The sequence below is a fragment of the Slackia exigua ATCC 700122 genome, from assembly GCF_000162875.1.
Taxonomy (GTDB): Bacteria; Actinomycetota; Coriobacteriia; order Coriobacteriales; family Eggerthellaceae; genus Slackia; species Slackia exigua.
Genome location: NZ_GG700630.1, coordinates 747,029 through 804,096, shown reverse-complemented (window position 1 = coordinate 804,096; position 57,068 = coordinate 747,029). Strand labels below are relative to the sequence as shown.

Here is a 57,068-nt window from a genome sequence, read left to right as displayed (position 1 = left end):
TCGGTTGCGAACTGAGGCAGAAATCGCAGCGCGATGCCGAAGATCATGCCGATCTCGTGCGCCGGCATGCCGAAGCGCTTGAAGTGCCCGAGGATCTTCTCGATTCCTTCGGTCAGATCGAGCGTCATCGTGGTCATCGTGATAAGGCTCATTCCCAGCATCATGAGCGTGATGCGGCAGGCGATGAAGGCGCACGACCGCGCCCCGCCGGTCGTGATGTGGATGAATCCGACGTCGACCAGTAGACTTCCCGTCTGCACGGTGAAGAGGTTCAGCACGGCGGCGAGCAGCGCGATGACCAGCAGCGGCGCTAGCGATTTCAAGGCGTTGCCGACGGGTATCCGCGAGACCGCATACATGAGCACGCCGAATGCCGCGATGACGCCGAGCTGCGCGAAGTCCTGCGCCGCCAGGATGATTCCCATGTAGATGCAGCCGAACAGAAGCTTCGCGCGCGGGTCGAGCCTATGGATGAAACTCGTTCCCGGATAGGGGCTTCCGAAGGAGAATGCGGCCTTCATCGGGTGACCGCCTTCGCCCGCGCACGCACATCCGCGATGGCGCGGGCAAGCGTCGGTTCGTCATAGAGCACGTCCGCATCGAGCGGCAGGCCTTGAGCCTGCAGGGTTTCCGCAAGACGTTGGGCTGCAGGGCGGCCCAGGCCGATGGATTTGAGTTCGGGGCCGCGCAGGAATATTTCGGCAGGCCTGCCGACGGCGAACAGGCGCCCTTCGTTCATCACGGCGATGCGGTCGCAGAGCCGCGCCAGATCGTCCATGCTGTGCGAGACCATGACGACGGACATCCCGTCCTGGTCGTGGAAGGCGCGGATGAGCTCGAGGAACTCCGCACGCGCCTTCGGGTCGAGCCCGGCGGCGGGCTCATCCAGCACGAGCATATGCGGTCGCATGGCCAGCACGCCGGCGAAGGCGACGCGGCGCTGCTGTCCTCCGGAAAGCTCGAACGGGCTCGCCGTGCCGATTTCCGCCGCATCGAGTCCGACGCGCGCAAGCGCATCGACGATGCGGCGCTCGACTTCGTCCGCGTCCAGTCCCAGGTTGCGCGGGCCGAAGGCCACGTCGTCATGCACGGTGGCCGCGAAGAGCTGGTGCTCGGGGTATTGGAACACGACACCGACCTCGCCGCGCACGGTGCGTGCGTTCCTCTTGTCGGCGATGTCGAGCCCGTGCACGAGCACGCGTCCGATCGTCGGGTGAGCGATGCCGTTCAAGTGCTGGATAAGCGTTGATTTTCCCGACCCGGTATGTCCCGCGATGCCGAAGAATTCCCCGGGCGCGACGGTCAGATCGATATCGCGCAGCGCCCAGGTCTCGGACGGGTCGTTGCCCCATTTCGCAGGTTTGGAGGAATGGCGCATCTCCCGTTCGATCTGCGCGCGTGCGCGTTTCGAGGCGATATAGGTGAACGACACGTTTTCGATGCGGACGAGGGCGTCCGTCTCGGCCGCGGCAGTCGAAGCCTCGCCAGCCGCATCCGGTGCGCCCGCGTCGGCTTCGCGGGCCGCGTTTTCGCGCGCAGCGGTGGATGAAGGGAGGTCGGCTGCGGCGACGCCGGCGGTAGTGGTATCGGCGGCGGTGATGCCGGCTGCTGCGGCGATGCCGGCGACGTCCGGGGCGCCCTCCGTATCGTAAGATGCAGGCTGGCCTATGCGGGCGGTGCCCTCGCACCATCCCTCGGCGTGTGCCTTATCCATGAGGGCGCGCTCGAGCGCAGGCGCATGCACGTGCATGCCGACATCGATGCCGCGGCGCGCGAGGTCGAGCGAAAGCGTGCTCGCGAACGGCATCTCCAGGTTCAGTTCGGCCAGCATGTCCGCTTGGGTCAGAATATCTTCGGGCGCGCCCTGCGCGACGATGCGCCCTCGGTTCATGACGACGATGCGGTCGGCCTCGGCGGCCTCGTCCATGAAATGGGTGATCATGACGATGGTCATGCCGCGCGCGTTGAGGTCTTTGCAGACGCGCATGAGCCCTGCGCGGCCGCGCGGATCGAGCATCGCGGTCGCCTCGTCCAGGATCAGGATCTTCGGATCCATGGCAAGCACGCCGGCGATGGCGACGCGCTGCTTCTGCCCGCCGGAAAGCGCGGTGGTCTCGCGGTCTTCGAAACCGATGAGCCCGACTTCGGCCAAGGCGTCTCCCACGCGTCGTCTGATTTCGGCGGGCGCGACCCCGAGGTTCTCGGGGCCGAACGCGATGTCGTTCTCCACGAGCGACGCCACGATCTGGTCGTCGGGATTCTGGAACACCATGCCCGCGGTCGAACGGATGAGGAAGGTGGCGTCCGCATCGGACGTGTCGTGCCCGTCGATACGCACCGTGCCCTCATCGGGGACGAGCAGCGCGTTCAGGTGCTTCGCGAGCGTGGATTTGCCCGATCCGTTCCCGCCGAGCACGCAGACGAATTCGCCGGCATCCACATGCAGGCTGACGCCGTCGAGCGCATGCTCCGCTCCGTCGTAGGTGAATATGACGTCTGTGCAGTCGATCATGATTGCTTCCTTGCGAGGGCGAAGCTTCGGGCCGAGGGTTCGGGCATGGTCCTCATTCGCGTCCCTTCACCTGGTCTTTCTTAGGTGTGATCAGGTTCGATACCGTCTTGTACACCGCGAGCGCCAAGAGGGAGTTGAGGCCTGCCTTCATGATGTTGAACGGGATGACGGCCGGCAGCATGAGCGGCAGGATGGCGTCGGCCGATCCGTAGAAGAACCACACGCCGAGCGTCAGGTTGGAGGCGCAGTTGCCGACCACCACCACGACGATCGAGACGAGCAGGCCTCCGATCGCGCCTTTGAACGTGTGGAAGCGCTTGTAGATGAGGGATGCGGGAAGGATGAAGCAGAGAGCCGCGACGTAGTTCATGAGCGCACCGACCCAGTTGCCCATGATCAAGCCCTGGATCGTGGCCGCAAGCAGCGCGACGACCATGCCGGGACCGGCGCCGTACGCGAATCCGACGACCATCGACGCCGCGAGCGACGGGTCGTATTTGAGGAAGTCCGCGCCGGGAAAGATCGGGAACTGGACGAACGAGAGGAGCGCCGCGAGCGCGGTCATGAGTCCCATCGTCACCAATTGCCGGGTGTCCCACCTGTTGGTGTTCTTGATGGACGCGATACGAGACTGTTCGGACATGATTGCATCACCTGCCTCTTCCATCCGGACTTTAACCGTTGGTCCCGGATTCGCACCGGGTCAACCTCGGGACTCGAACCAACGAGCCGAGGGTCGCGGACTTCGGAGGCGGGCCGTCTGCCCGATCTTCTCCGTTACCGCCAGTGAGGAATTTCACCTCGCCCTGAAACAGCGTCCCGATACTAGCACCGTACGGTCGGCTTGCCTAGCCGGCATTTTTCTGAGATGCGGGGATGGGTGCGGCGGATGCCGCCGCGCCGAGCCCGACGAGCGATTCTCCTGAGCTATGCGCGGGTAGTTGGGATGAATGCGCGGGCGCCCGGCCGCATCGCGGGCATGCGTTGAGCGGCGCCTCCGCACGCAGGGAGAGGATGCGTTTCGATTCGATGGGCACGGCGGATGCCGCCGCATATGCCTCAGCCGCCTTCGAACGCCGCTCACGGAATAGTTCGCCTTCTTTTCCCGAGAACGAAACCTTGCCGAAATGCAGGCTCCCTATACTTCCCGAAACATCGTCGTAAGACGTATGCGCAGTTCAATAACGATGCAACGCGATTTGAGCCGATACGAAACGTGGTTCGGGCTTTGCACGCGCGTACGCGCGGCGTGGATTCGATGCGGCCATGCGAAGAAGGGAAGCACATGGATATCGTCGGAATCATCGATGCGGTTGACGGGTTCGTCTGGGGCGTTCCCATGATCGTGCTTCTCCTGGGAAGCCATCTGTTCCTGACGGCGCGCACGGGATTCATCCAGCGCAAGCTGCCGCTCGCCATCAAGCTCTCCATCACGAAGGATCCCGATGCCGAAGGGGACATCAGCCAGTTCGGTGCGCTGACCACGGCGCTTTCGGCCACCATCGGCACGGGCAACATCGTCGGCGTGGCGACGGCCATCCTCGCGGGCGGCCCCGGGGCCGTGCTCTGGATGTGGCTGACCGGCGTCTTCGGCATCGCGACGAAGTATTCCGAAACCTATGCGGCGGTCAAGTACCGCGTGAAGGACCACGAGGGCAAGATGCTCGGCGGCGCCATGTACGCATGGGAGCGCGCGTTCACGCGTCCCGACGGTTCCGTTCCGGCATGGGCGAAGGCGGGCGCGGTGCTTTTCGCGCTGTTCGCCGCCATCGCGTCGTTCGGCATCGGCTCGGCCGTGCAGTCGAATTCCATGACGACGGTCATCCTCGCGAATGCGCCGGGCATTCCCGTCTGGGGCATCGGGCTCGGCATCGTGATCATGGTTTCCATCGTCATCTTCGGCGGCGTGACCGTGATTTCGAAGGTGTGCGAGAAGCTCGTGCCGTTCATGGCGATCGCCTATGCATGGGGCTGCATCATGATCATCGGTATGAACTGGGATTTCGTATGGCCCGCCATCAAGCTCATCTTCACGGCGGCCTTGGATCCGCGCTCGGCGTTCGGCGGCCTGCTCGGCTCCGGCGTCATGGCGGCCATCCAGTTCGGCTGCGCCCGCGGTCTGTTCTCCAACGAATCGGGCCTGGGTTCGGCGCCCATCGTGGCATCGGCCGCTTCCACGCGCAATCCTGCGCGTCAGGCGCTCGTGTCCATGACCGGCACCTTCTGGGACACCGTCGTCATCTGCGCGCTCACGGGCATCGTGCTCGTGTCCACGATGCTCGCGCATTCCGAGGTCGTCGACCAGATCGCCTCCGGCTCGATTACCGCGGGCGCGCAGCTGACGAGCGCGGCCTTCGCGTCCATCCCGTACGTGGGAACCCCCATCCTGGTCGTCGGCATGATCCTGTTCTCGTATTCGACGATTCTCGGCTGGAGCTATTACGGCAACCGCTGCGCGGCCTACCTCTTCGGCAAGCATGCCGTGCGACCGTATCAGGTGCTGTATGTGCTCGCGGCCTTCGTGGGATCGCTTGGCGTCGCCAATGTCGTCTGGAACGCGTCCGATGTGGCGAACGCGCTGATGGCAGTGCCCAACATCATCGTCGTGCTGTTGCTGTCGGGCCTGATCGCCCGCGAGACGCACCACTATGTCTACAGCGGCAACCTGGACGAGGCCTCCACCGACGAGATTCCCCAGCACGCGGATAAATAAGGATTCGCCGCGCAGGCGCTTGCCTTCCTGCGCGCCGCTTTCTACAATCTTACGTTATTAGACACGGTGTTCAAAATTAGTCACTTTGTCTAACAGATTGGACGGAATGCGGAAGGCGGTGGGGGAATGTCGTCGAGCACGTCGAACACGTCGAACGCCGAGGATCGGCGCATCGCACGCACCAAGGCGGCGTTGCGCGATGCCTTGATCGCGCTTATGAACGAACGTGGGCTCGACGGGTTCACCATCAACGACCTCTGCGCGAAGGCCGACCTCAATCGCGGCACGTTCTACAACCACTACAAGGATAAAGACGACCTGCTCCGCTCCCTTGAAGACGAGGTCCTTGAGGGCTTGAGCTGCCTGCAGCCCCATCTCAAGAGCCTGTCGGTCATATCGGTCGGGCGCTATGCGCTTACGCGCCGCCCGCTGCCCGTGCTCGTCGAGCTCTTCGACTACCTGCGCGGCCAGGCGGAGTTCCTCCAGGCTGTCATGGGCGAGGGCGGCGACCCGTCGTTCGGCGGCCGCCTGCGCACCTACGTGTGCGACAACTTCATCCTCGCGCTGCTGCATGCGCGCTACCGCGCCGACCGCACCGCCTTCGTGGACTACTACGTCGCGTTCTACGCCAATGCGTACCTGGGCGTCATCTGCCGCTGGATAGAAACCGGCATGGAGGAATCATCCGAGGAGATGGCGCGCATCGCGGTGCGGCTGCTCTTCATCAAGCCTGGCGAATCCATCAAGCTGTAAGCATCGCTGCCACCAAGGAGCTTTCATGAACGATACGGAAGAGAACATGCCGGATACGACCGAACTGCGGATCGCAGGTCGAACAACGGTCGAACCGCAGGCCGCGGATCCAGCGACGGCCGCCGCGCAGGCTGCGGGTTCGACGTCGGCTGCCGTGCGGGCCGAGGAATCGTCGGCCGGCGCGCAGGCTGCGGATCTGCCTGCGACAGGTGCGGTCGTGGCGGACGTGCAGGCCGCAAGCCCCTCGTCGGACGGATCGCAGGTTATTGAACCGTCGGCCGCCGCGGATGCTGCAGGCTCCTCTGCCGCCTCGTCCGTGCGCCACATCGGCATCGACGTCGGCTCCACCACGGTGAAGGTGGCCGTGCTCGACGATGCGTTCGCCATCGAGCATTCGTGCTACCGCCGCCACCATGCCGACATCCGCGCGACCATCGTCGAAGTGCTCGAGGAAGCCGCCGAGAAGTATCCCGATACGCCCATGACCATGGCGATCACCGGCTCGGGCGGCCTTCTGCTCGCGCAGTGGCTCGGCATCGAATTCGTCCAGGAAGTCATCGCCTCCAAAACCGCCGTGTCCACCTACATCCCGCAGACCGACGTCGTCATCGAGCTCGGCGGCGAGGACGCCAAGATCATCTATTTCGACGAGGGCATCGAGCAGCGCATGAACGGCACGTGCGCCGGCGGCACGGGCGCTTTCATCGATCAGATGGCGACCCTGCTCAACACCGATGCGACCGGCCTGAACGAGCTCGCGAAGGGCTGCAGGACCATCTATCCGATCGCAAGCCGCTGCGGCGTGTTCGCCAAGACCGACGTGCAGCCGCTCATCAACGAGGGTGCCCATCGCGAAGACATCGCGGCATCCATCTTCCAGGCCGTCGTGACGCAGACCATCTCCGGCCTGGCATGCGGTCGTCCGATCCGCGGCACCGTCGCCTTCCTCGGCGGTCCTCTCCAGTATCTCTCCGAACTCGACAAGCGCTTCTGCGAAACGCTCGATCTGGACGACGAACACGCGCTGCGTCCGAAGAACGCCCATCTCTTCGTTGCATCGGGCGCCGCCATCTGCGGCACGCCGAACGCTCCCGAGCGCATCGCCTGCGTGCTCGACCGTCTGCGCAACCTGGGCGACATCCAGGGCAGCGAAGTCGTGCGTCTGCCTCCGCTGTTCGCGAGCGAAGACGAGTACCGGGAGTTCAAAGACCGTCACGACCGGGAACGCGTCAAGCGCGGCGCTCTCATGCGCTATTCGGGCACGGCGTATCTGGGCATCGATGCCGGATCGACCACGTTCAAGGCGGCGCTCATCGGCCGCGACGGCGAGCTTCTGTGGAGCCACTACACGAACAACCGCGGCGACGTGCTCGGAACCGCCAAGCAGACCGTCGCGATGCTCTACGGCGACATGCCGGTCGATGCCGAGACGGGCGAGCCGCTCGTGCGGATCGGCCACGTCACGGTCACGGGATACGGCGAAGGCCTTCTGCTCGAGGCGTTGAACCTCGACTCCGGGGAAATCGAGACGGTCGCGCACCTGCGCGGCTCGCAGGAGATGCTGCCGGGCGTCGAATTCATCCTCGACATCGGCGGCCAGGACATGAAGTGCCTGCGCGTCAAGGACGGCGTCATCGAGCACATCATGCTCAACGAGGCATGCTCGTCGGGTTGCGGAAGCTTCATCGAAAGCTTCGCGACCAGCCTGAACCTCGACATCATGTCGTTCGCGCAGACGGCGAACGCGGCCAAGCATCCGGTCGATCTGGGCAGCCGCTGCACCGTCTTCATGAACAGCCGCGTCAAGCAGGCGCAGAAGGAAGGCGCCACCGTCGGCGACATCGCGGCGGGCCTGGCCATCTCGGTCGTGAAGAACGCTCTGTTCAAAGTCATCAAGATCCGCGACCCCCACGAGGTCGGCACGAAGGTCATCGTGCAGGGCGGCACGTTCTTGAACGACGCCGTGCTGCGCGCGTTCGAGCAGCTCGCCGAGGTCAGGGCCGTGCGCCCCGACATCGCAGGCCTCATGGGAGCCTACGGCGCCGCGCTTCTGGCCCGGGATCGCGCCGCAGGCGAAGATGCACGCACGAAGATGCTGTCGCTTTCCGAAATCGAATCGCTGCGCCCCGCGCAGAAGTCGGCGCGCTGCAAGGGTTGTTCCAACAACTGCCTGCTCACGATCAACGACTTCGGCCGCGACGCCGCCACCGGCAAGCATCGCCGCTTCATCACGGGCAACCGCTGCGAAAAGGGCATCGGCCTTGCCACGAAGCGTTCGAGCGCGCCGAACCTCTACGAATACAAGAACCATCGCCTCTTCGACTACGAGCCGCTTCCTGCCGACGCCGCTCCGCGCGGCACCGTGGGCATTCCGCGCGCGCTCAATATGTACGAGAACTACCCGTTCTGGTTCACGTTCTTCACGCAGCTGGGCTATCGCGTCGTGATCTCGGACGACACGACGCCGGCCACCTACGAGGAAGGCATCGAGTCCATGCCTTCCGAAAGCGTGTGCTATCCGGCGAAGCTTTCGCACGGCCATGTGATGAACCTGCTCGCGAAGGGCCTCGACTTCATCTGGATGCCCTGCGCAAAGTGGGAGCGCCAGGAAGACGCCGGCGCGGGCAATCATTACAACTGCCCGATCGTCGCATCGTATTCCGAGGCCCTGCGCCTGAATATCGACGAGCTCGACGAAAGCGAGACGGCGTTCCTGAATCCGTGGCTTCCCTACGATCAGAAGGAGAAGCTCAAAGACCGCCTGTTCGTCGAGCTGTACGAGAATTTCCCCGATGCGACCTGCCGCCATGCGTCCGCACCCTCGCGGGCCGACGTGGCCGCCGCCGTCGAGGCCGCATGGGCCGAGGACGAGGCGTTCAAGGAAGACATGCATGCCAAGGGCGTCGAGACCCTCGCGTGGATGGAAGAGACCGGGACGCACGGCATCGTGCTCGCCGGCCGCCCGTACCACAACGACCCCGAGATCAACCATGCCATCCCCGAGCTTCTGACGGGCTTCGGCCTGGCGGTTCTGACCGAGGATTCGGTCGCCCATCTTGGCGAGCTCGAGCGTCCGATCCGCGTCGTCGACCAGTGGATGTACCATACGCGTCTCTATGCCGCCGCCAAGGTGTGCACGCAGCGCAACGACCTTGATCTGGTGCAGCTTGTGAGCTTCGGCTGCGGTCTCGATGCGCTCACGACCGACGAGGTGCAGGAGATTCTCGAGGAATCCGGCAAGATCGCCACCGTGCTCAAGATCGATCAGGTGTCGAACCTGGGCGCGATCCGCATCCGCATCCGCTCGCTGCTTGCGGCCCTGAAGGACCAGGCCGATCGCCGCGCCGAAGAAGCCGCCGCGCGTCCGGGCGCGCTGGGCTGCCCGACGGTGGGCGAGCACGGCGCGTACCCGACCGACGTCGAGGTCTCGGATGCCGAGATGCGTCGGCATGCGGCGCATGCGAAGGAGCGCATGGCGGGCAAGACCGGCGCGACCGAGGCTGCCGCGGCGGCGGAGATCGCGCAGTCCCAAGGAGCCTTCGCCGACTTCCGTCTCAAGCAGCGCGAGGCCGAATCCACCGAGTTCGCCAAGGTCTCGTTCACCGAGGAGATGAAGGAGGCGGGCTATACGATTCTCGCGCCGCAGATGGCGCCATATCACTTCGAGATCCTGCAGCCTATCTTCACGCGCTTCGGATACAACCTGGAGCTTCTGCCGAGCGTGGACACCGGTGCGGTGGACGCGGGCCTGAAGTACGTCAATAACGATATCTGCTATCCATCGATCCTGGTCACAGGCCAGATCATGGAAGCCGTCACGAGCGGCCGCTACGATACCGACAAGCTTGCCGTGCTCATTTCGCAGACCGGCGGCGGATGCCGCGCGACCAACTACATAGCGCTCATCCGCAAGGCGCTCAAGGCGGCGGGGCTCGGGCACGTGCCCGTCATCTCGCTCGCCTTCAAGAAGCTCGACGAGAGCAATCCGGGCTTCAAGGTCACGCCGAAGATGCTGCTCCAGGCCATCTACGCCATCGTCTACGGCGACCTGCTCATGCAGTGCCTCTACCGCACGCGCCCCTACGAGATCGAGAAGGGCTCGGCCCAGCATCTGTTCGACACCTGGATGGCCACGTGCAAGGCGCAGATGCTCGAGGGCGTGACGTACAAGACCTACAAGCGCACGATCCGGCGCATCGTGGAGGATTTCGACACGCTGCCGCTTGCGGGCGAGGGCACCAAGCCGCGCGTGGGCGTGGTGGGCGAGATCCTCGTGAAGTTTCATCCGACGGCGAACAACCAGGTCGTGGATGTGATCGAGGCCGAAGGATGCGAGGCCGTGGTGCCGGGGCTGACCGAGTTCTTCCTGTTCGGCATCGCAGGCGCCATCTTCCAGAAGGATCCGCTGGGACGCTCGGCCAAGGGTGCCGTCGGAAGCCGCATCGCGTTGCGCGTCGTCGACCGCATCCGCAAGCCGCTTTTCGACGCGCTTGACGCATCGGCGCGTTTCGAACGCCCGACCGACATCTACACGCTTGCCGATTACGCGAGCGACATCCTGAGCCTGTGCAACTCCATGGGCGAGGGATGGCTGCTCACGGCCGAGATGGTGGAGCTCATCCGTAGCGGCGCGCCCAATATCGTGTGCGCGCAGCCGTTCGCGTGCCTGCCGAATCACGTGGTGGGCAAGGCCGTCATCAAGGAGCTGCGTCGCCGCTACAGCCAGAGCAACATCGTCGCGGTCGACTACGATCCGGGAGCGTCCGAGGTCAACCAGCTCAACCGCATCAAGCTCATGATCAGCGTCGCGAAGGCGAATCTGGCCGAAGAACGCGGCGAGGCCCCGGTCTATGCGCGGGCCGAGCGCGAAGCTGCGACCGTCGAGCTGCAGGATTCGTTCGACGTGTCGACGACCCAGGGGTGCGGCGTCGTGCTCGACGTAGATGCCATCAGCCGGCGCGTGGCCGAGGAGCTTGCGCGCGAGGACGCCGCTTGCGAAGCGGATGAGCTTGCGCTCGAGGGTGCTGCTCACGAAGCCTATGACGACAAGGAGGTTGGTGCGGGCAGGGTCGTTTGATTCTCAGCCTTAGGCGTTGCGGGTCGAGACGTTTCGGCAGGATGAGGCGTTGCTGCAGGTCAGGGCGTTGCGGCAGACCGAGGTGTTGCTGCAGGCCGAGGCGTTGCTGACCGAGGTGTTGCTGCAGGTCAAGGCGTTGTTGACTGGGGCTTCGCTGCAGGCCGAGGCGCTGTGGACCGATGAGCTGCGGATCGAGGTCCTGCATGCCGAAGCGCTGCAGACAGAGGCGCTGCGAGCCGAGGCGCTGCTGCGGGCCGAGGTATCTCTTCGGCCATAGACCATGTGGGCCGAGATGCCTCTTCGGTCATAGGGTGCACGGATGCACAGATCGAGGGATATATGCGGCTGCAGGTCGAAGCGTTGCTTCAGACCGAGGTGTTGCCGCAGGTTAAGACATTGCTTCAGACTGAGGTGTTACCGCAGGTCAAGACGTTGCGGATCCGCTTCCGTCGGGCGGCCTTGGTCGGCTTATGACGGGCTGCATGTGACCCATGACGGGACATGCGACCCATGACGGGACGTATGTGCTTTGTTATGACGAGTTGTATGTGCTTTACCGTCCAACTGCCAAAATCGAGGAGCTTAGTGGGATTTTTCGAGTGGCATTCTCCTCTATCTGCTTCTCGCAAATCGATATATTGTTATTAGAATACTTCTACAACAATATATTGTATATACAAAATGAGCTAGATCGGTGCTGTGATTCGAAATCCCGTCTTCGAACCCCCTAAGCTCCTCGATTTTGGCAGTTGGGCAGGAATCGCACGCGAATTTTCGTTCAACGACGATTTTTTGACAGGTAGGGGCTCTCGATAGGCAAGGGCGTTCCTGCGGGCGCAGCTCGTCAAAGGCGGCCGCTCGGCTGCATCAAGGCGCGCTACTCGACGGTGATCGCTCGTTCCTGGAATCCGACGTCGGCGCGGGCGTCGTGCCTTTCCTGAAAAAGCACCTCTTGAAAAGCGCGTTTCGGCAAATCGTAGGTATTGGTGTTTTGCGATACGTGCAGGGCGACGACTCGTTCGAGCCCATTGTGCAGAAGGCTCCTGAGTTCGCAGGCCCCCTGTTCGTTGGACAGATGCCCGCGATCCGAGCCGATACGGGCGATGACCGAATACGGGTACGGCCCTTTTTCGAGCATGTGGAGATCGTGGTTTCCTTCGATCGCAAGAATGCGACATCCTTGCAGATGGACATGTGCTGCCGAGGTCACGATGCCGGTATCGGTCATGAATCCGAGCACGTCGTGCGTAGCGGCCGCGGCATCGATGCACGTAGCGGCCGCGGCATCGACGCACGTGGCGGTCGCGGCGCCGATGCGCGCAGAAGGCGCATTGTCCTGCGAGGCGAATCCGATGTTGTCGCATATATCTGGATTGCCGGCACCGAATGCGGTCAATCTATCGGCGCCACGCATGGGTATGGTGCATGCAGGTGAATCGTCCCGAACGATCGAAGCGCGCGCGTTCCTGCCGCATTCGTCGGCGATGCGCTCGTGCGCATTGAGCGGACCTCTTTCCCTGCCGACTTCGCCCGAGCTCGTCTCGAAGCGGAACCCATAGGATGCGACGGCATCATGCGAGGTGAGGAATGGAAACACGTCGATACCCGCCAATGTGAGCTCGCTCGAATCGTCGAACGGCCGTGCCTGGGCATCAAGGCTTGCGAGCGCGTCTGCGATGTCCCGGCTTGCGCACACGACGGATGGATCGGCGAAGACCTGCGGATGCGCACCCATCTTCGCGAGACCGCGCAACACCACGCCGAGTCCCTTCGTATGGTCGGTATGCTCGTGCGTGACCAGGACTCCCTCGATACGAAGGGGATCGAAGCCCGTCTCTGAGCAACGCTGCAGGAACGCCTTCTTCGAGATGCCGCAATCTATGAGCAGCGCGCGTCCGGTTTCCGCATCCTCCACGACGGAAGCGTTGCCATGGCTGCCGCTCGCAAGCACATGAAGCCTCAGCATGCCGTCCTCCGCTCGTTGGTTGTGATTCTCTCGATCACAGGTCTCACTATGATCGCAGGGCCTCACTATAAACGAAGGCGGACTTCGGGAGACGAGCGAGCGTTCGTCGACCCGATGCGTATAATGGCCGCATGCCCGGAACCATCTACATCTGCCCTACGCCCATCGGCAATCTCGGCGACATCACGCTGCGCACGCTCGATGCCCTGCGCGACGCCGACGTCGTCTGCGCCGAAGACACGCGCGTGACGGGCAGGCTGCTCGCCCATTTCGGCATCGAGAAGCGCGTCGAGCGTCTGGACGAGGCGGTCATCGCGCAAAGGGCCCCTCGTATCGTCGAACGCGTCGAGGCGGGCGAAACCATCGCGTTCTGCAGCGACGCCGGCATGCCGGGCGTGTCCGACCCGGGCGCGCGGCTCATCGCCGAAGCGCAGGCCCGAGGCGTTCCCTGCGTCGTGCTGCCCGGCGCTTCCGCGGCCGCGACCGCCTACGTGGCGAGCGGCATCGCCGCGCCCCGCTACTATTTCGGCGGGTTCTTCCCTCGTAAACAGGGAGAACGTCGCGACGCGCTCAAGGCGCTCGCCGCGCTCGATGCCGCGCTCGTCTTCTATGAAAGTCCGCATCGCGTGGTCGCCGCGCTCGATGCCGTCGCTCATGTCTTTCCCGAACGCGACGTCGCGGTCTGTCGCGAACTCACGAAGCTGCACGAGGAAGTGTTCAAGGGTCCCGCGCAGGACGTGCTGCGCGAATTCTCCGAGCGCGAGGCGCATGGCGCCATCAGGGGGGAAATCGCTCTGGTCGTCGGCCCGCCGACTCCGGACGAGGCCGATCGGGACCAAGAAGAGCTCCGGCATGCCGCCGTCGACCGCGCCCGTGAGCTCCTGTCCGACCCTTCCGTCTCGAAGAAAGACATCGTGCGCATGCTGAAATCGGAGTTCGGCATGGGGCGGAACGAAGCGTACGAGCTCGTGCACGCGCTCTGATCCCGCGCGTTTAGGCGCTTGGGATCCATTGCGCGCGTTGCCGTCACGTCGCAACGGGTGCGACGTCGTCATCTCGATGCATGCCGGGTCGGGCAACCGAAGTGCCGACGACGGCAGGCAACGTCCATCCCGCCGCGCGCAGTGCATCCGAGCAGCGCGCGGTCATGGGTAAGAAGCCATCGCTGACGTGGATCGTGACGCCTCGGAAGAGTTAACCGGGGCTTCGCCTCGTTCCTGCTACACTGGGTCCAACGATACGGGGCTTCGCCTCGCGGCCATGCGGGCTTGCATCGTACGGTCATGCGACGACGCACGAATCGCAGCCGCTTCGCCTCGCGATCATGCGGGCTCGCATCGCGCGGCCGCGCGACGGCACGCGAATCGCGATCGTTTCGCGTCGTGCGACGCGAAGGTCTCGCGTGACGCGAAGCGCGGGGGCGCTCCGTCACGAAACGACGTCAAGGAGGTTTCCCATGGGTTCCCACAAATTCTGGGCCGTCGCGGCTCTCGTATGCATGATATGCGCGATGTATACAGGTGCAAAACGCACCGATTAGCAGAGGCGGGAACGTCCGCGCATCCCGCCGATGCACCCAATGAACCTCCATACGGCATCGATATAATGCCGCCTGAAACAGTCGTCGTTTCGGGCGGCGTATGTCGCTTCGAAGCATTCGAGATGGGAGCCGTCATGCCTGAGCTCGTCTTGTACAAGAAGGATTCCTGCCCGTACTGCCAGAGGGTCATGCGCTGGATCGATGCCGAATGGGCCGGACGCGCGCCCATTGCGTATCGCGACATCGTCACCGAGCCCGCCGCGGCCGAGGAACTCGTGCGGGTCGGCGGCAAACGCCAGGTGCCGTGCCTGTTCGTCGACGGTACGCCGATGTACGAATCGGGCGACATCGTCGCGTACCTCGCGTCCCTCGAATAGTCCGGAGGGAATCCATGAACGATTTCACGTTCCAGTGTCCCACGCGGTTCGTCTTCGGCCGGCAGGCCCTCGACCAGGTGGGGGACGCTCTAGCTGAGCGCGGGTTCTCGCATGCGCTCGTCGTGTACGGCCGCGGTTCGGCCGAACGGTCCGGCATCCTCGACCGCATGCGCACGCAGCTCGCTTTGGCGGGCATCGCCGTGACCGAGCAGGGCGGAGCGCGCCCTAACCCCGAGGTCGCATTCGTGCGCGAGGGAATCCGCGTCGCGCGGGAAGCCAAGATCGACGTCGTGCTCGCCGTCGGAGGCGGCAGCGTCATCGATGCGGCGAAGGCCATCGCGTTCGGCGTTCCGTACGAAGGCGACGTCTGGGATTTCTTCTGCAAGAAGGCGCAGATCGGATCCGCCCTGCCCGTAGCCGCGGTGCTCACCATCCCGGCCGCCGGTTCGGAAGCCTCGGATTCGTGCGTCATCAGCAACGATGCGCTCGGTGCGAAGAACGGCGTGAACTGCGCCCTCTTCCGTCCTTTCGTCGCGTTCATGGATCCGCAGGTCACGTTCTCGCTCCCTCCGTATCAGACGGCTGCGGGCGTGACCGACATGATCGCGCACATCTGCGAGCGCTTCTTCAGCGGCGTGGGCGCCGTGCCCGTGACCGACAACATCGCGTGCGGGCTCATCCGCGCGCTGATGGACGAGACGCCGCGCGCGCTGGCGAACCCCGATGACTACGATGCGCGCGCCAACATCATGTGGGCGGGCATGCTCGCCCACAACGGTCTTGCAGGATGCGGTCGCGCCCTCGCATGCGGGCAGCGCGCGGGCGGATGGGAAAGCCACGCGCTCGAGCATGCGCTTTCCGCCTTCGATACGACCATCACGCATGGGGCGGGCCTCGCCGTCATGATGCCGGCGTGGATGCGCTATGTCTGGCGCGACGATCCGGACCGTTTCCTGCTCTTCGCGCGCGAAGTGTTCGATATCGAACCGGTTCAGGAAGGCGACGAGGGCTTCGTGAGCGAAACGCAGGCGGTCGAAGACGCCGTCGAGGCCTGCATCGACCTGCTGGCCTCGTTCTTCGCCAGCATGGGGATGTCCGTGCGCCTAGGCGGCTTCGGGCTTTCCGAGGAATGCGTGGACGATCTCACGGCGAAGGTCATCGCCGCGAAGGGCGAACCGTTCGGTGCCTTCAAGAGGCTCTATGCCGACGACGTCCGCGCCATCTACCGCTCCGCATTCTGAGAACGTCGCGCATGCGAACGCATCGGCGCGCCGTCGGGGATCGCGCCGTCGGGGATCGCGCCGTCGGGAGATGCGCCATCGGGAGTCCGCCCTTCACGTGGACGGGTCCGATGGGCGCATCGCCTGCGGTACAATACCTAGGTTTCATTCGATCGCGCAGGCGGTGCCATCAGCCGCGACGCGCACGATACCGGAGGGGCGCCATCAGTCGCTCCGGTGGAAAGAGGCGTCTCTATGTCCAAGCCCACCTATTCCTTCACCACGCCGATCTACTACGTGAACGCTGCGCCTCATCTGGGCACGGCCTACACGACCGTCGCCGCGGACGCGGTTGCCCGCTACCAGCGCATGAACGGCCATGACGTCGCGTTCGTCACCGGTCTTGACGAGCACGGCCAGAAGGTCGCCGAAACCGCCGAGAAGCACGGCATGACCCCGCAGGAATGGTGCGATTCCATGGTGCCCGCCTTCATGGACGCCTGGAAGATGCTCGATATCGCCTTCACCGACTTCGTGCGCACGAGCTCCGATCGCCAGACGCGCACCGTGCAGACGTTCTGGAACGACCTCTACGAGAAAGGCTACCTCTACAAGGGCGCCTACGAGGGCTGGTACTGCGTCCATGAAGAAACCTACTATGCCGAAAGCGACCTGGAGACCGACGATGCGGGCGCGTTCATCTGCCCGGATTGCAAGCGTCCGGTGCGTCGCATGTCGTCGGGCGAGGAGAACTGGTTCTTCAAGCTTTCGGAATTCCAGGACCGCCTCCTCGAGTTCTACGAGGCCCATCCCGATTTCATCCGCCCCGAGACGCGTCGCAACGAAGTCGTCGCGTTCGTCAAGGGCGGCCTGCAGGATCTGTCCATCTCGCGTTCCACCTTCGACTGGGGCATTCCGCTGACTTTCGACGAGGGCCATGTCTGCTACGTCTGGGCGGATGCCCTGCTTGCATACCTGACCGGCATCGGCTACGCCGACCCCGACCGCCCCGGCGAATTCGATGCGCGCTGGCCCATGCAGTATCACTTCGTCGGCAAAGACATCACGCGCTTCCATTGCGTCATCTGGCCTGCGATGCTCATGGCCGCCGGCCTGCCTGTCACGCATACGGTCTTCGGCCACGGCTTCCTCATGGTGGGCGGCGAGAAGATGAGCAAATCCAAGGGCAACGGCATCAGGCCCGCCGATCTCGTGTCCGTGTACGGATCCGACGCCTATCGCTACTATTTCCTCTCCGACGTGCGCTTCGGCGCCGACGGCAACGTCTCTGTCGAGCGCATGACCCAGGTCTACAACGCCGATTTGGCGAATACCTGGGGCAATCTCTGCAGCCGCGTCTTCAACATGGTGGGGAAGTACTTCGACGGCACGGTGCCGCAGGTTCCCTCGGGATTCACCCATGTGGAAAACCCGCTGCGCGATATCGCGGACGGACTGTACGAGACGTTCGATTCCTGCATGGCCGACGTGAACTTCACCGATGCGTGCGCGGCCGTTCAGGAATTGGCGAGCCGCGTGAACCTCTATGTCGAACAGAGCGCGCCGTGGAATCTGGCGAAGTCCGAAGAAACGGCAGGCGAGCTGGCATTCGTGCTGTACAACGCGCTTGAGGCCTGCCGTATCCTGGCGCTCTACTTCGCGCCGTTCATGCCGCGCACGTCCGCCGAGGTGTTCCGTCGCTTGGGGCTGGGCGACATCGCCGCCGTCGACGACATCGAGGCCGCGACCGCCTGGGGCCAGCTGCCTGCCGGCAACGAGGTCGAGAAGGGCGATCCGCTCTTCCCGCGTCTCAAAGTCGAAGACATCCAGCTCTAGCTCATGGCGAACGAACCTGTGCAGAACGCGTGCCCGGACGCGCCCGACGGCGCGGCGGGGATATGCGGCTCGAATCCGGTCGGCAGCGCATCGGCGTCGCGCGGTTCGAACCTACCTTCCAGCGCGCCGGAACCGTGCGATGCGCGCTCCTCGGCCAGCGCATCGGCGTCGTGCGGTCCGGACGCGCCCGCCGGCGCGCCGCCGGCGCATGCCGATCCCATCGATCCCGAAGGCGAGGCCGGGCATCTGGCTTATGGCGACGCGCTGTTCCGCAAGAAGCGCCGCCGGGGGCATCGCGTCGTGGCGCGGCCTGCGCTCGAAGGCCCCGTCGCCGATTCCCATACGCATCTCGATATGCTGTCCGACCCGGCGCTCGCGCTGGCGCGCTGCGCGGTCGGGCGGGTGGATTTCATCTGCACGGTGTGCGATCCGTCCGAGGACGCCCGCCGCACCTACGAGAGTCTTCCACTGTGGCGCTCGGAAGCGCTCAGGCGCCTGCCGGATGTATTCGCCGCCACGCGACGCTCCATCGAGCGCGCGAGGCAAGAGGCGGCATCCGACCCGCAGGCGCTTGGCGTCGAGACGATTCCCGGCAGCGACGACCTTTCGGCCGACGAGGCCGCGTCCCAACGCTGCCCCTGCGACGTGGCCGTTCCTCGCGTGCGCGTGGCCTGCGGCGTGCATCCGCATAACGCGCATGCGTGGTCGGCTTCCCTTGAGGCGGAGCTCCTCCGCCTGCTTGCGCGCCCCGAGACCTCGGTGCTCGGGGAAGCAGGCCTCGACTATTATTACGACCTGTCGCCGCGCGACATGCAGCGCGAGGTGTTCCGCCGTCAGGTGGAAATCGCCCGCATCACGGGCCTGCCGCTCATGCTCCATCTGCGCGATGCGGCTCAGACGGGCCGGCACGAGCGCAGCGCCCACGAAGACGCGTTCGATATCCTCGAGTCGACGGGATGGCCTGCGGCAGGCGTGCTCATCCATTGCTGCAGCGTCGGTCCGGACGAATTGGGACCATGGATCGAACGCGGCGCGTTCGCCGCGTTCGGCGGCGCGCTCACGTTCAAGAACGCCGATGCGATCCGTGCGTCATGCGCGATCGTGCCCCGCGGACGCCTGCTGTTCGAGACCGACGCTCCCTACATGACCCCGGTGCCGTTCCGCGGCCAGGAGAACGGCCCCGACCATATCGTGTTCACGGCGCATCGGGCCGCCGCGGTCGTGGGCGCGGATTCCGGCGCGTCCCGCGCGCGCTTCCTGTCCGAGGTGCATGAGACGACGCTCGGCTTCGAGGATCGCGGCCCGACCTCCTGGCAGCTGTCGCAGGGGGCGAACCATGCATGAGCGGAAGCGCGTCCTCGTCATAGTCGGTTCGGCGCGGGCGCACGGCGTGAGCGCACGGTATGCGCGCGAAGCGGTCGTCCCTGAGGCGAAGAGCGTCGGATCGGACGTTCGCATGTGGAATGTCGCAGACCATCCGGTCGAAGGGTGCATCGCCTGCGAGCGGTGCCGAGGGCCGTTCCGCTGCTTCCGGCGCGATGCCATGGACGGCCTGTTCGAGGAGCTTGCATCCTGCGATGCGGTCGAGGTGATCGCCCCGGTGTTCTTCTCCGGTCCGACAGCCCAGTTCAAGGCCGTGCTCGATCGGTTCCAGCCGCTATGGGAGCGCCGTATCGGCCCTGCGGGCAGCGCAGACCCTGCCGAAGTGAAGCGGCCGGTGCGGCTGCACGTCATCGGAAGCGGCGGCGATCCCCATGGCTTCGATCCGCTCGCGACCATCGTGCGCTCGGCATTCGGATCGGCAGGATTCAGGCTCGTCGACGTCATCGACGCCGTCGGCTGGGGGCAGGCCGATGCAGGCATTCCCGACATGGATCCCTGCGCAGGAGATGCGGCCGTTGTCGCGCCTTGCGCACGCGATCGTTCGTCCCGTATGAAAGGTATCGTCTCATGACCAGGTTCTCCCCGCTTGCGACTCCTTCCGCCACGCGCGCCGCGCTCGCGCGCCATGGCTTGGCGGCCAAGAAGGCTCTCGGGCAGAACTTCCTCATACACGATGCGATCGTCGGGAAGATCTGCGAGCTTGCGCAGGTGGATGCGGGAGATGACGTGCTCGAGGTCGGGCCGGGCATCGGCACGCTGACGGTCGCGCTGTGCGCACGCGCGCGGGCGGTGCATGCGATAGAGCGCGATCGGGATCTTGCCCCTGTGCTCGAGGAAAGCTGTTGGAACTTCGATAACTTCACGCTCCATATGGGCGATGCGTTGCAGGTCGGCAGCGATGATCTGGGCGGCTTCGCGCCCACGAAGCTCGTGGCCAATCTTCCGTATGCCGTCGCGGCCACGCTCGTGCTCGATTTCTTCGATCGATTCCCGTCGATGCGCAGCATGACGGTCATGGTGCAGAGCGAAGTGGCCGACCGCATGGCGGCGTCTCTCGGCACGAAGGATTACGCCGCGTATTCGGTGAAGCTCGCCCTGCGTGCGCAGGCGACCGGGCGTTTCGAGGTCGCACCCTCGAACTTCATGCCGGCGCCGCACGTATCATCCGCCGTCATCAGGCTCGATAGAGTGCAGGACCATGCGCCTGACGATGTCGCGCTCGCATCCGTCGCGGCGGATGCGGCGTTCGCCGCGCGGCGCAAGACGATCGCGAATTCTATGAAGGCCTATTTCTCGCGTCCGGGATCGCGGCATCTCGAGGCGGCGGATATCGTGCATGCGCTTGAAACGGCGGGCATAGACGCGCGCAGGCGGGGGGAGACGCTGTCGTTGGACGAGTTCATCGCCTTGGGACGCGCATGCGCGTCCTGCGGCGGCTGGGAATAAGGCCATATGTGGTTTAACCTTGTGAAACGCGGACAACGCCTGCTGAGCGTAGTAAAATTTCACTTCACATTGCCCTATTCGCTTGAAGGAAACCGTCTATATGGAGCTTGAAAAGCAGGTTCATGTCATCGATGACATTCGCGGCGAACTCGTTTCCCGCACTGAAACGCGCGTGAAGGTACGCGCGAATATGGGACGCTCGAAGATCGTCGAAAGCGAAGGCCTGCTCATTCAGGCGCATCCCTCGCTCTTCGTTCTCGAGGTCGATCGCAGGCGCGGCCGCACCGCACGCCAGTCGTACCAGTACGTTGACGTTCTGACCGGCATGGTCGAGCTGTTCGACACCGAGACGGGCATGCCGATCTTCACCCTCGGGCGCGAAGATGCGTCGCTCGAGGATGCGTCCGACGCCGCCGACGACGAAGACGACGAGTAGCGTTCGCGAACGACGCCGACCCGTACGCGTCCGCCGTTCGAGGCGATCACGCACGTTCAAGATGCGGTCCTGAAATCAAACGAGCCGCCTTCCACCCTCATCGGAGGGGACGGAAGGCGGCTCGCATTCTTGCGGATGCCGGACGGGCATGCCCTAGGCCTGCATCGTTCCGGTGCTCATCGAGCCTGCGGCAAGGAGCGCGGCCATGCCGGTCAGGCCGAGGATTATCCCGAGCACGACCTCGATGGCGAAGACGAGCACGAAGGAACGCGCGAAGTTGCGGCGCGCGATGTTCGAGTCGTTGAATGCGAAGACGAACGCCATGATGATGCCGACCAAGGGCACGCATTGGAAAAGAAGCGTGTAGCCGAGGTACGCCCACATGCTCAGGGGTTGGTATTTGAGGGGAAGCTGAGCGATCTCGCGCTCTTCGTCAGGGTTTGCCATGCCGATGCCTTTCTTGCACGAGGACGCGGCCCTTCGCGCCCTTCCTTCAGGAACGCGACGATGATACCGAAACCATGCGGCGCACGCCAACGAAATTCCCGTCAAGCGGCTTGATGGAGCATGGTTTAGACGGCGGCCCCCACGGTCTTTTCGTCGGCGGGTTCGTGCGCATCGGCCGACTCGTAGCGCCCGTACCGGATGAAATTCTCCGCATAGCGCAGGCCGGCGAGGAAGAGCGCGCTGCCAAGCCCTACGTAGAAGAATGCGATGAAGAAGCGGGGAACGGCGTCGCAGGCGCGCAGGGACGCTCCCAAAGCCATCATGAACGCTATGATCGCGTAGGTCTTCGGCGTGAAGAAGGACAGCGGGTTGTTGTCGTCGGTTCCCATGCGCACGATGCGGCGACGGTTCTTCACGGTCATCTTCTGGAACATCATGCCGAAGGGCACGAACACGATAAGCGTGAGCGCAACGAGCAGCGCCGAGAGGTGCGACGGGTATTCCTGGACGCCGAAGCGCAGGACCATGAGCCCTGCGGCGAGCCAGACGACGGCGGATATGCCGACAAGCGTGCGACGAGAAGCCATGGGAAGCCTTCCTTCTTGCAGGCTGCGATGCGAACGCGGTCTGCATCCCCCTTATAGATCGAAGAGCTGTATGCAGCATACCCCGATTGCGCATGGCGAGAGGCGGTCGTGCGCGGCGCACCCCATTCTCGACATATCGCATACGAAAAAGGCCCCGGGACGATCGTTCCGGGGCCTTGAGCATTTCTGGTGGAGATGATGGGATTCGAACCCACGACCCCCACGTTGCGAACGTGATGCTCTCCCAGCTGAGCTACATCCCCAGAAATCGGCAAGACAGTATTCTTGCGCTCGGCTGCGTCGTTGTCAACGGATACGTTGCGCGCAACCGTAAATCCATAACCCCGCAAGGCTGCGGAGCGACGGTTCGCGTCGACGGGCGCACGGGTCCGTCCGCGACGCCATGCAACGCCGGCATGCCGCATCGGACGCGCCTGCCCCGTTCGGGACACGCGCGCCAAGCTCTGAAAACAATGCGCGCACGACCGTTTCCGCACCGGCATTCCGAAGATGCCGCAAGGGATCCGAGCATCGGCGGCACGGAATCCTCTCACGAAAAGCCTATGAGTTCGCTTCGGCTTCCTCGCAAGGTCGCTTGGTCGTGCCGTACGTGTTCCATCTGGTGGTTTTAAAGAAACCTATCAGGTTTGCGGGGGTGTTTGCACGGGTATCGGGCATGTTTTTCCGCGATGGGGAAATACCGTATGGCATTCGTTCCGCGCAATGCTACAATGACCACGATCCATCGCCGCGGTTCGCATGGCATGCCCGACATGTCCCCCTCTGAACCGCAGGGGCTGGAGCGCAAGGGGAGAAAAAGCTTCATAGAAAGGGGGTATCCGATGGCCGAAGAGAAGAAGGTCGAGCAGACCGATGCGGGCACGGAAACGGGTACCAAGAAGGCGAAGATGCCGAAGAAGAAGAAATTCATCATCGTCGGCGTCGTGGCCGTGGTTCTCGTCGCGGCCGGTGCCGGCTTCATGGTCTGGCACGAGCAGCCGACGTTCTGCAACGCGATCTGCCATACGCCGATGGATGCGTACGTCGAAACCTACGTCGACGGCTCCACCGACGCGTACGGCAACGAGCTCGCCTCCGATCAGGAGAAGAACTCGATGATGGCGTACATGCACGGCAAGTACAAGCTCGCCAACTGCCTCGACTGCCACGTTCCGACGATCGGCGAGCAGGTCACCGAAGGCATGCACTGGATCACCGGCAACTACGAAGTCCTGGGCCAGAACAAGGTGGGCGACACCATCCTGGCCGAGCGCTCGACCGACGATCTGGTCAAGGCGCGCAACCTTGATTCCGGCAACGAGTTCTGCTCGAACTCCAAGTGCCACAGCGGCTCCGGCGATCATGGCACCATGACGCGCGACGAGCTCGTCGCGCTGACCGCCGGCCTGAGCGACACGCGCAACCCGCATCTCGCCCAGCACGGCGAAGTCGCCTGCAGCGAGTGCCACAACGCGCACAGCCAGTCCGTCAACGCGTGCAGCCAGTGCCACAGCGACGCGCCGATTCCGGATGGTTGGCTGTCCGTGTCCGACTACGCCGCGAAGACCAAGCTCTAAGAGCTTTCCGATAGCGTTTCGGTTCGCAAGGGAGGCCCGCTTCGGCGGGCTTTCCTTTTGTTGTGAATAGAATCTAAGAAAGAAGAAAAGAAGAAGGCTCCGCGTGCCAATGCGAGGGGCACCTGATACTATCGAGAACGCGGCAGGGGCGTCCGGTATCGTCGAAGCCGTCGCGAGCCGGAATCGTTCGCGACGCGCCGAGGATGCGCAGGGCTTCCCGTATCGCGCAGATGGCGCCGGGGATTTCTCTTCCGGGCGCACGAGAAAAAGGGGGCATATGAACACCCAGGCCAAACGACGTCTTATCGTGGTGACGCTGGTCATCGTCGCCGTGCTCGCGGTCATTCTCGCCTATATCGGGAGCAGCTCCGCGGCCAAGACGGTCTCTGTCGCCGAAGCGGCGGACGGATCGCTCGTCGGCACGCGCGTGGAAGTCACCGGCTCCGTCGTCGACAACTCGTACAGCATCGACAACGGCGTGCTCGCCTTCGATATCTACGATGCCGACGCGAACGACGGCGCGACCGTGCATGTATCCTACGACGGCTCGGCCGCATCCACGTTCGGCAACGGCGTCCAGGCCATCTGCACCGGCGAGCTTACGGACGAAGGCGGCACCCCGACGGTCGTCTGCACCGAGCTCGTCACCAAATGTCCCTCGAAATACGAGAACGCATCCGAAGCCCTGACCGTCTCGCGTCTGGATTACTACCGGGACAGCATCCTCGACAAGCCCGTCAAGGTGGCCGGCGTCGTCAAACCCGGCACGTTGAAGAAGGCGGGCGAATCCGATATCCGCTTCTCCCTGCTCGATGCCGACGATCAGACCTCCGAAGTCTCCGTCAAGTTCGACGGCGGCATTCCCGAGGGGATCGGCGAGGGCACGTCCGTCGTCCTGACCGGCTCGCTGTCGAAGGACGGCACGTTCGCCTGCACCGATATCGCACAGGAGGCTTAGGCACGCATGTCAACGTTCGGTCTTATCGGCCTGGTCGTGGCCTTGATGGCTGCGGCCATCTCCATCATCTGCCTCATCGCCGGCCGCGTGCTCGAGGTGCGCGGCAAGGCGGAAGCCGCCGAAACCGTCTCGTGGGCGGGCTGCGTCGCCGTCGTCCTGACGGCCATCGCCCTTACCGTCTGCTGCGGCATTCTCGTCTTCTGCTTCCTCACAGGGGACTATTCCATCAAGTACGTCTTGCTCGAACGCAGCAAGGCCTCCGGATCCATGAGGCTGCTCTACGACATCAGCGGCCTGTGGGCGGGCCGCGAGGGTTCGCTTCTATTCTGGACCTGGCTGATCTCACTCTATAACGTGACGATCGCCGCACGTGCGCTGCGCCATCCCGACTCCATGGATCACATGGCGCTCATGACCTCGCAGGTCGTCCTGCTCGCGTTCGTATCCCTTTCGCTGTTCTCCGAAAGCAACATGCCCTTCACGGTGACGGCCGCCCCCTACGTGGATGAGGCGGGCAACCTGACGTCGGCGGCGAACGCGGCCGGCATGTCGCCTCTGCTCGAGCATTGGGCGCAGGCCATTCATCCGCCGACGCTCTTCGTGGGCTACGCGGGCCTCACCATTCCGTTCGCATACGCCATCGCGGCGCTCATCCTGGGCGATTCCGGCAAGAAATGGGTCGTGCGTTCCAACGGCTATGCGGTCTTCAGCTGGCTGTTCCTCGGCATCGGCATCGGGCTCGGCGCGATATGGGCCTACGTCGTGCTCGGCTGGGGCGGTTACTGGGCATGGGATCCGGTCGAGAATGCGAGCCTCCTGTCCTGGATGGTCGCCCTCGCCCTCGTCCACTGCTTCACCGTGTATCGCCGTCGCGGCGGCTTCAAGCGCTGGAGCGTCATGTGCGCGACGCTCGCGTTCTCGTTCGTCGTCGTCGGCACCTTCATCACGCGGTCCGGCGTGGTGCAATCCGTCCATTCCTTCGCGCAGGATCCGGTCTCGCTCGTCATCTTCGGCCTGATCATCGCCGTTTCGGTCGCCGTCTCGCTCGCGGGCGTCGGTCTGCGCTGGAAGCGCTTCGAATCCGACGACGACATCCAGTCCATGATGTCGAAGAACGCGGCGTACTATTTCAATAACGTGATCATGATCGTCTTCACGCTCATGCTGACCTACATGACCGTCTCGAGCGCGCTTCCGTCCTGGCTGCCTTTCGGCGGCCAGAGCCTCGCCGCCCAGACGTACAATGCGGTCGCGCGTCCGGTCGGCATCTTCTACTGCCTGATCATCGCCGTCTGCCCGTTGCTTGCCTGGGGCATCACCGACCGTGCGCGGTTCGCATCCCAGATCAAGATTCCCGCCATCGCCGCGACGGCCATATTCGTCGCGCTGCTCGCGTATTTCGTCGCGCGCCTGCATCCGGCCTATGTCGCCACGGTCGCCGGCGGCGGGTCGATCGGCAACAAGCTCGCGCAGGAAGGTCCCGCGTGGTATTACAACGGGCTCGCCGTCGTCGGCTTCGCAGTCGCGGCGCTGCTGTTCTGCACGACGCTCATGATGGTCGTGCGCTCCGCTTCCGGCCGCGCCAAGGCGACGGGCGCCCATCCGATCGCCGCGTTCTTCGGCCTCTTCCGAACCAACCCGTCCAAATACGGCGGCTTCCTGTCGCATTTCGCGATGGCGCTCATCCTGGTCGGCCTCGTCGGTTCCAACATGTTCGTCACCGAAACCTCCCAGTACCTCGCGTTCGATCAGGATGCCGATACGGCTGAAGACGTGACGGTCTCGAACTACGGGCTCCATTACGTGACGAGCTCGGTCGAGCAGAACGAGGCGGGCGACACGGCCACCTACACCGTCGTCTTCGACGTGACCGACGAGAAGACCGGCAAGGACCTCGGCGAGGTGAGCCCGTCCATCGACATGAACCTCGCGACGATGGAAACCAAGCTCAACGCCTCGATCATCCATATGCCGACCGAAGACCTCTTCGTCGTCTACCGCGGCGTCAGCAATTCGGGCGAGCTGGCGATCGATGTCAAGATCAACCCGCTCATCGGGTTCGTGTGGGTCGGCTTCTTCCTGCTCATGCTGGGCACGGCCATCGCGCTGTTCGGGCATCGCAGGCGCGGGCGCAACGACGGATCGTCCACCGACGTGGATGAAGACACGCTCGTCCAGGTCGTCGACGCACCGGTGAAGGCGCCCGTCACGAAAGAGGATGGGGCCGCCGCAGCGAAGGACTCGACCGGGAAGGGGCGGGACGCGGGCGCGAAGGACCCGGACGCGAAAGGCCCTTCGGTAGGGTAGACTACGCGCATGACCGAAGCCATCGTCGCACATAAGCTCACCAAAGCGTACGGACGCCGTCGCGCGCTCGACGGCGTCTCGTTCGATGTGCCCGAAGGCGCGTTCGTGTCGATCTTCGGCCCGAACGGCGCCGGCAAGTCCACGCTTCTGCGCACGCTCGCCACGTTGACGAAGCCGACGGGCGGCACCGCGACGATCCACGGCTTCGATATCAAGGAAGACCCCGATCGCGTGCGCGGCTCCATCGGCATGATCTCGCACCGGCCGATGCTGTATCCGGACCTCACGGCGTTCGAGAACCTCATGTTCGTCGCGCGCCTCTACGGCATCGATGACGCCGAGGCTCAGGTGCGAACGATGCTTGCGGCCGTCGAGCTGGATCATCGCCGCTTCGATGCGGCGCGCACGTTCTCGCGCGGCATGACCCAGCGTCTGTCGATCGCTCGCGCCCTGCTCAACGATCCGTCGGTCGTCTTTTTGGACGAGCCGTACGCTGGCCTCGACCCGCATGCGGTCGAGATCTTCGACTCTCTGATCGCGCGGTTGCGCGAAGGCCGCACATTCGTCATGGTGAGCCACGACCTGCAGAAGGGCTTCGATGCATGCACGCACGCGCTCGTCATGGCCCGCGGCCGCATCGTTTCGTTCTCTCCGCGAGAAGACCTCGACCTCGGTGAGTTCTCGGAGCTCTATCGCTCGACCGTCGGGATGGGGGTGGCCTGATGGCATCTTCCGTTTCCGTCGCGCGTCCATCCGCCTGGCGCCAATACCGCACGCTTCTGGCCAAGGATCTGCGCCAGGAGATGCATACCAAGGAAATGCTCACGTCGATGGGGCTCTATGCGCTGCTCGTGCTCGTCGTGTACGGCGCGGCGCTCGCGCAGTCGACCAGCCGCCTTGACGTGCTCCAGCTTTCCGGGGGGCTTCTCTGGGCGGTTATCCTGTTCACGAGCCTGCTCGGCCTCAACCGTTCGTTCTCCTACGAGAAGGAGCAGGGCGCGCTCGAAGGCATGCTGCTCGTGCCGATGGACCGTTCGGTCATCTTCCTCGCGAAGGCGACGGCCAACCTGCTGTTCCTGCTCGCGATCGAGCTCATCTGCGTGCCGCTCTTCTTTTTCTTCTTCCTGAGCACGGTAACCGCGGCATCGAGCTGGCCTCTCATGGCCGTGCCGCTCATCGTGGGGACGATCGGCATCGCCGGCGTGGGCACGCTGCTGTCCACGGTGACCGTCAACACGCGAGGCAAGGACGTCATGCTCGCCGTCCTGTTCATCCCGCTGGCGTTTCCCCTGCTGTGGGCCTGCGTCGCCGCGACGACGTGCGTCATGGTCGGACAGGCGGGGTATATGCATACGTTCGCGACGTCCCTTGCGCTCGCGGGCGGATACGATGTCGTGATGACGCTGTTGTCCTGGGCGCTCTACGATTTCGTCGTAAGCGCGTAGGAACGATGGGGGAGCGCAGGCTCCAAGGAGGTGCTCTATGAGCGAAACGACAAGGCGCGCGCCGGGAATCGGCGGCGTGCGGGATGCGATCGCGCCGGCGGTGCTCGGCGTGGGCGCGCTTCTGGCCGCGGCGGGATTCGTGCTCGCCTTCACATCGGCCCCGCTGGTCAACGGTGCGGGAGTGAACGAACCTGCGGTCATCAACGGCGTGGTCGTGACCAACAAGCTCCTGCTGTCGCAGAAGATCTTCTATTGGCACGTGCCCGTCGCCGTGGCGAGCGCGCTCATGCTCGTGTTCATGGCGTACTGCTCCGTGCGCGTCCTCATGACGCACGCACGCGCCTTCGATGCGCGGGCGAAGGTCGCCATGGAGGTCGGCCTCGTCTTCGTGGTCTGCACGATGGTCTCGGGCATCTTCTGGACGCGTTTCGAATGGGGCGTCTGGTGGACGTGGGAGCCGCGTCTGACCACGTACTTCATTCTGATGATGCTCATCTTCGCGTACTTCATCCTGCGCAACGCCGTCGAAGATCCCGAACGCCGCGCGCGCTATGCGGCCGTCTTCGGGCTGCTCGCGTTCGCGGACGTGCCGGTCAGCTTCGCCATCACGCGCCTCGTGCCGTCGAGCCTGCATCCGGTGGTGTTCCGCACCGATTCCGGATTGTCTCCCGAGATGCTGCTGCCGTTTTTGCTTTCGGTGTTCGGCATGGCCATGGTCGCGTACGGGCTGTTCCGCTTCCGCCTGCGTGTGCAGGTCATGGAAGATTCGATCGAAGAAATCAACGAGAGGCTGGAGGACTAGCATGGACCCGGTATTGGAAGAGATCTATTCGACGGTTCTGCCCGCCGCGCCGTTCGTCATCGCTGCATACGGCCTGATGTTCCTAGTCATGTTGGGATATGTGGCCTATGTCCTGGCGAAGCTCAAGAACACGGAGAAGAAGCTTTCCGCCCTTGAGGAGCATCTGGGGATCGGTTCGTCCGACGACGACCGCTAGCATCCGACAGCCGCGTTTCACGCCCTGCGCCCCGTCGGACGCGTCCGGCAGGCTCGGGGCGTTCCGGCGTTTCCGTCACGTGCGAAAGGATGGACCGATGAAGGCCCTGATACCTGCGGCAGGCCTGGGAACCCGTTTCCTGCCGGCCACGAAGGCGCAGCCCAAAGAGATGCTGCCCGTGCTCGACAAGCCCGTCATCCAGTACGTGGTGGAAGAAGGCCTGGCCTCCGGCGCCGACGAGGTCGTGGTCATCAGCAATCGGAGCAAGATGTCCATCGAGCGGCATTTCTCGCCCGATGCGGCGCTCGAAGGCACGCTGCGCGCGGCGGGCAAACATGCTTTGGCCGAGGCCGTCTCCCATGCGGGAGCGCTGAACGTGTCGTTCGCATACCAGGACGCTCCGCTCGGGCTCGGGCATGCGGTGCGCTGCGCGGCCGCGGCCTGCGGCGGCGAGCCCTTCTTCGTGATGCTCGGCGACGTCGTCGTGCCGGGAAACGACATCTGCCCGCGCCTGCTCGACGTGTCGCGCGCGCATGGCGGTGCGGGCGTGATCGCCGTCGTCCCCGTTCCCGATGACGAGGTGAGCCGTTTCGGCATCATCGCGGGATCGGCCGTCGGCGATGGCGTATGGCGCGTCGATTCCCTGGTGGAAAAGCCGCATCGTGACGAGGCCCCTTCGAACCTCGCGGTCTTCGGCCGCTACCTGCTCAGTCCTCGGGTCATGGAGCTTCTGGCCGACGCGAAGCCGTCGGTGGGCGGCGAAATCCAGCTTACCGACGCGCTCGATGCCGTGCTCGCCGAAGAGGAGATGTATGCGGTGGTCATTTCGCCTGAGCAAGGCTACGATACGGGGACGGTGGAATCCTGGGTCGCCGCGAACGCCGCCATGCTCGCGCGTCGGGGCGACTGCGCATAACGATGGTTTTACGAGGTCGGAGCCTGTCCATGCAGCCAGGCGCCCGACGGAGGGGATGCATGCATCCATGAGCATCGATCTGGATAATTTCAACGCGTTCGGCACGCGTCCGCGCAAGGTCAAGGCGTCCGCTCCGACCGACGGCCCCATGCGCGCGGACGGTGCGACCGACGGCGCCCTGCGCGCCGCCTTCGTCGAATCGTTCGGCGCCGATCGTCTGGCCGATATCGAATCCGACGAGCGTCGCTGGTCCTGGGTCGAGATCGATCTTGGTGCCATCAGGCATAACACGTATGCGAACAAGCGCTGCCTGAAGCCGGGCACGCGCCTGATGGCCGTCGTGAAGGCCGATGGCTACGGGCACGGCGCCGTGCAGGTGGCGCGGACGGCGCTTTCCGCCGGTGCGAGCCAGCTGGCCGTCGCCACGGTGGACGAGGGCATCGAGCTTCGTCGCGCGGGCATTGCGGCCCCGATCCTCATCCTGTCGGAGCCGCCCGCCTCTGCCGCGCCTCTCCTGCTTCAGCACGACATCATGCCGTCCGTCTACACGCCCGAATTCGCCATCGCCTATGCGGAGCTCGCCGATGCGCACGGGATGCGCGCGCCGTACCATCTGGCGCTCAATACCGGCATGAACCGCATCGGCGTGCGCCACGACGAGGCCGTCGAATTCGCCCGCCAGATCTCCTTCCACCGCGCGCTCGACCAGGTCGGCACGTTCACGCATTTCGCCACGGCCGACTGTGCCGAGACGCTCGACTTCAACCTGCAGTTCCGCCGCTTCGCAGATGCCATCGAGGGCATGCGGGTCGCAGGCATCGACCCCGGCATCGTGCATTGCGCGAATTCCGCCGCGCTCCTGCGGTATCCCGAAACGCACATGGACATGGTGCGCATGGGCATTTCCCTGTACGGCTTCCATCCGTGCCCCGAGACGCGCGGCGCGGCCGTGCTGAAGCCGGCGATGAGCGTGCATGCACGCATCACCGCGGTCAACGCGCCGCAGCTTTCCGAAGGGGTGGGTTACGGCCTGCACTATCGCAGCACGGGCAGCGTGCGCATCTGCACGGTGCCGGTCGGGTACGCCGACGGCTTCGCCCGCGCGCTTTCGGGCCGCACCGATTTCATCTACGGCGGCCGCCGCTGCCATCAGGTGGGCAACATCTGCATGGACCAGAGCATGTTCGAGGTCGACATGCGCTCGCTCGGCACGCGTCCGCGCCTCGATCCCCAGGTGGGGGATGAGGTCGTCGTCATCGGCGAGAAGGATGGCCTTTCGGTCGGCGTCGAGGAGCTCTGCGATGTGCTGGGCACCATCCCGTACGAGGTCTGCTGCGCGCTTGCGATGCGCATGCCGAAGGTGTACGTCCGATGAGCATCCATTACGACCATTTCAAGACCATCCGGCCCGTGGGAACCGAGGTTCCTCAGCAGCTGCTCGAGGAAATCTCCGATGCCGTGTGGGCCTGCCGTCGCTGCGAGCTCGCCGAAGGCCGCACGAACGCCGTGCCCGGCTTCGGCAATGCAAGCGCGCGCATCATGCTGGTGGGCGAGGCTCCCGGTCGCAACGAGGACCTGCAGGGCAAGCCCTTCGTCGGCGCGGCGGGGAAGTACCTGACCGAGCTTCTGGGCTATGCGGGGCTTACGCGCGAAGAGGTCTTCATCGCGAACGTGCTGAAGTGCCGGCCGCCTTCCAATCGCAATCCCCGTCCCGAGGAAATCGAGGTCTGCACGCCGTTTCTGCGCGACCAGGTACGCACCATCGAACCGGAATACCTTGTGACGATGGGCAACTTCTCCACGAAGTTCGTCCTGCGTACCGAGCGCGGCATCACGGGACTGCGCGGGTCGGTCCATGTCACGGGGCCGTTCAAGGTGTTTCCCGTCTTCCATCCGGCGGCGGCCATCTACGATCGCAGCAAGCGGGATGTCTTGGAAGCCGACTTCCGCGCGCTCGGACGCCTGCTGGGCAACGAACCCATCGAGCCTCTTCGGGGTGCGGAGTAGCATGGCGAGGAAGGAACGCGCGGCGTCGCAGACGGAAGGCGCCGCGCCCGATGACGGATTCGACGCCAAGGCCTATCTGCAGCAGGGGTCGTGGCGCGACATGGACCTCGGACTCGACCGCACGCGCGCGTTGCTCGCCGCGCTCGGCAACCCGCAGGACGCCTATCCTATCGTGCATGTCGCCGGTACGAACGGCAAAGGTTCCACCAGCGCCTTCATAGCCGGCATCCTGCAGGCGGCCGGCTACGATACGGGGCTTTTCACCTCGCCGTTCATTCTGCGTTTCAACGAGCGCATCCAGGTGAACCGCGTCGACATCTCCGACGGGGAGCTTGATGAGGTCGCGCGCGCCGTGCGCGATGCGGCCGCATCGATCGACGTGCATCCGACGGCCTTCGAGCTCATCACCGCGGTCGCGCTGGAACACTTCCGACGCCGCGGGTGCGACGCGGTCGTGCTGGAGGTGGGGCTCGGCGGCAGGCTCGACGCCACGAACGTCGTCGTGCCTGCGGCCTGCGCCATCACGTCCATCGCCTTCGACCATATGCGCATCCTGGGCGATACGCTCGCGCAGATCGCCGCCGAGAAGGCAGGCATCGTGAAGCCGGGCGTGCCGGTGGTGTCGTATCGTCAGGCGCCCGAGGCGCAGGCCGTCATCGAAGACGCCTGCCGCGCGGCGGGCTCCGTGCTCGTCTTCCCGCGCTTCGGACGCATCCATGTGCGCCAGGAGGGGTTTTCCCAGGTGTTCTCCTACGATGGCATCGCCGATGTGCGCCTTTCGCTTCTGGGAACCTACCAGCCTTGCAACGCCGTCATGGCGATCGAGGTCGCGCGCGTCCTGCGCACGCGGGGCCTCGCCATCTCCGACGACGCCATCAAGCGGGGCCTCGAAACGACGCGCTGGCCCGGACGCTTCGAACTCGTGGCCGCTTCGCCGACGACCATCGTCGACGGCGGCCATAACGAGCAGGGCGCGGCCATGCTCGCATCTTCCCTCAGGGCGTATTTTCCGCACCGCACGGTCACGTTCGTGGCGGGCATGCTGAAGGACAAGCGGTATCGCGATATGGTCGCTCTCGTCGCGCCGCTCGCGGCGAAGGTCTACTGTGTGGAGCCGCCCGAGCCCGAGCGCGCGCTGCCGGCGGCCGACCTTGCTCAAGAGTTCGTCCGCGCCGGCGTCGCCGATACCGTGGCCTGCGCATCCATCGCGGACGGCGTGCATCGCGCGCGCGCCGAGGCGTCGCCTGACGATGTCGTCTGCTGCTTCGGATCGCTCTATTCCATCTCCGAGGTCATGGAAGCTCTCGGGTCGAGCCGTCGCGACGCTTGATCGATGCGTGCGGAGCGGGGAGAATCGACAAGTCGGGACCGGACGAAAGGCATGCCATGCAACCCATCCTCATCGTCGAAGACGATGCCGCCCTTGCGAAGCAGATCGTCGATCTGTTCGAACGCTATCGATACGCCTGCCGCGCGATCGATTCATTCGACGATGTGGATGTTCAGGTCGCAACGCTGGATCCGGCCTTGGTTCTCCTCGATGTGAACCTGCCTCGATACGACGGGTTCTACTGGTGCCGGCGTATCCGAGAATCGTCGCACGTGCCCATCCTCATGGTCTCGGCGCGCGACGCCGTATCCGATCAGGTGCGCGGCATGGAGGCGGGTGCCGACGACTATATGACCAAGCCCTTCGATCTCGATGTCCTGCTTGCCAAGGTCCAGGCTCAGATGCGCAGGAACTACGGCGAGCTCGGGGTTTCCGCGCATGGGCTCGCATCGGTGGAGCGCGATGGCATCACGTTCTATCCGGGGCTCCAGCGCGTCGAATGGGATGGTCGCGTCGTCGAGCTTTCGGCGGTCGAGTCGAGCCTCTTCGCCTGTTTGATGAAGGTGTATCCGGAAACGGCGTCGCGCAGCGATCTCTACATGGCCGCCTGGGATGACGAGAGCTACGTCGAAGCCAACACCTTGAACGTCAACATCCGGCGCCTGCGCGACTGCTTCGCGCGTGCGGGCATTCCTGTCGAGATCAAGGTCGTGCGCACCGTAGGCTACCGCCTCTCCATCGACGGAGACGGGTCATGAGGCTTTTCCTGAAGGACCATCTGGATGTCATCGCGCTGTTCCTCTTCGAATCCGTCGCCATCGCGCTCGCATTCCGCTTCGTCGACGGCTTCGCATCGGCCGCGGGCGTCGCTTACTTCCTGTTCGTCTCGGTCTTCGTCCTGGCTGCGTTCCTGATCGTGCGTTTCATGCGCAAGCGCGCGTTCTATGAAAGCCTGGAAGCGGGTGCGGATGCCATGGAAAAGCTGCTCGAGCGCCATGGGTCCGATCCCGTGACCGCGGCGTACGTCGCGCGCGGGCGTGATGCATATCACAGCTATCAGCGTCGCCTGAACGAACGGGACGAGGAGATGCTGCGGTGGCGGACGCACGTCATGCAGTGGGTTCACCAGATGAAGACGCCGGTCAGCGTCCTGCGCCTCATGGTGCAGAAGGATCCGGGACGCATCGATTCGTTCGACGCGCTGTGCGAGCTCGACCGCATGCAGGGACAGCTCGATCTGGTCTTGAGCTTCGTGCGCATGGAGCGCATGCAGGCCGATCTCGCCATCGAAGACGTGCCTCTCAAACGGACGGTCGATGCCGTCATCGCCAAGGAGCGACGCCTCTTCGTCCAGAAAGAGGTCTTTCCCGTCGTGGATATCGATGCCGGCCTGCGCGTGCGCACCGATGGGAAATGGCTCGCCTTCGTCATCGAACAGATGCTGCATAACGCGGTGAAGTATTCGGACGCCGCGTCGACGATCGAGGTCGGCGCGACGGCGTCGGATGCCGGCGTGACGCTTTCCATCGCCGATCACGGCATCGGCATTCGAGAGCGCGACCTGCCGCGCATCTTCGATCTGTATTTCACGGGCAGCAACGGGCGCGACCACGACCAGTCGTCGGGCATCGGGCTGTACGTCGCGAAGCACGTGCTCGACGAGCTCGGCCATGGCATCGAGGTTGAATCCAAGCTCGGAGCGGGAACGTGCATGCGCATCACGCTCTGACGGCATTGCGATGCGACGCCCCGCTCGCATATGACATGTCGCGTCACCTTTCGTCACGCCATTCGATGGCGGCTCGGCGCGCGGTTCCATACGCTTCTTGCATCGGATCGGAAAGGAGTTCAGATATGGCGATCCTCACTATCGACCATGCAAGCAAGATATACGGCACCGACGTTCAGGTACGCGCCGTGAACGACCTGTCCATGAACATGGAGGAAGGCGAGTTCGTCGCCATCATGGGCGCCTCGGGGTCAGGCAAGTCCACGCTGCTCAACCTCATATCCGGCATCCTCCCTCTCAGCTCGGGCGAGATTCGCATCGACGGACGCGACATATCCTGTCTAGGAGAATCGCAGGCCGCCGAGTTCCGTCGCAACGAGCTCGGCTTCGTCTTCCAAGATTTCAATCTGGTCGATACGCTGACCGTTCGCGAGAACATCATGCTTCCGCTCATGATGCGTCGCGTGCCGCCGGCTCGCATGAAGGCGGAGGCGGTCGCCGTGGCCGAAAGCCTCGGCATCGCGGCGGTCCTCGACAAGCGGACGTTTGAAGTTTCGGGCGGTCAGGCCCAGCGGGCCGCCATCGCCCGCGCGATCATCCATCACCCCCGCCTGCTTCTGGCGGACGAGCCTACGGGAAATCTCGACTCGGCGGCGGCCGAGAGCGTCATGCGCATCTTCTCCGATCTCAATGCGAGGAGGAAGACCTCCACGATCGTCGTCACGCACGACGCGAAGACGGCGAGCTTCTGCACGCGCGCGGTCTTCATCAAGGACGGGCGCATTCTGGAGGAGCTGTACCGCGAAGGGGATAGGCTCGCGTTCTACGACGAGATCCTGAACGTGCTCAAGTTCATGGGGGCGAAATAAGATGGATTTCTTCACGTTCTCTCTCAACAACGTCCTGCGCGATAAGGAAAGCTACGTCGCATTCTGGCTGAGCAGCGTGTTCTCGATCGTGGTCTTCTTCGTGTTCTCGGCCAACATGAACCATCCCCAGCTTGCGCAGAGCGAAAGCATACAAGATATCATGCGGGTCGCGGCCGCCTTCATCGCCGTGTATTCGCTCGGGTTCCTCGGGCTTTCGCTCAATGCCTTCTTGAAGCGCAAGCGCCGCCTGTACGGGGCGCTTCGCACGATGGGCATGACGAAGCGCCAGGTCGCGCTATCCATCATGCTCGAAAGCCTGTTGATCGGCGCGAGCGCCATCGCCGTCGGCCTGATCGTCGGCCTCGTCTTCGGGCATCTCATGGTCATGCTTATGGCGCGGATCATCCGCATTGAAGATGTCGCGTACCAGTTCCCGATCGTATCCATCGTGCAGACTGCGGCGACGTTCGTCGTCATCTTCCTGGTGGCGAGCGCGGTGCAGGCGCGTGGGATATGCAGGCGCCCCATCGTCGAGCTGCTTGCCTCCAAGGTCGACGAGAGCCGCGGCATGCGGTTCTCGAAGCCCCTTGCCGTCCTCGGCATCGCTTTGCTCGCGTGCGGCTGCGGCGCCTGCCTGTTCGGCGTCATCCCGCCTGTGCGCGCATTCCTGGAACCGCATGACGAGCTTGCCGGCATCATCCCCTGGTTCATCGTCGGATGCACGTTCGCCGGAATCTTCCTTGTCTATCGCCAGTTCTCGTTCCTCGTGCTTTCGTGGCTCGCGCGTTCGCGCTACTACCTCGAGGAAGGTAACGCCATCTGGATGTCCGGCCTGCGCGATCGGATCAAAGGGTCGGTCATGACGATGTTCGTGTCCACCGTCATGCTCGCGATGTCGTTCAGCGCCATCATCGTGTCGCTGGCGTTCGTCACGACGGTTCGTGCGGACGTCTCGCAGGACATCCCCTTCGGCATCGGGTACTTCTCGTATGGCGACAACGCGCGCGAATCGTCGGATATCGACGAGATCGAAACGCAGCTCGATGCCAACGGCGTGGCGTATACGGAGGATTCATACGACATGCTGCAGACCGAGAAGACGATCTTCGGCACCAAATTCATCGCCCAGAGCGCCTACGAGAGGCAATCGGGCACGACGCTTGCGCTCGACGACGGCCAGGCGGTCGGCATCTCGGGCACGCCTGATTCCGAGGATTCGGTCGAGGCGCTGAACGGCGTTTCGTTCAAGGTCGTCGGCACGTCCGCGCCCGTGCTCGACGATGCGAAGCGTTTCGGCAGCTACGTGGTGACCGATGCCGACTGGCAGCGGCTGCATGAGGCGGGCGGGCTTGTGAACGTGCGGGCCTTCATATTCGATGTGGACGACGAGGGTCAGGCCCAAGAGGTGCGCACGGCCTGCGAAAGCGTGCGCGAGACCATCGGATTCGGCCTGAGCGGGGGGGAGGATTTCCTCTTCATCCCGCGTATCGAGACCATCGTCCTGCAGGAATACTCATACGAGATATACACGTACATCTCGTTCATGCTCTCCATCGTCTTCATCGTGGCGTCGATCAGCCTCATCTACTTCCGGCTTCTGTCCGACGTGCGCGAAAGCCTGCCCGTCATGCGCAACCTGAACCGCATGGGGCTGTCCGTCGCACAGGTGCTGCGCATCCAGAAACGCCAGCTTCAGGTGCTCTTCTCGCTGCCGATCGGCTTCGCGGTCGTGCTGACGGGCTTCGCGATGGCGTTCCTCATGAGCGTCGAGGCGGCGAGCGCGCACATCTTCGTGCGCATGGCTGCGACCATAGGCCCGCTCATCGTGCTCGAGGCTATGCTCTTCATGGTGCTGAACGGCAGATTCGAAGCACAGGTGAGGGCATTCGTTCGGCCTTGGGACTGAGGGACCGGCCGTCTCGGATCCGATTCCCAAGAAGGCGGCCCGCCCGATGGGGTCTCCCGATACCAACTTTCGGTACACAACCAGGGGCTTCTTCGATTTCTCCCAGAACTTCGATATAGTGGCATCGAGGAAGGCGAGGGCTTGCGGCAAGAAAGCGAGCCCCGCCTCCGGCCTAGGATGAACCCACCTCGTAAGGTGGGTGCTCGCAGCGAGCTTCAAAGCTTTCGCGTCAACGGACGCGAATCCCTTGTTCACCCGCAATCTAGAGCTCCCTCTAAATTTGCATCGGTCCATCGCAAATGCGGCAATCGGAAGCAAGGCTCTGCAAAGAGCATAATCGAGTCTATGGGGAAAATAAACCCTTGAACTCTTTGGACTACAATGATTTTCGAACCGAACCGGCGGAAGGGGAAAGCGATGCCGAACGCAAAGGATGTGGCGCGTTTCGTGCGCGAAGGCATGCGCGACAAGACGTCTGCCGCGCGCTTGGCCGAGATCGTCAAAACGTTCCGACGCAACGAGGTCGGTCGCGGCATGACGCCCGGCAAGCTCGTCGCCCTGCTCGAAGATCTGGGTCCCACCTTCATCAAGCTCGGCCAGATCCTCTCTGCGCGGTCGGACATGCTTCCCCAGGAATACTGCACGGCGCTCCAATCGCTTCGATCCTCCACCACGCCCGAGCCTTTCGAGGCCATCGCCGCCCGTCTGAACGACGCCTACGGCGGCGACTACCGCGAGGTGTTCGCATCCATCGACGAAGAACCGCTCGGGTCGGCCTCCATCGCCCAGGTCCATCGCGCCGTTCTGCGCAAGAACGGCCGCGAGGTGGCCGTCAAGGTGCGCCGTCATCACGTGCGCGAGGACATGCTGCGCGACATCCAGCTCATGCGCCGCGCCGCCGACCTGCTCAACCTGACCGGCGTGCCTATGATGGGCTCGGTCATGGACGGCATGGACATGGACGCGGTCATCGATGAGTTCGACCGCACGGTGCGCGAGGAAATCGACTTCGGCGCCGAGGCGCGCAACCTGCAGCGCTTCGGATCATTCGTCGGCAAGGACGACGGCATCACCTGTCCGCGCGTCTACCGCGAGTATTCGGGCGACACCGTCCTTGTCATGGAATTCGTCCGCGGCGTGTCGGTCGAGGACGTGGGCTCGTTGCGCGCCTGCGGCTACGACCTCAAGGAACTCGGCGACCGCATCGCCGGCAGCTACATGCGCCAGATGGTGGAGGAAGGCTTCTACCACGCCGACCCGCATTCGGCGAACCTGATCGTGCGCCCGGCGCTGCGCGATCGCGCCGGCGATGCGTGCGACCCCGATCGGCCCGATGCGAACGCGCATGATCCAGGCGAGGTCGTCTGGATCGACTGCGGCATGATGGGCGAGCTGTCCCCGCACGAACGCACGCTCTTCCTCGAGATGATGAAGGCGATGGTCTATCGCGACGAGCATCGCCTGACCGATCTGTTCATCGAGTGGGGAAGCGTGTCCGACGCGCCGGGCAGGCGCCTGAACTACGGGCAGCTGCTCCAAGACCTCACGCGCCTGGTCGACCGCTACAGCGCCGAAGACGTCAACAGCATGGATCTTGCGGCCCTGCTCAACGACATCATGAAGATCCTCGAATCCGCCCACGTCAGCATGCCTCAGAGCTTCGTCATGCTCGTGCGCGGCCTGGCGACGCTCCAAGGCATGCTCATCACGCTCACGCCCGAGATCAGCATCCTCGCCGTGGTGGACCGCTACGTGCGCTCCTACGCGTTCCGATCGTTCGATCCCTTCTCCGACGTCACGCGCCGCGTCCGCGAGGCGTCCAAGGCGGGCGAGCGCATCGTCGAGCTGCCCGTGCGCGTGTCCAACGTGCTCGATATGGTGGAGAAGGGCCGTTTGCGCATGAGCATGGACTTCTCCGACGCGTCCGAGCCGATGCGCCTGCTCAGCTACATCATCGATCGCATGAGCCTGTCCATGATCACGGCGGGGCTGTTCATCGGGTCGTCCATCATCTATGCGACGGGCCTCGAGCCGCAGCTGTTCGGCGTGCCCGTCATCGGATTCCTCGGCTTTCTCGGCGCCGCGTTCTTGAGCATCTACATCATCTGGAACATCCATCGCCGCCCGCGCGGATAGGAAGCCTCATGGACACGCTCTTCACCGATATCGACAACCGTGCGAAATACGCCGTCGCGCCGCTTGCGGTGCGCATGCGTCCGCGCTCGCTTTCCGAGCTGCGCGGGCAGAAGGACGCGGTCGGCCCGGGCAGCTGGCTCGCCCTCGCCATCACGGCCGACGCGCTTTCGTCCGTGATCCTGTTCGGGCCGGCGGGCACCGGCAAGACCAGCATCGCCCGCATCATCGCCGAGACGACGCGCTCCGCGTTCGTGGAAGTTTCCGCGATCGGCGGCACGGTCGCCGATCTGCGCAGGGAAATCTCCGCGGCGGAGCGCAGGCTCGCGTCTGCGGGGACGAAGACGATCCTCTTCGTGGACGAGATCCACCGTTTCAGCCGCAGCCAGCAGGACGCGCTCCTGCATGCGGTCGAGAACCGCGTCGTCATCCTCGTGGGCGCCACGACCGAGAACCCGTTCTTCGAAGTGAATTCGGCGCTCATCTCGCGTTCGCGCATCGTGGAGCTGCATGCCCTGTCGGATGCCGACATCGCGTCCATCCTGGATGCGGCCCTCGCCGACGAACGCGGGCTGCGCGGCCGTTTCGCGTTCGCGGACGGCGCCGCCCGTGCCATCGTCGATCTTTCGGGAGGCGATGCGCGCGGGGCGCTCACCACGCTCGAGCTTGCGAGCCAGCTGGCGGAATCCGAGGGACGGAAGGCGGGCGCCGATGCGCCGTACCTGGTCACGCCGGATATGGTCGCCGTCGTCACACCGCGCCGCGCGCTTCCTTACGACAAGGGCAAGGACATGCACTACGACGTGGTCAGCGCATTCATCAAATCCATGCGCGGCGGCGATCCGGATGCAGCCCTCTATTGGATGGCGCGCATGCTGGAAGGCGGCGAAGACCCGAAGTTCATCGCGCGGCGCATCTATATCCTGGCGAGCGAAGACATCGGCAACGCGGATCCTCAGGCGCTGCTCGTGGCCGAGGCCGCCTTCCGCGCGGTCGAGGTCGTCGGCCTGCCCGAATGCCGTATCAATCTGGCGCAGGCGGCCATCTATATGGCGCTCGCGCCCAAGAGCAACGCCGCCGAGGCGGGCATCGACGCGGCCCTCGCCGAGGTGCGCCGCGGTCCGCGGCGCGACGTGCCCAGCCATCTGCGCGACCGCCATCGCCCCGGGTCCGAATCCTACGATGCCTACCGCTATCCGCACGACTATTCCGGGCATTGGGTCGACCAGCGCTATCTGCCCGAGGGCCTCGAGCGCGGCTGCTTCTTCGAACCTGGCGAATCGGGTTGGGAAGCATATCGCGTGGATGCCGTCAGGCGCGATAGATTCTCATCCGACGCGTGATACACTCGGTGGACACGAACTGAGGAGATTTCCATGGACTACCTGCTTCCCATCGTTTACGCCTTGGTGGGCGTCGCTCTCATCTGGGCCTTGATCGAGCTCGTCCGGCTTTTGCGCAGCATGCGCGGCATGGTGGAAGACACGAACGCGAACGTCGCCCCCCTCATGGGGCGCGTCAACGACATGGTGGCCGACGCGGCTCCTGCCGCCAAGCGCATCGATCCGATGCTCGAGCGCGTGAACCTCACGGTGGATGCCGCCAACCTCGAGCTCATGCGCGTCGACGGGATCCTTGAGAACGTGGATGCCATCACCGGGCATGTCGCCAACGCCGCTTCCGCGGTGGACGATGTCGCCACGACGCCTTCCCGCATGGTCAACAACGTGGTCGAGGCGGTGCGCGGCGCGGTCGGCGCGAAGAAGGCGTCGGACGAATCGGTCGGGTTCGCCGCCGAGGCGGCCGCGGCTTCCGAGGCGTGCGCGCCAACGGTCGATCGCGAAGGGCCCAAGGCCGCCAAGGATCAGGCATCCAAGTACGTCCAGGTTCCCCTGGCGCCCTCCGCGGGCCGTGCCTCCGACGTCGAAAGCGAGCGTGCATAAGATCCTATGGACCGCCAGCTGCCCTCGTCTATCAGGACGGATACCGCCAAGCGTCATTTCTATCAGGTCTGGTCCATTATCGGCATCGTGCTCATCATCGCTGCCGCAGGGTATGTGTCGGGCGTGCTGTCGACGCCGATCGCCATCGTCGTGTGGGCGGCGATCTTCGTGCTCATCCTGCGCAAGCCCGTCGCATTCTTCGAAGCGCACGGCATCCCGCGCGTTCTGGGCACGGCCCTGTCGTACCTGCTCTTCGCGCTTGTGCTGGGGCTTTTGGGCATCGTTATGTTCTCGCCGGCCTTCGGTCTGGGCGATCAGCTGAGCAGCCTCATCGCATCCGTGCCGTCGTATGTGCAGGAAGCGACCCGCATGTGGAACGATTTCTCGGCCCGCTACGCCGACATCATGCAGAACACGCGCGTGTCCGAATGGGTCGATTCCATGTCGTCGTCGCTCATCTCCTGGGCGAACGATTTCGCGGCATCTTCGGCCACCGGCATCGTCGAGTTCGGCGCCGGCCTCGCGAATTCGCTCATGATCATCGGCTTCGCGCTTGTCGTGGCGTTCTGGCTGCTCATGGAGCTGCCGGCCCTCAGCCGCGAGATGGCGCGCCTCGTGCCCGAATCGCGCAGGGAAGGCTTCGACATGCTGCGCCGCACCACGACGCGCATCATCGACGGCTATCTGCTCGCCACGCTCGCGGTCTGCACGATCGTCGGCATCGCGTGCGGCATCCTCTACATCGTCGCAGGCGTTCCGAACGCGGGCATCCTCGCCATCATCGTGGGCGTCTTCAACGTCATCCCCGTCATCGGGCATTGGATCGGCCTCATCCTGGTCGTGGTCATCGCCGCGTTCACGAATCCCGTGCTTGCGCTCGTCGTGTTCATCGGCACGATCGTCATCCAAGAAGCGGTCTATACCTTCGTGCAGCCCAAGCTTATGGCCAACTCGGTCGACGTGCATCCGGTGCTCGTCATCTTGGCCCTGTTCATCGGCAGCGCGGCCGGATCGGCCGTCCAAGGTCTGTTCGGAAGCGTCGTGGGCATGCTCATCTCCATCCCCGTGGCGGCGCTTGCGAAGGCCCTGTTCGTCTACTACTACGAGCGCGGCACGGGTCTGCAGGTCGTGGCCGAGGACGGCGTCTTCTTCAAAGGCTCGCCCTCGTCGCAGGAGGTTCCCGGCACGAAGCCGGACGCCGTGGCCGACGCCATCGCCCCCGCCCCCAAGCCTAAGAAGCCGACGGGCGCCGCGGCATGGCTGACGACGTCCATCTCGCCCGCCCTCACGGGCAAGCTCGGCGGCGACGGCAAAGGCTCCGCGCGCAAGGCCGGTCGTTCGAGCGCATCCTACCGCCATGAGCGCGGCGACGCCGATGCCGGCGCCGACGCTTCGGCGCAGGGACGTGCCGAAGCGAATCCCGACCGCACCGACGTCGGGCTCGATGTCTCGGTGTCGCGCCGCCAGAAGTAGGGCGTCGTCCCTTCCCGCATGACGCAGGCGGCAGGGCGGACGTTCCCGCTCGCATGAAGCCGGAAGCGGCGCTCCTTTCCGCATGAAACCGGAGGGAGGGCCGTCTTTTCTCTTTGCATAAAGAATCTATGGATGCTCGTGTCCGCTCCGTGCAAACGCGCACGTCTAGGCGCAGGCGCGCAAGGCGCTGCGATACAATGCCCGAATGACCAGACGGCAGTACGCCTTCGGGCGCGTAGGGGAGAGTGAGATTACCCGCATGAAATACATGACCACCGCGGAAATTCGCGAGAAGTATCTGCGATTCTTCGAGGAAAAGGGCTGCAAGCGCCTGCCTTCCTCGTCGCTGATCCCCGATGACCCGAGCCTTCTGCTCACGAGCGCCGGCATGGTCCAGTTCAAGCCCTACTTCCTGCACGTCAAGGAATTCGACCCGAACTACATCGGCGCCACCACCGTCCAGAAGTGCGTGCGCACCAACGATATCGACATCATCGGCACGACGGGCCGTCATCTGAGCTTCTTCGAGATGCTCGGCAACTTCAGCTTCGGCGTCTACTTCAAGCACGAGATGTGCACCTGGGCCTATGAGTTCTCGACCGAGGTGCTCGAGCTTCCCAAGGACCGCCTCTACTTCACCGTGTTCGAAGACGACGACGAGACCATCGAGATCTGGAAATCCCTCGGCGTTCTCGAAAGCCATATCACCCGTCTGGGCGAGGACGACAATTTCTGGCGCGCCGGCCCCACCGGCCCGTGCGGCCCCTGCTCCGAGATCTATTTCGATCAGGGTCCCGATTTCGAGGGAGATGCCCCCGGCGACGACGGCGACCGCTTCCTCGAGTTCTGGAACTGCGTCTTCACCCAGTTCGACGGTCAGGAGGACGGCACGCTCGCGCCGCTTCCCACGAAGAACATCGATACGGGCATGGGCCTTGAACGCATGGCCGCCATCATGCAGGGCGTCCAGTCCAACTACGAGACCGACGTGCTGCGCGACCTGGTCGCCGTCGGAGAGCGCCTCTCCGGCGCGTCCTATCGGGGCGGCACGAACGCGACCGCCGGCGACGGCGCGCAGGCCAAGGTGGATCTTTCGTTGCGCATCTGCGCCGATCACAGCCGCAGCGTCGCCTTCATGATCGCCGACGGCATCCTGCCGTCCAACGAAGGCCGCGGCTACGTGCTGCGCCGCCTGCTGCGCCGCGCCGTCATGCACGGCCATAAGCTCGGCATCGAAGGCCCGTTCCTCGGCGAATACCTTGCGAAGATCATCGAGCTCATGGGCGACGTCTATCCCGAAATCGTCGACAACCGCGAGCTCGTCGAGCGCATCATCCTCTCCGAGGAGGAGCGCTTCGGCCGCACGCTGCGCACGGGCCAGGCCTATCTGGTCGACGAGCTTTCTGCGCTGGACGGCTCCGTCCTTCCCGGCCAGACGGCCTTCACGCTTCATGACACCTACGGGTTCCCGATCGAGCTGACCGAGGAGATCTGCTCCGAAAGCGGCGTCACGGTCGATCATGCGGGCTTCGACGCCTGCATGGAAGAGCAGCGTTCCCGCGCCCGCGCCGCCACCAAGGGCGACGCCGAGGCCGCGTGGAGCACCTACGGCGGCGTGCACGCCGAGACCCTGAAGGAAGTCGGCGCCAACATCTTCGTGGGCTACGAGCATACCGAAGCCGCCTCTTCCATCGTCGCCCTCATCAAGGACGGCGCGCGCGTCGCCCGCATCGAGCAGGGCGAAGAGGCCGAGCTCGTGCTTGCGAAGACTCCATTCTACGCCGAGATGGGCGGCGAGGTCGGCGACACGGGCACCATCGAAGGCGCCGGCGGCTACGCGCAGGTCGAAGACACCAAGGCTCCCGAAGCGGGCCTCATCTGCCATCGCGTGAAGGTCGTCAAGGGGTCTCTGTCGGTGGGAGAGGACGTCGCCGCCGCCGTGGACGCCGACCGTCGCGCGCGCATCACGCGCAACCATACCGCGACGCACATCCTGCATGCCGCGTTGCGCCAGGTCTTGGGCGATCACGTCAACCAAGCCGGCAGCTATGTCGGTCCCGACCGCCTGCGATTCGACTTCGCGCATTTCGCGCCGATGACGGCCGACGAGATCAAGCAGGTCGAAGACCTCGCGAATGCGGTCATCATGTCCGCCACCGATATGAATATCTACGAGACCTCGCTCGATGAGGCGCGCGCATCCGGCGTGACGGCGCTGTTCGGCGAGAAGTACGGCGACACGGTACGCGTCGTCGAGGCCGGCGGCTTCTCCCGCGAGCTCTGCGGCGGCTGCCATGTGCGCAATACGGCCGAAATCGGCCTGCTGAAGGTCGTCGCCGAGACGAGCGTCGCCGCCAACACGCGCCGAATCGAGGCGGTGACCAGCTATGCCGCGCTCGACTATCTGAACACCCGCGCCGCCGAGCTGGACGCCGCGGCGTCCGCGCTCAAGTCCGCTCCGCTCGACGTCGCCGCACGCGTCGCCGCGAACCTGGCGACTATCAAGGAATTCGAAGCCGAGGCGCGCCGCGCCAAGCAGGCGGCCGCCGAATCCGATGCGTCGGCGTATCTGGACGCGATGGTCGATGTGGGGTATCCGCTGATCGTGATCCGTGTGGACGGGCTCGACGGCGGCGCCATGCGCAACGTCTGGGACGTCGTCCGCGCACGTATGCCGAAGCCCGGCGCGCTCGTGCTCGGCGCCGTGACCGACGGCAAGCCGATCATCATGGCCGCCGCCTCCGACGAGGCCGTGGCTGCGGGCTTCAATGCCAAGGACGTCATCAAGCAGGCGTCCTCCCACATCAAGGGAGGCGGCGGCGGCAAGCCGACGATGGCTCAGGCCGGCGGCAAGGACGCATCCGGCATGGATGCCGCGCTTGAGGCGGCCCGCGCGTTCCTCGGCGCCTAGGAAAGTCGCGCACGTGAGGTACATGGCCCTCGATATCGGCGACGCGCGCATCGGCATCGCGATCAGCGATCCCGCCGGTCGCGTCGCGTCGCCGCTCAAGGTCCTTCCCGCGGCCGAGGTCCTCGGGCACGCGGCATCCTTCCGCATGCTCGTCGAAGATTGGATGCCCGATGCTCTGGTCTGCGGGCTTCCCTTCACCCTCGCCGGAGAGCAGGGGCCCCAGGCCGCTTCCCTCAAAGAGCGTGCTCAGCGCATTGCGAAAGCCTGCGACCTGCCCCTTTATTTTTCCGATGAACGCTTGAGCTCGTCTGAGGCCAAGAGATTTTTGCGTGAAGGGGGCTATGACGAGCGGGCGATGCGCGGTAAAGTGGACATGATCGCAGCGAGTATATTTCTCCAGTCGTGGCTTGATTCGAACCCGGCTTCGAAGGGCGCAGCTCCTGCGCAGGGTCACGACGCTTCCGAACAACGTTAGGATCTGGCATGCCCCGTAGGCAGATTACGTACAGCAACCATCCGAACCATCGTGCCCGTGCGGTGCATGCCCAAGGCGAGCGCCAATTCAAAACCTACGACACGTCTCACATCCGGCCGCGCAAGAGCAAGGTCCCCTACGCGGTAGGCGCCATCATCGCCATCGTCGTCCTGGCCATCGCCGCGTTCGCCGCCACGTCGCTTCTGCGCGGATGCTCTGCGGAAGCCGAGGACATCGACGGCTCGCAGGTCGCTGTCGCCGCCGACGTCAAGGTCACCATTCCCGACGGGTCGACGGCCTCCAATACCGCGAAGCTTCTGGAGTCGTCCGGGGTCGTTCCCGATGCCGACGAGTTTCTGGCCTATGCGAAGGGCGCCGGGCTGGATTCCCGGTTCAAGTCGGGCGTGTACACGTTCACCGCGGGCATGACGCTCGAGCAGGTCGCCAAGACCATCGTGTCGGGCGCCTCGAGCGCCGACACGCTCACCATCCCGGAAGGCTATACGGTCGCGCAGATCGCGTCCGCCGTCGAGAAGTCGACTTCCGGCTCGATCACGGCGGACGATTTCACGAAGCAGGCCGTCGCATCCAACTACGTGTCCGATTACCCGTTTCTTTCCGACGCCTATGACGATTCCCTCGAAGGATTCCTCTTTCCGAAGACCTACGATCTTTCAGGGGCGAAGACGGCCGACGACGTCATCCGCATGATGCTCGATCAGTATGCGACCGAGGTCGCCTCGCTCGACTATTCGTATCCCACTTCGAAGGGCTTAAGCGCCTACCAAGTGCTCGTGATGGCGTCCGTCATCGAGAAGGAGGCGGCGCCCGATGCCAACCATCCCGATGAACGCGCGCAGGTCTCTTCCGTCTTCTACAACCGCCTTGCGGCCGATATGGCGCTGCAGTCCGACGCCACGATGGGCTATGTGACGGGCGGGGAGGTCACGCCCGAGGATCTTCAGACCGAAAGCCCGTACAACACGTATCTCAACAAGGGTCTTCCGGCAGGGCCTATCTGCAATCCGAGCATCGAATCGCTCAAGGCCGCCTGCAATCCCGCGACGACCGATTACCTGTACTTCTTCATCGTGAATGAGAAGGGGTATTCCGACCACGCGTTCTCGAAGACGCTCGACGAGCATAACGCCGCCATCGCCAAGTACCAGGAGTACACGGCCTCGAAGGCGTCGTAGTTCCGCCGTCCCCCGTTTCGCATGCATCTCTTCCGTCCCGACAGGCATTTCACGCGTGTGACCGCCATCGATCCAGCGCGCGACCTGAAGGATGCCGGCATCTCCTGCGTGCTGCTCGACATGGATAACACGCTCGTCGCGCGCGATACCCACGCGGCGCCTGACGACGTGAGGGCGTGGCTCGAAGGGCTCGGCGCCTACGGCGTGCGTGCCTGCATCCTTTCGAACAACTGCCATGCGAGCGCGTACGACCATGCGCGCGATCTCGGACTTCCTATCGTGGCGAAGGCATGCAAGCCGCTGCCGTTTTCCTACGGGCGCGCGTTGCGCCTGATGGGAACCTACAAGGAAGCGACCGTCGGTATAGGAGACCAGCTTGCGACCGACGTGCTGGGCGCGCATCTGCACGGCATGCGCGCGTTCTACGTCGATCCTCTCTGCACAGCCGACCTCGCCTATATGCACGTGCTGCGCGCCGTCGACCGCCGTATCCTTGCCGGCATGGACGCCGAGTCGTAGCCGCCGTCCGAGCGCTCTGTGTCGATGCTGTTCCAGCCTATGCTGCGTCTTAGATGCACGTTTTCCCCGTGCTACAATCGCTCGCGAACGTGGGAGTGGGAGAGGGCATGCGCATCGACGTCACGCGACATTCGGCGGACCGCTACATAGCCGTTATCGAGGGAATGCCTGCGGGCATCGCCCTGCAGCGCTCCGATGCGCAGACCGATCTCGATCGCGCGGCCGAAGCTCTGCTTTTCTGCTCCGCACCCGATGCGCCCCAGGTCCTTCCGCGCGCAACCGTGCTGTCGGGGCTTGCCCGCGATCGGTCTTCCGCCGCGCCGCTTCTGCTCGAAGTCGATTTCGCCGGCACCGTCTTTTCCGAGGCCCTCGATGCCCACGGCTCGCAGACACCGCGCTTCGGCACGGCCGACCTGGCATTCTTCCTGCGCATGAACGAAGACGACTGCGCGTCCGCTCTGCAGGCCGTCACGCTGCGCCATGCGATCGTGCGCGCGGCCGCCGCGTTCGCCGCCCGGGCGTTTCTGGCCGAGCTGGGCGTCGATGTGCGCTCGTTCTCTTCGCGCATAGGCTCGGTCGAGCTTCGCGACCTGGACGCGCAGAAGGCGGCGCTGTTCGCGCCGCTCGATATCGAGACGTCCGCCGTGCGCTGCCCCGATCCGCAGGCTTCGCGCCTCATGGTCGAGGCGCTCGACGCCGCACGCACGGCAGGCGAGCCTCTTCCCGGCGCGTTCTGCGTCGTGGCGACAGGCTGCGTGCCCGGCCTGGGATCCGCGACCGATCCCGTCCGCGGCCTTGCGGCGCTCATCGCCGCGGCCGTCATGGGCGCGCCTTCGGTGTCGTCGGTCGCGTTCGGCGATGCATCCGCGCATGCATCGGACGGCGCGTTTCCCGATCGCGTGCAGGTCGATCGCACGCGCGGCTTCACCTACGCGCGCAACGTGCAGGGAGGCGTGGCGGGCGGCATGTCCACCGGCGCCCCGATCGTCTGCATCTCTACCGTTTTACCTTGCTATCAGGGAGAGCATATTCTTTCGAGCATCGATCTGACCACGCTCGAGCAAGCGGCGTCGCCCGATGCCCTCGGCATCGCGTGCCTTGCGCCGTTCTCTTCCGTATGCGCGGAATCCGCGGTCGCCTGCGTGTTGGCCGAAGCCTACGTGCGCACGTTCGGCGAAGGGCCCCTTTCCGATGTCGCGCGCGCGTTGGATGCCTATCGTGCGCGCATCAAGACGGCGTCGAGGTGAGCGGCATGCCAACGCTCAAGACCAATGTCTTTCTCGTCGGCATCATGGGGGTCGGCAAGACCACGATCGCACGGCGATTGGCCCGCATGCTGGGCGTGGCCGCCGTCGACGTCGATTCCTATATGCGCAATATGTATCACCGGGATTCGTCGCGCCTGTTCAAAGACATGGGTGAAGAAAAGTTTCGCGCATGCGAGGTGCATGCGCTTGCGGCGTGCGCCGATCTGGGACCGGCCATCGTGTCATGCAGCGAAGGCGCCGTCGCCACGCCCGAAGGCAGGCGCATCCTGACGGAGCGCGGCTTCGCCATCTTCCTCGATTCTTCGTGCGACGGCGCGATGAAGCGCATCAGGAGTCTGCGCACGCGTCCGCTGCTCGCGCAAGGATGCGACGCGCATTCGATCATGGACGCGCGTCGTCCGATGCTCGAGGAGGTGGCCTGCGCCTGCGTCGACGTCGAAGGGCTGTCGACGACCGAGGCCTGCGCCCGTGTGACGGCGGTTCTGAAAGGACGGGGCATCTACGTGAAGTAGCCGAAGAGAGGCGGTTGTTGTTCCAAACGTTTTCCCTTCGGCACGAAGACGACCGTGCTTCGACGGGCAGATTCGCGCGAGAGCGCGCGGATGCGGCGTCAGCCCAGGCGGCCACGCCTCGACGGGCAGATCCGTTGCGGAGAGCGCGCGGATGCGGCGTCAGCCCAGGCGGCCACGCCTCGCGACGACCATGCGCGGTCGTTCGTTGACTCGCGTCTGTTTCTGTATATGCAAGACGGAGCGCCGCACGGCGCTGCCGACGATTCGAAGGAGCTTGCCGATGACCAGATTGGAACGCATGCGCGCGATGATGGCGGCCGAAGGGGTCGCCGACTTCTACTGCCGCGATCTGTCGAACGTGAAGTGGCTGACCGGGTGGGAGGACGTCTTCGACGACGAGCCGGCGCACCTTGCCTTCGTCACGCCGAAGACGGCGGTTCTGCATACCGACTCGCGCTATGCGGATGCCTGCCGCGTGGCGGCCGATGCGGAGGAGTGGACCGTCGACGAGGAACGCATGACGCATGCGCGCTGGGCGGCCGCGTCGTTCGCGGCCTTCCATGAGGCGCGGGGCGCGCAACGCGGGCGTGATCTGTGCGGCTTCGGCATCGAAGACAGCATGGAACTGGGTGAATTCCGCCGTCTTGAAGAAGCGTTCGCCGCGGTGGACTGGTCGCCGACGCTTGTGGAGACGACCGATGCCGTCAAACGGCTGCGCGCCGTGAAGGATGGAGCCGAGATCGAGCGTCTGCGTGCGGCCCAGGCCATCACCGACGCGGCGTTCGAATACATCGTCGGCTTCATGCGTGCGGGCATGACCGAGCGCGAGGTGGCTTTCGAGCTTGAGCAGACGATGCGCAAGATGGGCGCGGAAGACCTCGCGTTCGCATCCATCGTCGCATCGGGCGCCAACGGGGCGTCACCGCACAGCATTCCGGGCGATAAGCGCTTGGAGGACGGCGATCTTGTGGTCATGGACTTTGGCGCGCGGGCGCGCGGCTACTGCTCCGACATGACGCGTACCGTCGCCGTGGGCCATGCGACCGAGCGGACGCGGGCGATCTTCGATGCCGTGCGGGCGGCGAACGAGACGGTCGAGGCCATGCTGCGCCCCGGCGTGACCGGGCGCGCTGCGCATGAGCGCGCGGAATACGTGCTGGCAGAGCATGGATTCGCCGGCAAGATGGGACATGGGCTCGGGCATGGGGTCGGCATCGACATCCACGAGCTCCCGGTGCTCTCTCCGCGAAACGAGGCGCCGCTCGAGGCCGGCAACGTCGTGACCGTGGAGCCGGGCGTGTACCTGAGCGGGGAAGCGGGATGCCGGCTCGAGGACTTCGGCGTGGTAACTGCCGATGGTTTTGAGGTTTTCACCGCATCGACCCACGAACTGGTTATAATTTAGCGCCGTGAATCCAGCCGGGTAGGACGACTTGGCGGAATGCAGGTCTTCCAGGCGCGCGCCTGGCGTATAGGAAGGGAACAGCCCATGGCAACCATCTCCACCGCCGATTTCAAGAACGGCATGTGCATCGTCTACAACGGCAAGAAGTGCAAGATCGTTGAATTCCAGCACGTCAAGCCGGGCAAGGGCAGCGCGTTCGTGCGCATGAAGATGCGCGACATCCGCAACGGCCGCGTGCTTTCCGACACGGTGAACGCCGGCTTCAAGTTCGAGACCGTCCGTCTCGAGCAGTCCACGATGCAGTACCTCTACAACGACGGCGTGGATTTCTACTTCATGGATCCGCAGAGCTACGAGCAGATTTCCCTGCCGGCCGACCAGGTGGGCGAAAACGCCCAGTGGCTGAAGGAAAACGACGAGGTCACGCTCGAATACGCCGACGGCGAGCTGCTCGGCGTCGAGCCGCAGATGTTCGTCGAGCTCACGGTCGCCGACACCGAGCCGGGCTTCAAGGGCGATACCGTCCAGGGTTCCACCAAGCCCGCCACGCTCGAGACCGGCGCCGAGGTGAAGGTCCCGATGTACGTGAACGTCGGCGACGTTCTCCAGATCGACACGCGCGACGGTCGCTTCGTCAAGCGTATGTAGGACCGCCGCGCGGATCGTTGTAAGGCTGTCGCGCAACCTGCTGCGCAACCGTCGCATACATCGCCGCGTCCCAGCACGACGGTGATACCACACCGCCCGGCTCCACGCGAGCTGCGTCTTCGATATTCAGACTGAGGAAACTGAGACGGATTTCGAAGGTGCGGTTCAAAGCGAGTCGGGCGGTTTTCTTCGCACGTGGTAAGACTTCTACGCGCGTATCCTGTGCATGCCGCCTGATTGCGGATTCGCGTCCATTTCCCTTTTTCATAGTGGGTTGATATGGGAGCATAGCGGGTTGGGGCAGGAGCAAGGCTTCATTTTATCGGTTCCATTCCATCAATCTACCTGCCAACGGCGTTCTGCTTGCATCAAAGAGAGAGCAAAATAGGGGAGGGGGTATAGCCCCTTTTTCGACGAGAAATCCGATGCCGGTGTCAAAATATGGCTGTTTAGAGAATCTCGAACCTTATTTTTGTCGTAACTACAACGAAACTGCCTTATGCGATGCACTATTTAGTTGTAATTACAACTTATGTATCGAAAATATACCCCTACAGGGTATACAAAACTCTGATTTTTTGGCATTGAGGGAGGGTTTGACTTGCAGCCTTCGGCACACGACCCGCGCGACCCGGGAGCAGGTTAGATAGGGATTAGGTTAGACATGAAAGACGAACCTACATGATGACGATCGATGCAACGATGGAAATTCGCGCACGGCATGACGACAAGGAAGACGCTCCTTCTATTCATTCTTCAATCAGAACGGACATCGGATACGGAGTCGCGTTCGTATTCATGGACGTCGGCGACATTTCTCGATCGGCCTCTGAGAGGAGGCCGGGCCTGGCTGGCGGTCATGCAGCCGGTCCGTGACGCCTGTCCATCTCCTCCCGGATGCGCCGCGCAGGGACGCTGAGAACCGTGTGTGCCGCCACGAGGATCACGAAGGCAGCGCCGAGAACCGGATGCGCACTGTGCAGGCAGCCTGCGAACGGGAATCCCGACAGGATCATGACGACGAGCGCCAAAGGCAAAACGATCCACGAAATAACGCTGTGGGCAGCGTAGATGGCGGCGTCGCGTTTGAATCCCGAATCAGCGAGCGCGTGATAGCGGTATCCGAACGGAGGGTTGGACCTGTCCGCATTCCTTGCTTTCACGATGACGGCCTCCGCCATGCCCGCGACGAACAGGAGAAGCAGCGCCGCGCTGGAGATGCGGTGCACCATGTGCGCGGTGTTGTCCAGACTCGGGTTCGTCATGAGCATGATGCCGGAGATGATGGAAGCCAAGAATACGACGATTCCCGCCATATGGACGACGAAGAAGGGGAAGGGATGCAGCCGATAGTGGTCTTCGAGGCGGGTCATCTGGTCTTCTCGAGTCCAGGAATGGCGTCGATCTCTTCATCGGAAACGGGTTCGTAGGCGCGTTTGCCCACTGCCCGAGCGTATGAGGAGCACCAGGGGCACAGCTTGTCGTCACTCGCGCGTACCGCCTGATACCAGAACCCATGCTGCTTCTTGCGAGCCGCCCTGCACCCTGGGCATAGGTTCAAGCAGAAATTCGCGCGTTTGACATCCTTGTCGTGCAATTCGGCTTCTTGTTCGGGAGTCAGAGTGCTTCCCCGCATCTGCGCATCATCCATGGCAAGGCTCCGTCTTTCGGAACTGCGTTTTCCAGAGTGTATGTGCGGGCTAACTCTTTGTCAACGACACGAGGAGAACGGAGTATGGGTCTTCGTTTTGCTTATCCTGTCTCCATCCGAAGACAGTATGAAGACGTGGCTCAAAGTAAAGCCTCCAACAGATGCTGATCGGACGGGATGGATTCCATGCTAGGATGCTGAAACGTGGAGGGAGGTCCGTATGGCTATGCGCTTTGAAAAAAAGAAGGTTTCCGCCGAGGGCTCCAAGATGGCTATCGGTTCCCTAGGCATTGATTCCGCGGGCAATGCAGCTCTCGAGTGCATCGAAGACGAGCTCGACCTTCAGGCGTGGGAAGCCGCTAAGGCCGCGTTCGATGCCGATCCCGAAACCATCTCCGCTGCCGACATCGCATCGAAGTATCTCTAGCGCACGGGCGGTTCGCGTCGTCGGGCACGGGCGGTTCGCATCGTCTGATCGCCGAGCCTTGCAGTCGCGCGATCCCCTCAGTCGCCCGCTCACACCAGCTCTGCCTTTTACCTGATGTTCACCAAGCTGACGCGGGGCGTTTCCGACGCGCTGCGTATAATGATCAGCTATCGACTGCGCGGGGAAGCGCGGCGAATCGACTCCGAAGAGGTGAAGCATGCCAGGTTTGCAGCTCATGGATACCACCATCCGTGACGGCCAGCAGAGCCTTTGGGCGACGCGTATGCAGTTGGGCGATATGCTGCCCATCCTGCCGAAGATGGACAAGGTCGGCTACTGGGCCATCGAGGCCTGGGGCGGCGCCACGTTCGACACCTGCCTGAGGTTCCTGGACGAAAACCCCTGGGAACGCCTGCGTTCCATCAAGCGCCTGACCCCCAACACCGATCTCTCCATGCTGACGCGCGGTCAGAACCTGGTCGGCTACAAGCACTATTCCAAAGACATCATCAACCGCTTCACGGCGTGCGCCAAGAAGAACGGCGTGCAGGTCTTCCGCGTCTTCGACGCCCTGAACGACATCCGCAACGTCATCGACAGCGCCGAGGCGGTCAAGGCCTGCGGCGGCTGGTTCGAACCGGCCATCTCCTACACCGTCTCGCCGGTGCACACGCTGGATGCCTATATCGAATACGCCCAGCAGCTCAAAGATCTTGGTGCCGACTCCATCGCCATCAAGGACATGGCGGGCATGCTCACGCCATATCGCACGGAACGCCTGGTCAGCGTCTTGAATGCCGAAGTCGGCCTGCCGGTTCATCTGCATTGCCACTACGTCGGCGGCATGGCGCCCACCAACATCCTCAAGGCCGCCGAAGCCGGCGTCGCCGTGGCCGACACCGCGTCCGCCCCGCTCGCCTTCGGCAACAGCCATCCCGCGGTCGAAACCGTCGTCGCCGCGCTGCGCGAAAGCAAGTACGACACAGGCTACGACATCGATCTCCTGTTCGAAATCGCCGATTACTGGGAAGAGGTCCGCAAGCGCGGCCACTATAACCGCGGCGTGACGTCGCTCGCGCACATGAAGGTCTTCAGCCATCAGGTGCCCGGCGGCATGATGTCGAACCTCGTGGCCCAGCTGGAAATCCAGAAGGCGACCGATCGCCTGGACGAGGTGCTGGTCGAAATCCCGAAGGTGCGCGCCGAGGTCGGCTATCCGCCGCTCGTCACGCCCATGAGCCAGATCGTCGGCACGCAGGCCGTCCTCAACGTGCTCACCGGCTCCCGCTGGAGCATCGTCTCCAAGGAAATGAAGGACTACCTGTGCGGATACTACGGCAAGGCGCCCGGTCCGATCGACCCCGACGTCTTCAAGAAGGTCGTCGGCGCATCCGACAGCGTGCTGCCTCCCGACGTGTCTCCCGCCGCACTCGTCACCACTACCTACGATGAGGTCGCGGAAGAGATCGGCGACCTCGCCCAATCCGAGGAAGACGTGCTCATGTACGCCCTCTTCCCGAACGAGGCGCGCAACTACCTGTCCAAGCATCGCGCCACCGAGAAGGTGGAGTTCCTGCTCGAAAACGAGTCCAACCAGACCAAGGAGGACGATTACGTGGATATCAGCCAGATTCGCGAGCTCGCGAAGGTCGTCGAGGATTCCGGCGTAGGCGAAATCACCGTCGAAGAGGACGGCATGCGCATCAGCATCAGGATGCCCGGCGCGGCTCCCGCGGCTTCCGCTGCCGCAGCTCCCGTCGCAGCAGCGGCTCCTGCCGCCCAGCCTGCCGCAGCCCCTGCGGCCGCGCCTGCTGCCGAGGAAGATTCCCGTCCTGCCAACTGGGTGAAGGTTTCCGCCCCGATGGTCGGCACCTTCTACGCCGCCCCCGCTCCCGGCGAGCCTGCCTTCGTCAAGGTGGGCGACGAGGTCGCTGCCGGCGAGACGCTTTGCATCGTCGAAGCCATGAAGCTCATGAACGAAATCGGCGCGCCCCAGATGGGCATCGTGCGCGAGATCTGCGTCGAAGACGCCTCGCCGGTCGAATACGGCACGGCGCTCTTCTATATCGAACCGTATCGCGAGGCCGACGCGGGCGAGGGAGCGTAGATCCCATGTTCAAGAAGATTCTCATCGCCAATCGCGGCGAAGTGGCCCTGCGCATCATGCGCGCG

Annotated in this window: 50 protein-coding genes, 1 tRNA gene and 1 riboswitch (2 of these 52 running past the window's edge); of the genes, 42 read left to right on the top strand and 9 right to left on the bottom strand. The window is 64.1% G+C overall.

All coding sequences use genetic code 11. From position 1 onward, the window contains the following. The 3 genes in view from HMPREF0762_RS03515 to HMPREF0762_RS03505 are tightly spaced (at most 52 nt apart) and all read right to left on the bottom strand, a layout consistent with a single transcriptional unit that may run on beyond the window. A protein-coding gene (locus HMPREF0762_RS03515) for an energy-coupling factor transporter transmembrane component T family protein (protein ID WP_006362056.1) crosses the window boundary here: on the bottom strand, positions 1-521 show its 5' portion. The gene continues 280 nt to the left of window position 1, outside the view; the window shows 521 of its 801 coding nt (coding positions 1-521); its start codon is at positions 519-521; the stop codon falls past the left edge of the window. Next, positions 518-2,512, bottom strand: a complete 1,995-nt coding sequence (locus HMPREF0762_RS03510; protein WP_006362055.1) for an energy-coupling factor transporter ATPase — start codon at positions 2,510-2,512, stop codon at positions 518-520. The genes HMPREF0762_RS03515 and HMPREF0762_RS03510 overlap by 4 nt, the downstream gene beginning before the upstream one ends. 52 nt (positions 2,513-2,564) lie before the next feature. Further along, on the bottom strand, positions 2,565-3,155 hold the full coding sequence (locus HMPREF0762_RS03505) for an ECF transporter S component (protein WP_009076833.1): 591 nt from the start codon (positions 3,153-3,155) through the stop codon (positions 2,565-2,567). A gap of 8 nt (positions 3,156-3,163) precedes the next feature. Further along, a riboswitch (FMN riboswitch) is annotated at positions 3,164-3,330 on the bottom strand. Positions 3,331-3,797: 467 nt separating this feature from the next. Between HMPREF0762_RS03505 and HMPREF0762_RS03500 the strand changes: the two genes are divergently transcribed. From HMPREF0762_RS03500 to HMPREF0762_RS03480, 4 genes are all read left to right on the top strand, one after another. Beyond that, a complete protein-coding gene (locus HMPREF0762_RS03500; RefSeq protein ID WP_006362052.1) occupies positions 3,798-5,225 on the top strand; it encodes an alanine/glycine:cation symporter family protein in 1,428 nt (475 codons plus the stop codon). Between the two features lie 126 nt (positions 5,226-5,351). Then, the gene (locus HMPREF0762_RS03495) at positions 5,352-5,978 is read left to right on the top strand and encodes a TetR/AcrR family transcriptional regulator (protein WP_006362051.1); all 627 of its coding nucleotides are present in this window, start codon (positions 5,352-5,354) and stop codon (positions 5,976-5,978) included. 25 nt (positions 5,979-6,003) lie between these two features. Beyond that, positions 6,004-11,055: a 2-hydroxyacyl-CoA dehydratase gene (locus tag HMPREF0762_RS03485; protein ID WP_006362050.1), complete on the top strand. Its 5,052-nt coding sequence runs from the start codon at positions 6,004-6,006 to the stop codon at positions 11,053-11,055. 49 nt (positions 11,056-11,104) lie between these two features. Beyond that, a complete protein-coding gene (locus tag HMPREF0762_RS03480) occupies positions 11,105-11,332 on the top strand; it encodes a hypothetical protein (protein WP_115314204.1) in 228 nt (75 codons plus the stop codon). 600 nt (positions 11,333-11,932) lie between these two features. Here the strand turns inward: HMPREF0762_RS03480 and HMPREF0762_RS03475 are convergent. Beyond that, positions 11,933-13,021, bottom strand: coding sequence for an MBL fold metallo-hydrolase (locus HMPREF0762_RS03475; protein ID WP_006362046.1), 1,089 nt, complete (start codon positions 13,019-13,021; stop codon positions 11,933-11,935). 131 nt (positions 13,022-13,152) lie between these two features. On the opposite strand from HMPREF0762_RS03475, the gene rsmI reads away from it, so the two are divergent. From rsmI to HMPREF0762_RS03435, 8 genes are all read left to right on the top strand, one after another. Continuing rightward, the gene (gene rsmI / locus HMPREF0762_RS03470; RefSeq protein ID WP_006362045.1) at positions 13,153-14,004 is read left to right on the top strand and encodes a 16S rRNA (cytidine(1402)-2'-O)-methyltransferase; all 852 of its coding nucleotides are present in this window, start codon (positions 13,153-13,155) and stop codon (positions 14,002-14,004) included. 622 nt (positions 14,005-14,626) lie between these two features. Then, a complete protein-coding gene (locus HMPREF0762_RS03465) occupies positions 14,627-14,938 on the top strand; it encodes a glutaredoxin family protein (protein ID WP_006362041.1) in 312 nt (103 codons plus the stop codon). A 14-nt stretch (positions 14,939-14,952) separates the two neighbouring features. Then, on the top strand, positions 14,953-16,179 hold the full coding sequence (locus tag HMPREF0762_RS03460) for an iron-containing alcohol dehydrogenase (protein WP_006362040.1): 1,227 nt from the start codon (positions 14,953-14,955) through the stop codon (positions 16,177-16,179). A gap of 234 nt (positions 16,180-16,413) precedes the next feature. Next, positions 16,414-17,994, top strand: a complete 1,581-nt coding sequence (metG, locus tag HMPREF0762_RS03455) for a methionine--tRNA ligase (protein ID WP_006362039.1) — start codon at positions 16,414-16,416, stop codon at positions 17,992-17,994. Positions 17,995-17,997: 3 nt separating this feature from the next. Next, positions 17,998-19,338 carry a TatD family hydrolase gene (locus HMPREF0762_RS09095; RefSeq protein ID WP_006362038.1) on the top strand — a complete coding sequence of 447 codons (1,341 nt, stop codon included), beginning with the start codon at positions 17,998-18,000 and terminating at the stop codon, positions 19,336-19,338. Continuing rightward, complete coding sequence (locus HMPREF0762_RS03445; RefSeq protein WP_006362037.1) at positions 19,331-19,948, top strand: flavodoxin family protein; 618 nt, start codon at positions 19,331-19,333, stop codon at positions 19,946-19,948. Before HMPREF0762_RS09095 ends, HMPREF0762_RS03445 begins: the two co-directional genes overlap by 8 nt. Then, positions 19,945-20,823 (top strand): 16S rRNA (adenine(1518)-N(6)/adenine(1519)-N(6))-dimethyltransferase RsmA, encoded by an 879-nt coding sequence (gene rsmA / locus HMPREF0762_RS03440; protein WP_006362036.1) that lies wholly within the window; start codon positions 19,945-19,947, stop codon positions 20,821-20,823. Before HMPREF0762_RS03445 ends, rsmA begins: the two co-directional genes overlap by 4 nt. Positions 20,824-20,923: 100 nt before the next feature. Beyond that, positions 20,924-21,259: a Veg family protein gene (locus tag HMPREF0762_RS03435; protein WP_006362035.1), complete on the top strand. Its 336-nt coding sequence runs from the start codon at positions 20,924-20,926 to the stop codon at positions 21,257-21,259. Positions 21,260-21,412: 153 nt separating this feature from the next. Here the strand turns inward: HMPREF0762_RS03435 and HMPREF0762_RS03430 are convergent, their stop codons facing one another. From HMPREF0762_RS03430 to HMPREF0762_RS03420, 3 genes are all read right to left on the bottom strand, one after another. Beyond that, positions 21,413-21,706: a hypothetical protein gene (locus tag HMPREF0762_RS03430; RefSeq protein ID WP_006362034.1), complete on the bottom strand. Its 294-nt coding sequence runs from the start codon at positions 21,704-21,706 to the stop codon at positions 21,413-21,415. Positions 21,707-21,831: 125 nt separating this feature from the next. Continuing rightward, positions 21,832-22,293 (bottom strand): hypothetical protein, encoded by a 462-nt coding sequence (locus HMPREF0762_RS03425; protein WP_006362033.1) that lies wholly within the window; start codon positions 22,291-22,293, stop codon positions 21,832-21,834. Positions 22,294-22,480: 187 nt separating this feature from the next. Then, positions 22,481-22,556 (bottom strand) — tRNA-Ala (locus tag HMPREF0762_RS03420). A gap of 579 nt (positions 22,557-23,135) precedes the next feature. Here HMPREF0762_RS03420 and HMPREF0762_RS03415 point away from each other — a divergent pair. The 27 genes from HMPREF0762_RS03415 to efp all read left to right on the top strand — a co-directional run bounded on the left by HMPREF0762_RS03415 (position 23,136) and on the right by efp (position 52,818). Further along, positions 23,136-23,870, top strand: coding sequence for a cytochrome c3 family protein (locus HMPREF0762_RS03415; RefSeq protein WP_039993197.1), 735 nt, complete (start codon positions 23,136-23,138; stop codon positions 23,868-23,870). Between the two features lie 277 nt (positions 23,871-24,147). Next, a complete protein-coding gene (locus HMPREF0762_RS03410) occupies positions 24,148-24,828 on the top strand; it encodes a cytochrome c maturation protein CcmE domain-containing protein (protein WP_238319060.1) in 681 nt (226 codons plus the stop codon). A gap of 6 nt (positions 24,829-24,834) precedes the next feature. Beyond that, positions 24,835-27,135 carry a heme lyase CcmF/NrfE family subunit gene (locus HMPREF0762_RS03405; RefSeq protein WP_006362030.1) on the top strand — a complete coding sequence of 767 codons (2,301 nt, stop codon included), beginning with the start codon at positions 24,835-24,837 and terminating at the stop codon, positions 27,133-27,135. 9 nt (positions 27,136-27,144) lie between these two features. Continuing rightward, a complete protein-coding gene (locus tag HMPREF0762_RS03400; RefSeq protein WP_006362029.1) occupies positions 27,145-27,858 on the top strand; it encodes an ABC transporter ATP-binding protein in 714 nt (237 codons plus the stop codon). Beyond that, positions 27,858-28,580, top strand: a complete 723-nt coding sequence (locus HMPREF0762_RS03395) for a heme exporter protein CcmB (RefSeq protein WP_006362028.1) — start codon at positions 27,858-27,860, stop codon at positions 28,578-28,580. Before HMPREF0762_RS03400 ends, HMPREF0762_RS03395 begins: the two co-directional genes overlap by 1 nt. Positions 28,581-28,617: 37 nt before the next feature. Further along, positions 28,618-29,382, top strand: coding sequence for a cytochrome c biogenesis protein (ccsA, locus tag HMPREF0762_RS03390; RefSeq protein ID WP_006362027.1), 765 nt, complete (start codon positions 28,618-28,620; stop codon positions 29,380-29,382). A gap of 1 nt (position 29,383) precedes the next feature. Beyond that, a complete protein-coding gene (gene ccmD / locus HMPREF0762_RS03385) occupies positions 29,384-29,578 on the top strand; it encodes a heme exporter protein CcmD (protein ID WP_006362026.1) in 195 nt (64 codons plus the stop codon). A 97-nt stretch (positions 29,579-29,675) separates the two neighbouring features. Beyond that, entirely contained in the window at positions 29,676-30,494 is an 819-nt protein-coding gene (locus tag HMPREF0762_RS03380; protein WP_006362025.1) for a UTP--glucose-1-phosphate uridylyltransferase, read from the top strand. A 67-nt stretch (positions 30,495-30,561) separates the two neighbouring features. Continuing rightward, positions 30,562-31,869: an alanine racemase gene (gene alr, locus HMPREF0762_RS03375; protein ID WP_006362024.1), complete on the top strand. Its 1,308-nt coding sequence runs from the start codon at positions 30,562-30,564 to the stop codon at positions 31,867-31,869. Then, the gene (locus tag HMPREF0762_RS03370; RefSeq protein WP_006362023.1) at positions 31,866-32,501 is read left to right on the top strand and encodes a uracil-DNA glycosylase; all 636 of its coding nucleotides are present in this window, start codon (positions 31,866-31,868) and stop codon (positions 32,499-32,501) included. The genes alr and HMPREF0762_RS03370 overlap by 4 nt, the downstream gene beginning before the upstream one ends. 1 nt (position 32,502) lies before the next feature. Further along, on the top strand, positions 32,503-33,831 hold the full coding sequence (locus HMPREF0762_RS03365; protein WP_006362022.1) for a bifunctional folylpolyglutamate synthase/dihydrofolate synthase: 1,329 nt from the start codon (positions 32,503-32,505) through the stop codon (positions 33,829-33,831). A gap of 56 nt (positions 33,832-33,887) precedes the next feature. Beyond that, positions 33,888-34,589, top strand: coding sequence for a response regulator transcription factor (locus tag HMPREF0762_RS03360; RefSeq protein WP_006362021.1), 702 nt, complete (start codon positions 33,888-33,890; stop codon positions 34,587-34,589). Further along, complete coding sequence (locus HMPREF0762_RS03355) at positions 34,586-35,560, top strand: sensor histidine kinase (RefSeq protein ID WP_006362020.1); 975 nt, start codon at positions 34,586-34,588, stop codon at positions 35,558-35,560. Before HMPREF0762_RS03360 ends, HMPREF0762_RS03355 begins: the two co-directional genes overlap by 4 nt. A 125-nt stretch (positions 35,561-35,685) precedes the next feature. Continuing rightward, positions 35,686-36,429 carry an ABC transporter ATP-binding protein gene (locus HMPREF0762_RS03350; RefSeq protein WP_006362019.1) on the top strand — a complete coding sequence of 248 codons (744 nt, stop codon included), beginning with the start codon at positions 35,686-35,688 and terminating at the stop codon, positions 36,427-36,429. Position 36,430: 1 nt separating this feature from the next. Further along, complete coding sequence (locus tag HMPREF0762_RS03345; RefSeq protein WP_006362018.1) at positions 36,431-38,335, top strand: ABC transporter permease; 1,905 nt, start codon at positions 36,431-36,433, stop codon at positions 38,333-38,335. A gap of 417 nt (positions 38,336-38,752) precedes the next feature. Further along, positions 38,753-40,471: an ABC1 kinase family protein gene (locus HMPREF0762_RS03340; RefSeq protein WP_040618965.1), complete on the top strand. Its 1,719-nt coding sequence runs from the start codon at positions 38,753-38,755 to the stop codon at positions 40,469-40,471. 8 nt (positions 40,472-40,479) lie between these two features. Then, positions 40,480-41,811: a replication-associated recombination protein A gene (locus HMPREF0762_RS03335; RefSeq protein WP_006362016.1), complete on the top strand. Its 1,332-nt coding sequence runs from the start codon at positions 40,480-40,482 to the stop codon at positions 41,809-41,811. Between the two features lie 33 nt (positions 41,812-41,844). Further along, the gene (locus HMPREF0762_RS03330) at positions 41,845-42,411 is read left to right on the top strand and encodes a hypothetical protein (RefSeq protein WP_006362015.1); all 567 of its coding nucleotides are present in this window, start codon (positions 41,845-41,847) and stop codon (positions 42,409-42,411) included. A gap of 6 nt (positions 42,412-42,417) precedes the next feature. Continuing rightward, a complete protein-coding gene (locus HMPREF0762_RS03325; protein WP_006362014.1) occupies positions 42,418-43,884 on the top strand; it encodes an AI-2E family transporter in 1,467 nt (488 codons plus the stop codon). Positions 43,885-44,143: 259 nt separating this feature from the next. Beyond that, a complete protein-coding gene (gene alaS / locus HMPREF0762_RS03320) occupies positions 44,144-46,795 on the top strand; it encodes an alanine--tRNA ligase (protein ID WP_040618963.1) in 2,652 nt (883 codons plus the stop codon). Between the two features lie 13 nt (positions 46,796-46,808). Beyond that, positions 46,809-47,270, top strand: coding sequence for a Holliday junction resolvase RuvX (gene ruvX, locus HMPREF0762_RS03315; protein ID WP_009076901.1), 462 nt, complete (start codon positions 46,809-46,811; stop codon positions 47,268-47,270). A gap of 8 nt (positions 47,271-47,278) precedes the next feature. Beyond that, positions 47,279-48,466 carry an endolytic transglycosylase MltG gene (gene mltG / locus HMPREF0762_RS03310; RefSeq protein WP_006362011.1) on the top strand — a complete coding sequence of 396 codons (1,188 nt, stop codon included), beginning with the start codon at positions 47,279-47,281 and terminating at the stop codon, positions 48,464-48,466. A 21-nt stretch (positions 48,467-48,487) separates the two neighbouring features. Continuing rightward, positions 48,488-48,985 carry a YqeG family HAD IIIA-type phosphatase gene (locus tag HMPREF0762_RS03305; RefSeq protein ID WP_006362010.1) on the top strand — a complete coding sequence of 166 codons (498 nt, stop codon included), beginning with the start codon at positions 48,488-48,490 and terminating at the stop codon, positions 48,983-48,985. Positions 48,986-49,092: 107 nt separating this feature from the next. After that, entirely contained in the window at positions 49,093-50,232 is a 1,140-nt protein-coding gene (locus tag HMPREF0762_RS03300) for a chorismate synthase (protein WP_245935484.1), read from the top strand. 5 nt (positions 50,233-50,237) lie between these two features. Next, positions 50,238-50,765: a shikimate kinase gene (locus HMPREF0762_RS03295; protein WP_006362008.1), complete on the top strand. Its 528-nt coding sequence runs from the start codon at positions 50,238-50,240 to the stop codon at positions 50,763-50,765. A 280-nt stretch (positions 50,766-51,045) separates the two neighbouring features. After that, positions 51,046-52,170, top strand: a complete 1,125-nt coding sequence (locus HMPREF0762_RS03290) for an aminopeptidase P family protein (protein ID WP_006362006.1) — start codon at positions 51,046-51,048, stop codon at positions 52,168-52,170. 84 nt (positions 52,171-52,254) lie between these two features. Continuing rightward, positions 52,255-52,818, top strand: coding sequence for an elongation factor P (gene efp, locus HMPREF0762_RS03285; protein WP_040618960.1), 564 nt, complete (start codon positions 52,255-52,257; stop codon positions 52,816-52,818). 857 nt (positions 52,819-53,675) lie between these two features. On the opposite strand, the gene HMPREF0762_RS03275 is transcribed toward efp, so the two are convergent. Then, positions 53,676-54,191 (bottom strand): hypothetical protein, encoded by a 516-nt coding sequence (locus tag HMPREF0762_RS03275; RefSeq protein ID WP_006362001.1) that lies wholly within the window; start codon positions 54,189-54,191, stop codon positions 53,676-53,678. Next, entirely contained in the window at positions 54,188-54,469 is a 282-nt protein-coding gene (locus tag HMPREF0762_RS03270; RefSeq protein WP_006362000.1) for a hypothetical protein, read from the bottom strand. The genes HMPREF0762_RS03275 and HMPREF0762_RS03270 overlap by 4 nt, the downstream gene beginning before the upstream one ends. A 220-nt stretch (positions 54,470-54,689) precedes the next feature. On the opposite strand from HMPREF0762_RS03270, the gene HMPREF0762_RS03265 reads away from it, so the two are divergent. The 3 genes from HMPREF0762_RS03265 to accC form a co-directional block, all read left to right on the top strand. After that, positions 54,690-54,896: a DUF6290 family protein gene (locus tag HMPREF0762_RS03265; RefSeq protein WP_006361999.1), complete on the top strand. Its 207-nt coding sequence runs from the start codon at positions 54,690-54,692 to the stop codon at positions 54,894-54,896. Positions 54,897-55,113: 217 nt separating this feature from the next. Then, a complete protein-coding gene (gene accB / locus HMPREF0762_RS03260; RefSeq protein WP_006361998.1) occupies positions 55,114-57,003 on the top strand; it encodes an acetyl-CoA carboxylase biotin carboxyl carrier protein in 1,890 nt (629 codons plus the stop codon). A 5-nt stretch (positions 57,004-57,008) separates the two neighbouring features. Further along, positions 57,009-57,068: the 5' end (the start) of an acetyl-CoA carboxylase biotin carboxylase subunit gene (accC, locus tag HMPREF0762_RS03255; protein WP_006361997.1), read on the top strand. It continues 1,281 nt past the right edge of the window; the window shows 60 of its 1,341 coding nt (coding positions 1-60); its start codon is at positions 57,009-57,011; its stop codon lies beyond the right edge, outside the window.

Excerpts from the sequence above, each read along its gene's own strand:
- HMPREF0762_RS03510 (WP_006362055.1), bottom strand. The coding sequence starts at position 2,512 with ATGATCGACTGCACAGACGTCATATTCACCTACGACGGAGCGGAGCAT.
- HMPREF0762_RS03505 (WP_009076833.1), bottom strand. The coding sequence starts at position 3,155 with ATGTCCGAACAGTCTCGTATCGCGTCCATCAAGAACACCAACAGGTGG.
- HMPREF0762_RS03500 (WP_006362052.1), top strand. The coding sequence starts at position 3,798 with ATGGATATCGTCGGAATCATCGATGCGGTTGACGGGTTCGTCTGGGGC.
- HMPREF0762_RS03495 (WP_006362051.1), top strand. The coding sequence starts at position 5,352 with ATGTCGTCGAGCACGTCGAACACGTCGAACGCCGAGGATCGGCGCATC.
- HMPREF0762_RS03485 (WP_006362050.1), top strand. The coding sequence starts at position 6,004 with ATGAACGATACGGAAGAGAACATGCCGGATACGACCGAACTGCGGATC.
- HMPREF0762_RS03475 (WP_006362046.1), bottom strand. The coding sequence starts at position 13,021 with ATGCTGAGGCTTCATGTGCTTGCGAGCGGCAGCCATGGCAACGCTTCC.
- rsmI (WP_006362045.1), top strand. The coding sequence starts at position 13,153 with ATGCCCGGAACCATCTACATCTGCCCTACGCCCATCGGCAATCTCGGC.
- HMPREF0762_RS03465 (WP_006362041.1), top strand. The coding sequence starts at position 14,627 with ATGCCGCCTGAAACAGTCGTCGTTTCGGGCGGCGTATGTCGCTTCGAA.
- HMPREF0762_RS03460 (WP_006362040.1), top strand. The coding sequence starts at position 14,953 with ATGAACGATTTCACGTTCCAGTGTCCCACGCGGTTCGTCTTCGGCCGG.
- metG (WP_006362039.1), top strand. The coding sequence starts at position 16,414 with ATGTCCAAGCCCACCTATTCCTTCACCACGCCGATCTACTACGTGAAC.
- HMPREF0762_RS09095 (WP_006362038.1), top strand. The coding sequence starts at position 17,998 with ATGGCGAACGAACCTGTGCAGAACGCGTGCCCGGACGCGCCCGACGGC.
- HMPREF0762_RS03445 (WP_006362037.1), top strand. The coding sequence starts at position 19,331 with ATGCATGAGCGGAAGCGCGTCCTCGTCATAGTCGGTTCGGCGCGGGCG.
- rsmA (WP_006362036.1), top strand. The coding sequence starts at position 19,945 with ATGACCAGGTTCTCCCCGCTTGCGACTCCTTCCGCCACGCGCGCCGCG.
- HMPREF0762_RS03435 (WP_006362035.1), top strand. The coding sequence starts at position 20,924 with ATGGAGCTTGAAAAGCAGGTTCATGTCATCGATGACATTCGCGGCGAA.
- HMPREF0762_RS03430 (WP_006362034.1), bottom strand. The coding sequence starts at position 21,706 with ATGGCAAACCCTGACGAAGAGCGCGAGATCGCTCAGCTTCCCCTCAAA.
- HMPREF0762_RS03425 (WP_006362033.1), bottom strand. The coding sequence starts at position 22,293 with ATGGCTTCTCGTCGCACGCTTGTCGGCATATCCGCCGTCGTCTGGCTC.
- HMPREF0762_RS03415 (WP_039993197.1), top strand. The coding sequence starts at position 23,136 with ATGGCCGAAGAGAAGAAGGTCGAGCAGACCGATGCGGGCACGGAAACG.
- HMPREF0762_RS03410 (WP_238319060.1), top strand. The coding sequence starts at position 24,148 with ATGAACACCCAGGCCAAACGACGTCTTATCGTGGTGACGCTGGTCATC.
- HMPREF0762_RS03405 (WP_006362030.1), top strand. The coding sequence starts at position 24,835 with ATGTCAACGTTCGGTCTTATCGGCCTGGTCGTGGCCTTGATGGCTGCG.
- HMPREF0762_RS03400 (WP_006362029.1), top strand. The coding sequence starts at position 27,145 with ATGACCGAAGCCATCGTCGCACATAAGCTCACCAAAGCGTACGGACGC.
- HMPREF0762_RS03395 (WP_006362028.1), top strand. The coding sequence starts at position 27,858 with ATGGCATCTTCCGTTTCCGTCGCGCGTCCATCCGCCTGGCGCCAATAC.
- ccsA (WP_006362027.1), top strand. The coding sequence starts at position 28,618 with ATGAGCGAAACGACAAGGCGCGCGCCGGGAATCGGCGGCGTGCGGGAT.
- ccmD (WP_006362026.1), top strand. The coding sequence starts at position 29,384 with ATGGACCCGGTATTGGAAGAGATCTATTCGACGGTTCTGCCCGCCGCG.
- HMPREF0762_RS03380 (WP_006362025.1), top strand. The coding sequence starts at position 29,676 with ATGAAGGCCCTGATACCTGCGGCAGGCCTGGGAACCCGTTTCCTGCCG.
- alr (WP_006362024.1), top strand. The coding sequence starts at position 30,562 with ATGAGCATCGATCTGGATAATTTCAACGCGTTCGGCACGCGTCCGCGC.
- HMPREF0762_RS03370 (WP_006362023.1), top strand. The coding sequence starts at position 31,866 with ATGAGCATCCATTACGACCATTTCAAGACCATCCGGCCCGTGGGAACC.
- HMPREF0762_RS03365 (WP_006362022.1), top strand. The coding sequence starts at position 32,503 with ATGGCGAGGAAGGAACGCGCGGCGTCGCAGACGGAAGGCGCCGCGCCC.
- HMPREF0762_RS03360 (WP_006362021.1), top strand. The coding sequence starts at position 33,888 with ATGCAACCCATCCTCATCGTCGAAGACGATGCCGCCCTTGCGAAGCAG.
- HMPREF0762_RS03355 (WP_006362020.1), top strand. The coding sequence starts at position 34,586 with ATGAGGCTTTTCCTGAAGGACCATCTGGATGTCATCGCGCTGTTCCTC.
- HMPREF0762_RS03350 (WP_006362019.1), top strand. The coding sequence starts at position 35,686 with ATGGCGATCCTCACTATCGACCATGCAAGCAAGATATACGGCACCGAC.
- HMPREF0762_RS03345 (WP_006362018.1), top strand. The coding sequence starts at position 36,431 with ATGGATTTCTTCACGTTCTCTCTCAACAACGTCCTGCGCGATAAGGAA.
- HMPREF0762_RS03340 (WP_040618965.1), top strand. The coding sequence starts at position 38,753 with ATGCCGAACGCAAAGGATGTGGCGCGTTTCGTGCGCGAAGGCATGCGC.
- HMPREF0762_RS03335 (WP_006362016.1), top strand. The coding sequence starts at position 40,480 with ATGGACACGCTCTTCACCGATATCGACAACCGTGCGAAATACGCCGTC.
- HMPREF0762_RS03330 (WP_006362015.1), top strand. The coding sequence starts at position 41,845 with ATGGACTACCTGCTTCCCATCGTTTACGCCTTGGTGGGCGTCGCTCTC.
- HMPREF0762_RS03325 (WP_006362014.1), top strand. The coding sequence starts at position 42,418 with ATGGACCGCCAGCTGCCCTCGTCTATCAGGACGGATACCGCCAAGCGT.
- alaS (WP_040618963.1), top strand. The coding sequence starts at position 44,144 with ATGAAATACATGACCACCGCGGAAATTCGCGAGAAGTATCTGCGATTC.
- mltG (WP_006362011.1), top strand. The coding sequence starts at position 47,279 with ATGCCCCGTAGGCAGATTACGTACAGCAACCATCCGAACCATCGTGCC.
- HMPREF0762_RS03305 (WP_006362010.1), top strand. The coding sequence starts at position 48,488 with ATGCATCTCTTCCGTCCCGACAGGCATTTCACGCGTGTGACCGCCATC.
- HMPREF0762_RS03300 (WP_245935484.1), top strand. The coding sequence starts at position 49,093 with ATGCGCATCGACGTCACGCGACATTCGGCGGACCGCTACATAGCCGTT.
- HMPREF0762_RS03295 (WP_006362008.1), top strand. The coding sequence starts at position 50,238 with ATGCCAACGCTCAAGACCAATGTCTTTCTCGTCGGCATCATGGGGGTC.
- HMPREF0762_RS03290 (WP_006362006.1), top strand. The coding sequence starts at position 51,046 with ATGACCAGATTGGAACGCATGCGCGCGATGATGGCGGCCGAAGGGGTC.
- efp (WP_040618960.1), top strand. The coding sequence starts at position 52,255 with ATGGCAACCATCTCCACCGCCGATTTCAAGAACGGCATGTGCATCGTC.
- HMPREF0762_RS03275 (WP_006362001.1), bottom strand. The coding sequence starts at position 54,191 with ATGACCCGCCTCGAAGACCACTATCGGCTGCATCCCTTCCCCTTCTTC.
- HMPREF0762_RS03270 (WP_006362000.1), bottom strand. The coding sequence starts at position 54,469 with ATGGATGATGCGCAGATGCGGGGAAGCACTCTGACTCCCGAACAAGAA.
- HMPREF0762_RS03265 (WP_006361999.1), top strand. The coding sequence starts at position 54,690 with ATGGCTATGCGCTTTGAAAAAAAGAAGGTTTCCGCCGAGGGCTCCAAG.
- accB (WP_006361998.1), top strand. The coding sequence starts at position 55,114 with ATGCCAGGTTTGCAGCTCATGGATACCACCATCCGTGACGGCCAGCAG.